This is a genomic window from Terribacillus aidingensis, from assembly GCF_040703035.1.
Lineage (GTDB): Bacteria > Bacillota > Bacilli > Bacillales > Amphibacillaceae > Terribacillus.
In genome coordinates, this window is record NZ_CP159996.1 from 400743 (window position 1) to 458066 (window position 57324).

The following is a 57324-nucleotide window of genomic DNA, read 5'->3' on the forward strand; positions in this document are numbered from 1 at the left end:
CAGACTCTTCGAAGATCTCTCTATGCAATGCGGTTAACAAGTTTTCACCGGGGGCGACTGTACCTCCTGGAATCTGTAACCCTGCCTCGGGGAAATCCATGTGTTCATGGACGAGCATGTGATAGGTATTATTACGGTTGGATAGGATGTAAGCTAGAACTTTATCAACCAAATTATTCCGCCTCCATTCATGATTATATACAAAAAAAGCGGTCACCTGTGCAGTTGGGTGATCGCTTTTTTGTGTAAGCTCTGGGGGGAGCGTAGTCGACCGCAAAATGACATTTTGGGGATATCATGTTTTTGTTAAGGGTGCGGCCGTCATCTATCTGATCAATAAGCAACGCTTATTGTTATTGTTGCTGCTGTTGTTGTGTAGATTGATCTGACTGTGTTGTTTGTTCCTTCGCTAATGTAAGTTTCGTTGTTTCTTTGTTTCCGTCACGGTAATACGTAACAGTTACTTCGTCGCCGATATTTTTATCGGAATACAGGTAAGAGCGTAAGTCGACCATGCTCGTAATGTCCTGGTCGTCGATTTTCGTAACAACATCGTATTGCTGCAGACCAGCATCTGCTGCCGGAGAGCTTTCCACTACCTGAGCAAGCACAACACCTTGAGTCACGTCTTCAGGAAGGTTCAACGTTTGCTGCGCATTTACTTGCGGTACTTGATCGAGGCTGACTGCGCCGATACCGATGTAAGGACGTTCAACTTTGCCTGTAGATTCAAGTTGATTGATGATTGGTTTAGCTACATCAATCGGAATAGCAAAACCAATACCCTCGACTTCTTCTTGGGCAATCTTCATAGAGTTGATACCGATGATTTCACCGTTTGCATTTATCAAGGCACCACCGCTGTTACCAGGGTTAATAGCAGCATCTGTTTGTAATACTTCTGTTACCCAGTCCTCTGTACCATCATTATTGGAATCTACCGCTACAGAACGATCCAGTCCGCTGATGATACCTTGCGTCACAGAACCTGCAAATTCAGCACCTAATGGGTTACCGATCGCAATCGCTTGCTGTCCGACTGTCAGATCATCCGAAGTACCGAATGTGGCTACCTGATCTACATTTGTTCCGTCAATTTCCAATACAGCTAAGTCGCTGATTTCATCAGATCCCAGCAAGGTTGCTTTTTCCTTCTGTCCGTTGGAAAGGGTTACTTCCAAGCTGGATGCTCCGTCGACAACGTGATGGTTGGTCACAACGTATGCTTTGCCACCTTCTTTTTTATAGATGACGCCTGATCCAGATCCAGCTTCCTCGGATTCGGAGAATAAATCAGCCTGCTGCAGATTCTCTACTCCTACTACCGCCGCAGAAGCGTCCTGTATAGCATTGGTCAGATTTTCCGTACTTGTTTGTGTAGCCAATGCCTGGTTACTTGATTTTGTTGTTGATGTATTGTTCGTTCCCATAGTTGCCGGGCTTGCTGCATTGGAACCAAAGGATATGACATTTGTGAATACAAGCACTGCAACGATTGCAAGAACTAAAACCCCGCCTGCAATTCCGCTGACGAAGCTTGTCCATACCTTGCCTTTTTGTTTCGGCTGCTGCGGCTGATTGATTGGTTCATCTACTTGAATCGCTTGGCTGTATTTCGGAGATTCTTCTTCAGTCTCGGAACCTTTATTCGTTTCATCCGGGTAGGAGTTTTCCTGTTCATATGAAGAAGAGTGCTGATCATCTGGATACTCATTGTATGGTTTGTCATTGTCTCTGTTCATGTAAGGCACCTCTTTCGTGTTGTGTGTTCGTCGTTCTATACTACTCATTCTACTGTCTGGATTTGGCATCTTTTCGGAGCAATTATGTAAAATATGTGGAATGGACAAATAGCAGGAAAGTCTTTTCTTTTTGCGATTTTGTGGGAAAATAACCGTAGAGAGGAAAGGAGTACGATCAAATGTCACATCATATAATCGTTGTCGAAGACGATAAAAATATAAGAAATATAGTAGAAGCTTATCTGAAAAAGGAGGGCTATCAAATCAGCGTGGCGGAAACTGCAGAGCTTGCGCTTGAGATTGCGGATAAAGAAACGCCGGACATGTGGATCATGGATATCATGCTTCCGGGAATGGATGGATACGCACTTTGCAACAAAATCCGTCAAACGAGCGAAGTGCCGATCATCATCATTTCTGCGAAGGATGAAGAAATCGACAGAATCCTCGGCTTGGAGCTTGGCGGAGATGATTACCTGACCAAACCTTTCAGCCCTAGGGAATTGGTTGCGCGTGTGAAACGTTTATTTAAGAGATGGAACCCCAAAACAAACCAGGAACCACAGCCGGCTAAACAAATGGATCTCCAAGCGGGGGACTTGCAGCTGCAATTAGGAGAACGGCGTGTTTACTGGCATGAAGCAGAAGTAGAAGTGACAGCGAAAGAATTCGAAATGTTAGTCATCCTTGTGCAGAATCCGAACCGAGCCTTTTCACGTGATGAATTGCTTACACAAGTGTGGGGAGAAGATTATTTCGGCAGTGATCGTGCTGTAGATGATTTAGTAAAACGACTCCGCAAGAAAATGGACGGCATTCCGATTGAAACGGTTTGGGGCTTTGGATACCGGTTCAGAATGAGCGAAGCATGAGACTGAAAACACAACTGAACATTGCCTTTACGACTTTGCTTATTATTGTGATGGGATTCACAGCTATTACGTTGTATTCACAGCTAAAGGGTTTGCTTGTTACCAATGAGACTCGGCAATTAGAGGAAAGTGGTCAAATTCTACTCACAGCAATCAGTGGTGTAGATTCAATTCCTGCTACCTCACTGGACAATATGCTTAATAATCTAGATCTCAAAATGTTCCTCTATGATGAAGAAGCAGAGGAAGTTACCTATACCAACCTTGTGCGGTTAGACGCGGAAAGATTTGCTGAAAAATATGATACTGCTCCAACTAAAAAAAATACCATCTGGCAGGAGAATCGAAACAGTTATGTAGTCAAATCCATAGCAACTGGTGAAAATCAGAATATGGTCATCCTACGTCCGATTCGCGAATTAGAAGAAGTGCAAGAAAGCTTTTTCCAGCGTATTTTCCTTGTATTTCTAATCGGTGTCATGATAGCTATTCTGATCAGCACTTACCTGACACAGCGACTTGTAAAACCTTTGACAGAATTGAAGTACCAGCTGAAAAAAATTCAGCGGCGCGAATTCGATAATATTGAATCTGTAAAAGCAAGTGGTGAAATCAAAGAAGTAGAGCAAAGCGCGATTGAGATGGCTAAAGAATTGAATCGTTATATTACCTCTCAGCGTCAATTCTTCCAAAATGCCAGCCATGAACTGAAAACACCGCTTATGACGATTCAAGGCTATGCGGAAGGTATTAAAGATGGCGTCTTCACAGGCAAGGATCAGGAGCATGGCCTTGAGGTCGTTGTTTCCGAGATCAAGCGTTTAAAACAGCTGATTAATGAGATGATCCTTCTAGCTAAGCTCGACAGCGAGGAAGGTATTTATAAAGAAGAGCAAATAGAGATAAAAGAACTGGTCAATTTGACGATAGACCGTGCCTTGCCGATTGCAAGCGACAAGAATATTCAACTTACCTACAATAAACTGCCTGCAATTGTGATTAATGGGGATAAAGAGAAACTTCTTCGGGCAATGATGAATATAACGTCCAATGCAATCCGCCATGCTGGCAGTCAAGTGCATATCTCTGTTCAGCCAAGCACTATCCGGCAAGTCGAAATCACCATTAATGATGATGGACCGGGCATTTCGGAGGACTTGCTGCCAAATATGTTCCAGCGTTTTGTTAAAGGTGAAGGCGGAGAAACCGGACTTGGCCTTGCGATCTCCCGTGCGATCGTTGAACGGCATAATGGGATCATTCGGGCAGGGGAGTCAGACTTAGGCGGAGCAAGCTTTACGATAATATTATAATGTTAATGTTTGCCTATCCTATTGTGCCGCGCATGAACTGTGGTATAATTAACAGGTTGTAGTCGGATAGGATTACATGAAGAAGAGGAGACATGTATACATGCAATTAAGAGAAGATATTCGCAATATCGCGATTATTGCCCACGTTGACCACGGGAAAACGACTTTGGTTGACCAGTTGCTGAAATATTCTGGTACTTTCCGTGATAATGAGCACGTGGATGAGCGCGCAATGGATTCCAACGACTTGGAAAAAGAGCGCGGAATCACAATCTTAGCGAAAAACACTGCGATTAATTATAACGATACACGTATTAATATATTGGATACACCAGGACACGCCGATTTCGGTGGTGAGGTAGAGCGCGTACTGAAAATGGTAGATGGCGTTTTACTTGTCGTGGATGCTTACGAAGGCGCAATGCCCCAGACTCGTTTCGTATTGAAAAAAGCTTTGGAGCAAAAGCTTACTCCGGTTGTAGTCGTAAACAAAATCGACAAACCGAGTGCACGTCCTGAGCATGTTATCGATGAAGTACTTGATCTATTCATCGAGCTTGGTGCGGATGATGACCAGCTTGAATTCCCAGTTGTCTATGCGTCAGCATTGAACGGTACTTCCGGTGAAGAGCCAGATGGACAAGTGGAATCAATGGATGCCATCTTCAAAACGATCATGGATAACATCCCTGCTCCAATCGATAACTCTGATGAAGGCTTGCAATTCCAGGTTACTATCTTGGATTACAACGACTTCCTTGGCCGTATTGGTGTTGGTCGTATCTTCCGTGGTTCCGTTAAAGTCGGCGATCAGGTCGCCCTGATGAAGAAAGACGGTTCCGTGAAGAACTTCCGTATTACAAAACTATTCGGTTTCATCGGTTTGAAACGAATTGAAATCACAGAAGCAAAAGCTGGTGACATCGTTGCCGTTGCTGGTCTTGAGGACATTAACGTTGGAGAGACTGTCTGCTCAGTAAATGCTCAAGAAGCATTGCCGGTTCCACGTATTGATGAACCAACATTGCAAATGACATTCCTAGTAAACAACAGTCCGTTTGCGGGTAAAGAAGGTAAATACATCACTTCCCGTAAAATCGAAGAACGTTTGCTTAACCAGCTTGAGACAGATGTAAGTCTACGTGTAGATCCAACTGATTCTCCTGATGCTTGGACAGTTTCCGGACGCGGAGAGCTTCACCTTTCCATCTTGATTGAGAACATGCGCCGTGAAGGCTATGAGCTTCAATTGTCCAAACCACAGGTAATCCTTAAGGAAATCGACGGCAAAATGTGTGAACCGGTTGAACGCGTACAAGCAGACGTACCGGAAGAATACACAGGAGCAGTTATGGAATCCTTAGGTTCCCGTAAAGGGGAAATGGTCGACATGATCAACCAAGGCAACGGTCAAGTTCGTCTTGAGTTCCGTGTACCTTCCCGTGGATTGATCGGTTACTCTACAGAGTTCATGTCCCAAACACGCGGATTCGGTATCCTGAACCACACATTTGATGGGTATGAGCCTGTCATTGCTGGACAGGTTGGCGGAAGAGCAAAAGGTGTACTTGTAGCTCTTGAACAAGGTAAAGCATCTACTTACGGTATCATGAAGCTTGAAGATCGCGGTATCATCTTCGTAGCTCCTGGTACAGATGTATATGCAGGTATGATCGTTGGGGAGCACAGCCGTGATAACGACCTTACAGTTAACATCACTGTGGAAAAACACCTGACTAACGTACGTTCAGCAAACAAAGACCAAACTTCCACAATTCGTAAAACACGCGACTTGTCTCTTGAAGAGGCGATCGAGTACTTGAACGATGATGAGTATTGCGAAGTAACACCGGAATCCATCCGTCTTCGTAAGAAAATCCTTAACAAGAACGAACGTGAAAAAGCAACGAAAAAGAAAAAAGCATAATAAAAAGCCCAGCATAAATTGCTGGGCTTTTTTGCTTATAAGTTGTGAAAAAGTCACTTATACCTTAAAATGGGAAATAGCTCTATTTGGGGCAGAAAGGAAGGATGATATGACCAGACTATGGAGCAGGCTCCGTTTTCTGTTCAATTTCCGCAAATCGATTCCATTTCTGAAAGCTTTCTTCACAGCTAAAGATGTGGCAGCAGCTAAGAAAGTGACAGCCGTTGCATTGATTGTCCTGTACTTTGTCTTCCCATTTGACTTGATACCTGATTTTCTAATCGGAATTGGTATCGTGGATGACCTAGCAGTTGCAACATTCATCCTGCAGCTCATCATTAAAATGGCACCAGCACATTTGAAAGATAAGTTTAATGCTGACCGAAACGACAATAAGGTTATAAATATATAATAAAGCGCCCAGTAGGGCGCCTTTTTTTATTCCAGGGGGCCGGCTCATGTCATAGAAATAGGATGTCTGCTTTACAATCTCTTCGGATCTTTATAACCAAACATCCAAGTAAGCGTGAATGCTACTGCCATAGCAACCAAGTTTATCAGGATATAAAAAGGAAGCTGACTATTCAAATAGAGCAGGGTGCCTGGTATGACAGTGATACTCATTCCTGTTCCAGCTAAATCGAGTAGGGATGCAAGGAAACCTCCAACACCTCCGCCAATCAATCCCATGATAAAAGGCTTTATGAATCTTAAATTGATACCAAAAATAGCGGGTTCCGATATACCAAGAAATGCTGAGAAAGAAGATGGCAATGCTAACGCTTTCAATTTAGCATCCTTTGTCTTTAGACCAACTGCAAGACAAGCAGCGCCTTGCGCAGCCATACCGCATGTAATGATTGCATTGAAAGGATTCATTCCGCGATTCTCCAATAGCTGTATCTCCAGGAAGTTGAAAATGTGATGCACACCTGTGACTACAACGAGCTGATTGAGAGAACCGATCAATAATCCCGCAATCCCGAATGGTAAATCCAATACAGCCAATGTCCCAGTCAAGACAAGATCCTCGAGAGAATGAAAGATTGGACCAATTGCAAACAGTCCTAGTGTAATCATGATAGTCAATGTAAGGAAGGGGGTAAGAATCAAATCAAGTGCTTCCGTTATGCGACGGCGTAATGCTCTTTCTAATTTTGCACCAATCAGTCCGATGAAGAATGCAGGCAGTACAGATCCTTGATAGCCTACAACAGGTATAAAACCAAATAGAGTGATAGCTTCTGCAGATCCATTTGCTACTTCATAGGCATTGGGTAAGGCAGGATTAACAAGCATCAGACCTAATACAATACCTAAAACAGGGCTTCCGCCAAATACTTTAAAAGATGACCAAGCGACTAATGCGGGCAGAAAGGCAAATGCAGTATCAGTCAGAACTTGTGTAAATAAAAGGAAATTTGCGGGTATATCTGCTGGAGCCAAGCCGAATAGGTGGAGAATTTGATCCTGTGTCAGCAGACCGCGCAGCCCCATAAATAATCCAGTTGCTACGAGGACTGGGATAATCGGTACGAAGACATCCCCGAAAGTCCGGATTGCCCGTTGGAAAGCAGAACCTTCCTTTTTACCAGCTTGCTTTACTTCCTGTACAGATGCACCGTCAATACCAAGTGCCTGAAGCTCATCATAGATTTTGTTTACGGTGCCGGTTCCAAATATGATTTGATATTGCCCAGAGTTAAAAAATGCACCTTTAACCTTATCTATACTTTCAACGTTCTCCTTGTCAATCCTCTCTTTATCATGTACAACGATTCGAAGGCGAGTTGCACAATGAGCTATAGAGGAAATGTTCTCTTTTCCTCCAATGGCGTTGATGACTTCCTCAGCAATTTTCCTGTTATCAGTCATTATATATCACCCTTTCAAGAGTAAAATTTATCTATATAGCCACTGCACTGCGTTAAATGTTGCATTTCCTCCTTCGGTAAAGAAGGCAACACCGTTACTATCCTTTGCTGGGAATATCCTGGCGGTCATGACGGCTTCTCCGTCATTGATGAAAATTTCAACCGAGGATTGATCGACAAACAATCTGAGTGTTATTTTTGTTGCATCTAGTGCATAACGTCGAATGCTTCCATTGCCATTTTTCATCGCCGCACCTGACCGTGTTCGGTCCAAGACAAGATACTTAGAAACTGCGTCATAATAAAGCAGCGTTTCTTCCGTAACTCCAGTTCGAAATGAAATTCCGGCTTTTGCAGCACCTTCCATACACAGTTCGCAAATCAATTCATAAGAAGATCCATGTATTTCTTCGAGCTGGATTTTAGTATTGTGTACTGTATGGGAAGCAGTGTTTTTATCTTTTCGAAGCAGTTCCACTTCTTTGACAGGTCGCTGCAGCAGTATGCCATCTTTGATGGTAAGTTCTCTCGGCAGCGTAAGGCAATGTGCCCAGCCATGCATATCTGTTGGATAATCAGTATCGGGAAGTCCCATCCAGCCAATGAGGATGCGCTTCCCATCTGGTGAAAGGGTGGTTTGCGAAGCGTAAAAATCGAATCCTCTATCCATTTCCATGAAACTGCCATGCTGAAAGTTAGGTACTTCTGGATCAATGGGTTCTCCTATCAAGAAACCCGCCTGATGGATATTTTCAAAACGATTCTCTTCTGCTGGTAATCCTTGTGGACAAAAGAGAAGGACACCTTTTTCTCCTAACTCAAAATAATCAGGGCATTCCCACATATATCCGAAATCAGCAAGGGATGTTTTCAGCTCCCCGATGAATGACCAAGTATGCAAATCAGCTGATTTATAAATCAGCACACATCCCGTCTTATTCAGCCGCTGTGCTCCTAAAACAGCATAGTAGCGGTCATCTGCTTTCCACACTTTAGGATCGCGGAAATGGGCGGTGTAGCCTTGAGGGGGAGCATCGATGATTGGGGCGTCTTGTTTTGTGATATGCCCCTCTTGATCCATCACTGCAAGACATTGATAGGGATGCCTCACCCAGTCTTTATCCCTTGTATTTCCGGTGTAAAAGAGGTAGAGCTTTTCATCCTCAGCCAAGGCACTGCCCGAGTATGCGCCATGTGAATCATACTGCCCTCCGGGTTCTATTCCAATCCCCATATCCTTCCAATGAACCAAATCTGTCGATGTTACATGATACCAGTACTTCATTCCATGGACGGGACCAAATGGGTGCCACTGGTAAAAGAGATGGTATCGGTCATTGTAATACCCAAATCCATTTGGATCGTTCAATAATCCGGTAGGAGGCTGAATATGATAATGCTGTCTCCAAGGAGAGGCATTAACCTTCTCCGCCAGTTTCTCCAATTCATCAGGGGCAGCCTCCGATAATAGGCGGTATTTATCTGCATTTGTCATGTTATCACCACTTTCATAACGATTTTCGGAACCGGTTCCAAACAAGGTGAAAAAAAACCAAAGATTTAGGTCCGTAAGTAATGGAACCGGTTTCTTTGGTAATAGCATATACTGTGTCTTATATTATGTCAACGCTTTCACGTCTTATTAATTGCACAGGGTAGGTGGTGAGGTTCTCGCAGTATTCATCCTCGATAAGCTCTACAATTTTTTCACCTGCTTTTTTGCCAGCGTCTAGGTAATCGTATTTAACCGTAGTCAAAGCTGGTGTGACAATCTCTGCTGTATCATAACCTCCAAATCCGGCAATTGAAATATCGGCAGGAATTCGAAGGTTAAGTTGATGTGCTGCTTTGATTATACCCAAGGCGATGTTATCGGTTGCTCCGACAATCAAGGTAGCTTCCGTTTTGGAAAGGAAGCTTTGTGCCAGCACCATCGCATCTTGCATCCGGAAGCTTGTTTCCAGATAATCAGCATGGCAGTCATAATGTTCCAGTGCCTCGCGGAAACCGCGTTTCCGTTCGATTCCCACTGCAATATCACTTTCTGTAACGCCGAGGTAAATTATTTGACGATGCCCTTGCTTTACAACAAATTCACCCATCATCTTTCCTGCTTCATAATCGTCATGTATCAAGCTCGGGAGTAAAGGATGCTGCTGACCTACCAGCAGAATTGGTATACTTGCTTCTTTTATAGCTTGTAAGTGTTCAGTGGTAATTTGTGTAGACATGAGGATGATGCCTGCGACCTTCTGTCTGGCAAAGTTGTGAATCGCTTCAATTTCCCGGCTGACCTCTTGATTGGCACTTGCAATCAGTAATTGATAGCCCTGCCTGCGTAAGGATTCATCAATCCCCATCATTGTATGAGAGGCTGCAAAGGAATCCAGACGAGGTACGATGATACCGACCATAGCAGTTTTCTTAGCCTTCAGACTTTGGGCAAATGTATTTGGTACATAATTTTGTTCGTTTATAATACGTTCCAGCCTTTTCTTTGTAGCTGTACTGACAGAGCCGCCATTCAAATAGCGAGATACCGTACTTTTTGAAACTCCAGCCAGATCTGCAATATCCGCTATAGTCTTCATCTCTTTGTTCCTTTCAAAAAGCATTGATTTTCCTCAGTATACTATGAGAATGACGGAGTTGTCATAGAGACTAGATTTCGCGTCTCAATGCTCGCAGTACATCTACATTCGTAGCCTGTTTTGCCGGTCTGGATCCCGATAGGATCGTAACAACCAGACAAATGGTAATGCTAATGGCAGCTAATAGAAACGGAATAGATGAAAGCTGCAATGTGGCTGGTATTTCCTCTTCGAATATCTGCTCCAATATCACTGGAACTCCGGCATTCACAAGGAAGCTGATTAAATAAGCAACAGCTGTACCAATCAGTGCACCTGCTAGCCCGATGAACGTACTTTCCATAAGAAAAATTTGTTTTATTGTTTTAGGGTTTGCACCAATTGCTTTCATGATGCCGATATCCGGTGCGCGCTCGGTCACTGCCATCGTCATGGTATTGTAAATCCCGATGGAGGCAATTAGTACTGCAATCGTACCTACGATTATGAGTCCGGCTTTCGCAACATTGAACAGAATGTTGATGTTTTTCAGCTCCTCCAAATTCGAATAAGCTAAATAGCCTTTCTCATCCAAGGAGTTCAGGATAGGTTCTACTGCTTCTGCATTGGAAGCATAAACTTCTACTTGGTCGTACAGCGGATCTCCCTGCTCTGTATAGCTGTCTGTTACATCTAATGCTTCATCAAGCGTTCTTTTCAGTTCAGGAGTTGTCTTCACTGAATTCGTGTAGATGTATTCGTTTGCCGGTGCTGCTTCAATCCCGACAATTTGGACTTTTTCCGTTGCTGTGCGAGGCTCGCTCCCGTCTTCCGGAAGAGTGGATGCCTCGAGCTCGATTTCTTTGTTGAGGACCTCTTCCTCGTATAGATATTCAGGCTTTATCGTACCATCCTCTGCAAACTTGTCCTTTTCTTCGACGCCATCTTTCCCCAAGAATGCAGCAAAATCACTGCTGACGACGATCTCATCCTCTTTCTCCGGCAACCTCCCGCTGCCAAGTTCGATTCCTGCCTGTTTTTCGTTTTCAAAATCAACAGCAATAGCGGAAGGCATCTCGTTCGTGTAACCATCTAAATGAAAGTTAGTTTCACCAAGACTTTGAATTTGCCGTACAGCATCTACATTCTCAATTTGCTTCAATTCAGTGATATTTTCAGCCGTAAAACCTAGCTGTTCTTCATTATCAGTACCGTATATATCAATTTTTGTAACAGCCCTGCTTTCCAGCTCGTCTTTGATTAAGGAGTCATGCAGACCAAACCCGACAGACGCTAGTACAATCAGGAAACAGCTCCCCATAGCGGCTGCAAGTATGGTCATGAACACACGAACTTTATTCTTCTTCATATTCTGCTGGACAAAACGCCATTTATCTTTGAATGTCATACCGGCATCACACCTTTCACTTTTTGCATCTGACCGTCCCTGATCTCCAGCTGTCTGTCCGCAATTGCTGCAACTTCATGGTCATGTGTGATGATAAGGAAGGTAATGCCTGCTTGTTTATTCAGCTTTTGAATGAGAGAAAGAAGTTCTGCTTCGGTATCGCTATCCAAGCTTCCAGTCGGTTCATCAGCCAGTATCAGCGGCGGATCAAGTATTAGTGCTCTGGCTATCGCAACGCGCTGCTGCTGCCCGCCTGATAGTTCGGATGGATAATGATCCGGAAATGCTTCCAGCTCGACTTGCTGTAGCATGTCCGCTACTTTTTGTTTGCGTTTTTGTTTCGATGTTCCGTTCAAAATGAGCGGCAATTCGATATTTTGAGCTGCGGTCATACTCGGTATCAGTTGGAAGTTTTGAAAAATATAACCGATATGCTGTAAACGGAAGTCTGCTAATTGTCCTTCGTTCCAGCCGGTGATCGGCGTCCCATTAATTTCTACTTGCCCACTTGTTGGCTGGATAAAGCCGCCAATAATATGCAGTAAGGTCGACTTGCCAGAACCGCTTTTACCGACGAGGCTTACAATTTCTCCTTTTTCCACGCGCAAATCAATCCCGTGTAATACGGGTACTATCGTTTCTTTCGCTTTCTTTCCCATCGTATAGTGATGAGATACTTGTTTGATTGTTATCATTGTTTCTCCCCCTGTTTTAGCCTGCTATTAATAACGACGGCAGCAAGAAGGAAAAGTATACAAAAAAATCCTGCTGTCTTATCGGACAGCAGGATCCCGGTGCTTATTTATTTCTTCTTTTGGCGGAAACCGCCGGCGATATCCGCGCGTTTGAACTCTTTGCGGAATGTTACTTCACGGGCATCAGATAAACTGACGCCATTCATGCGTACAGGCTGATAGTTGCCGTGTTGCTTAGCCATGCGATCATCTCCTTTTTACAGGTTATCAAAAGTGTGCCCATGGCCTTTATAATCTAAACAGGGGTTGCATCTTCTAAAAGAACCGCTATAATAAAGGACAATATATTGAGCCGATAAGAAAGAGAGTACTGCAGCTGGAAACTATAGCGAGTCCCGGACGGTGGAAGCGGGACGCGGAAAGCAGCAGGAACCGGACTTTCTTGGCTGCATCCCTGAACGAACGTTAAGTAGGGGCTGCCGGGAAACATCATTCCCGTTATCCAATTGAGCAGGTCCGAACAGGACAATTAGAGTGGCACCGCGGATTAAAACCGTCTCTTCCAAGTGGAAGAGACGGTTTTTTTTATATTTGAAGGAGGAAATAATGTGTACAAATCAATTGCAGCAGAATTAGTAGCAAAAGCGTTGAACAAGCCAGCAGAGGAAATGACCCATCAAATCGAAAGACCGAAACAGCTGCAGCATGGAGACTATGCTTTTCCTTGCTTTTCGTTGGCGAAGGAAAAGAGGCAGTCACCGCAGAATATTGCAGTAGAACTAGCAACAGGTTTAACACATGAAGTGTTTTCATCTATCACAGCAGTTGGTGGGTATGTTAATTTCACACTCCATAAAAAGCTTGCCGGCAGCAGCGTGCTGAAGGATATTCTTCAGCAGCGCGCAGCATACGGAAGTACAACTATCGGACAAGGGCAGACAGTTACTATCGATCTGTCTTCTCCTAATATTGCAAAGCCTTTTTCAATGGGGCATCTGCGCTCGACCGTAATTGGGAACAGCATTAGTCTTTTGCTGGAAAAGCAAGGCTATGATGTTGTAAGGATCAACCATGTAGGTGATTGGGGTACACAATTCGGCAAGCTGATTTGCGCTTATGAAAAATGGGGTGAGGAAGTGAAGGTGCGTGCCAACACGATTCCGGAGCTTCTGAAGCTGTATGTCCGTTTCCATGAAGAAGCAGCGCACAATGAACAGCTGGAGCAAGAAGGGAGGGACTGGTTCCGAAAGCTCGAGCAAGGAGATGCGTATGCAAATAAGCTCTGGAGCTGGTTCCGTGACGTATCAATGGAAGAGTTCGATCGTGTTTATAAACTGATGGGCGTACGCTTTGATTCGGACGCAGGAGAAGCTTTCTACAATGACAAGATGGAACGTGTTGTAGAGGAGTTGGAGCAAAAAGAACTGCTTAGTCTGTCGGAAGGTGCCCAGGTAGTACGCCTGGATGAATTTGAACTTCCGCCTAGTCTGATCAAGAAAAAAGATGGCGCTACACTATATGCAACGCGTGATCTTGCTGCAGCTATCTATCGCAAGGAAACATACAAATTCTCCAAAAGTCTGTATGTTGTCGGACATGAACAGAGTTTACATTTTCAGCAGCTGAAACTAGTGCTAGAGAAAATGGGCTATGAATGGGCTGAAGGAATCACTCACATCCCATTCGGCATGGTACTGCAGGATGGCAAGAAAATGTCGACCAGGAAAGGAAAGCTAGTACTGCTGGATAAAGTGCTGGAACAGGCAATCCATTTGGCAGATGCTAATATAACTGAAAAAAATCCAGGGTTGGCTAATAAGGAAGAAGTCGCAAGACAAGTCGGCGTTGGTGCTGTCTTATTCCATGACTTGAAGCATGAACGTATCCACGATATAGAGTTCTCGTTGGAAGATATGCTTCGTGTGGAAGGAGAGACAGGGCCATATGTGCAATATACGCATGCTCGAGCTAGTACGTTGCTGGCTAAGGGAGGAGAATTCCAGGACGGTTCGGAAGTCGATGAAGAGACAGCAGTAGCTGCTTGGCCGATTCTTTCCCTGCTGCTGCAGTTCCCGGAAGCAATCGCCAATGCCGGAACCAACTACGATCCTTCCAGAATCGCCAAATATGTGATTGATCTTGCCCAAGCGTTCAACAGCTATTATGGAAAAGTGCGTATCCTTGAAAAAGATGAAAAACTCGGTGCACGATTGGCAATTGTCGAAGCTGTTGCATCCGTTTTGGAGGAGGGTCTTCGACTCTTGGGGATTCACGCACCGACACAAATGTGATTAGCTCCAGATCGAATTGCCGGTAACAGGATCCAGCTGCGGAATTGGGACTTTCGGAATTTGCTGCAGCGCTTGGCTGTATTCGCCTGACTTGTCCGTTTTCGTGTCAAAGGACATACCATCCGGATAAGCACCAAGTACTTGAAAATCATTAGATTGCTGCATCCGTTTGTGGGCTGTACCGGCAGGCAGCACAATGACATCACCATGAGAGATTTCCAGCTGTTCTCCATCCGGTCCGCCTAGCTGAACAGTTGCATGGCCGCTCAAAACACCCAGTACTTCATGGACAGTACTGTGATAGTGGTGATACGGGAAAATGCCATTGACCCAGCTGTTTCTCCAGTTATTGGATTTGAAAACCTCCTGCATCGTATCAGTATGTTCGAAAGCATTCTTATAATAAAGAACAGGAAGCTTATTATTTGGATAGATGCCATCGTCATGAAAATGGAATTTTGCATGATGTGCCTCCTTTTTCTTTGTTATTTACCCGACTGTTCATCAATTGAAATTCCTTTTTATACAAAATGTACTATTTATCATGCGAGTCTACGTTTATAATACGGATAAATAACTCACAGACAGGCGGTTACGCATGAAAATAAAAGCATTCTTTGTCGCGTTGTCGGGTCTTATCATTCTTACGTTGTGCAGTGGAGGAGTTCCGAAACAGCAAACAGAAGCGGTTCAGGCAGTGCAGCAAAAAATAGTGGAGCTGGAACCAAAAGAGGTGCCTGATAGTAAGTCAATTTCCGTTACTGCTATCGGGGATGTGCTCCTGCATAGCTCCATTTATTATGATGCAAGTACAAAGACAGGCTATGATTTTGATCCGATGTTTCAAGATGTTAAACCCTATTTAGATAGAACGACGCTCACTGTTGCCAACCAGGAATCGATTATGGGCGGGGAAGCGCTAGGCGTATCCACTTACCCGAACTTCAACAGTCCTGATGAAATTGGCGATACCTTGAAGGATGTTGGAGTCGATGTAGTCACGATGGCTAACAACCATACATTGGACAAAGGGGAAACCGGGGTGAAGCATGCTACTGCTCAGTACGAGAAAATCGGTATGGCATATACTGGAGCGTATGCGAACAAGGAAGATAGTGAAAAGCTAACGATAGAAGATACAGCAGAAGGTATCTCGGTTGCCTTTCTTAGCTATACGTATGGAACAAACGGTATTCCTGTACCGCAAGGTAAGGACTATCTGGTCAATCTGATTGACAAGCAGAAAATAAAATATGATATCAACCATGCAAAACAGCAAGCAGATGCTGTTATTGTAAGTTTGCATTTCGGTGTAGAATATGAAGATGATCCTAACGAGGAGCAAAAGGATCTTGCGCAATTCGTTGCTGACCAGGGAGCAACAGCTGTTTTAGGTTGTCACCCGCATGTGCTGCAGCCAGTTGAATGGCTGAGAGGAAAAGAGGGGAATAAAACGCTCGTCATTTATTCTCTCGGGAATTTCATTGCTGCCCAGGAGGAAACGGATCGGCGTATAGGTGCGGCTTTTCAATTCGATATTGTAAAAGACGGAAAGACCGTGACTGCGAAGGAGCCAAGAATGCTGCTGACGTATTTATCTTTTTCGGATTGGCAGCATTACCGAGTTCAGCCGATGTATCAATTGCCGGAAATGAAAAGTGCTTATGAAGCGAAGAAGAAGCATATGGCGAAGCTTGCACCAGATCTTTCCTTCATTGAGAAAGATACATCGAGCTAAACTGCTTGATTTCCGCCTTGTGTGTACCGTATCTTAAGAAGGAAAAGCAGAAGGGGGAAACAAACAATGGAACAAATCAATACAAGAGAAAAGTTCAATGAAGTTATCGTGAGTGAAGAGCCGGTCATCGTTAAGTTCTTCGCAGACTGGTGTCCGGACTGCACACGTATGAATATGTTTATCGATCAGGTGCTTGCGGAATATGGCAATCATAAATGGTATGAGCTTAATAATGATGAAGTACCCGATGTTGCAGCTGAGCAGGACGTAATGGGAATTCCAAGTATTCTCCTATTCCAAAACGGTGAGAAGCTGGCGCACTTGCATAGTGCAAATGCGAAATCTCCTGAAGAGGTTATCGCATTCCTCCAACAGCAGCTTGGGTAACTATTTGTAAACCGAAAAGCTTTCCTGATCAGCAGGAAAGCTTTTTTTATAGCAGTATCTTTTCTTTGACTAAAAATGTTTCCTTTGGTAAACTTGCGCTAATAACAACAAGAAAGAAGCGATCTTTATGGATAAAGAACGAGACAAGGGCTGGCTTAGCAGAGCTAGGGATGCAAGTCTGGAAGAGTCGAACCATAGTGTGGCTATTCCGGAGAATGGGAGCTTCTTCAAAAAGCTATTCGCCTTTATGGGTCCAGGTGTACTTGTGGCAGTTGGTTTCATTGATCCGGGTAACTGGGAGACGTCCATTTCAGCTGGTTCTTCCTTTGGCTATATGCTGCTTGCTGTCGTCCTGCTTTCCAACTTAATTGCCATGCTGATGCAGGGGCTGGCCGCCAAGCTCGGAATCGCAACTGGCCGTGATTTAGCGCAGGCGACAAGGGATGCCTTCCATCCGAAAGTGGTCGTGGTACTGTGGATGCTGACAGAGCTGGCCATTATAGCAACAGATTTGGCCGAGGTTTTGGGTTCTGCCATAGCACTTAATTTGCTATTTCACATACCGATCATGGTGGGCATAATCATTACAGCGTTGGACGTCCTTTTGCTGCTTCTATTGCAGAAAAAAGGATTTCGCTGGATGGAAGCGATCATTACCGTACTGATGATCACCATCGCGGGCTGTTTTCTTTTCGAGTTGATTTTTTCGCATCCTGCTCTTTCGGAAGCATTGAAAGGCTATATCCCTTCGCCGGAAATTGTGACCGACCCATCGGTCTTATTCCTAGCGCTTGGTATTCTCGGTGCAACTGTTATGCCGCATAACCTGTATCTGCATTCCTCTATCGTGCAAACAAGGAATTATCGGGATACAGAAAAGGGTAAGAAGGAAGCAGTGAAATTCGCATATATAGACTCGACCTTCTCACTCGGGGTTGCTTTCTTCGTCAATTCAGCAATTCTAATCCTTGGTGCAGCTGCTTTCCATACTATTGGGCAGCATGTGGAAGGAATTGAGGATGCATACAAGCTGTTAAGTCCTGCTATTGGTGCGGGTGCTGCCAGCTTCCTTTTCGGGTTTGCACTGCTTCTATCTGGTCAGTCTTCGACTATTACAGGTACATTGACTGGACAGATCGTCATGGAAGGATTCATTCAGTTCCGCATAAAACCCTGGGTCAGACGGCTTGTTACAAGAATCATCGCCATCATTCCTGCGCTGATAGTCGTGGGGATCTACGGTCCTTCCAGCACAGGTGATTTGCTTGTTTGGAGTCAAGTAATTCTTAGCCTGCAGCTATCCTTTGCAGTCATCCCGCTTGTATTGTTTACAAGCAGCAAGAAAAAGATGGGTACTTTCGTGAACAAGCCTTATATTAAAGTGTTGGCGTGGGCAGCCACAGGATTAATAGTCTCGTTGAATGCATTCCTGCTCGGATATATGATCGTGACAGGGCATGCCTTATAAAGCCGGTTTCCAGCCGGCATTTTTTATTTGCCAAAGTTTAACCGATCCAATGCGCAGGGAACATTAATAGGGAAGGAGAGGAGAACGATGCAAACATTCGAACACGCTGTATATCTAGTGAATGGAAATATGGACGATGACCTCATGGAACGGAAACTGGGACAAACATTGCCAAAGCTTGCGGCATCGGTCAAACAGCTAGAGGTCATGCAAACGAACGATCTGGAGGAATTGGTGAACTACAGCAGGGAGGTTGCAGGAGACATTGATCTATTGATCATACACGGTGGTGACGGTACCATCCATCAAGTGATCAATGTTATTGCACCTTTACCTAAGCGTCCGACAGTTGCGATCATTCCGGGAGGTACTTGCAATGATTTCAGCCGCATGTTAGGGTTGCCGCAGAATTTAGGGAAGGCAGCTGCAGCAATCGCTGACGGGAAGACCGCTTCGATAGACATTGGCCAGTATGAGGAATCGTACTTCTTGAATTTCTGGGGAGTGGGGCTGATTGCGGATGCATCGAATAACATCGATGAAGATCAGAAAGCCCGCTTAGGCGTACTATCGTATTTTATCAGTACCTTAAGAACGGTTAACCAGGCTGAACCATTTTCATATCAAATGGAAATCGATGGTGAAAATGTAGAAGGAGAAGCAGTTATGATTCTGGTAATGAACGGCCGTTTCATCGGTACAAGAGAGTTCGCAGGGCCAAATATAAGGCCAGATGATGGTAAGCTGCATGTAATATTTGTGAAAAATTCCAATTTGACTAGCTTTAAAGAGCTTCTCCAGATTAAACAAGATAAAACAGTTCTATCTGATCTGACTGAGGTAGGAATTCAGGAAGCTGAAAAAATTCGCTTCTTGTCTCCTGCGGGTAAACCAATTGATATGGATGGAGAAGTTTATCAGGAAACATCTGGTGAGGTAAAAATCCTGCCAGGACACCTTGAAATGATAATTGGAGAATAGTTTGACAATTCGTTCCATAACCTCTATACTGGAAATACTTACAAGGAAAAGGAGGGGAATCAGATGTTGCACACACTTTCGCGTGAAGCCGATCAAAATCTATTGCATCGCCGCGCGATTATTCATGGTTTTGTTGGTAACGGGATACGTATGCCCTTTTTTACCAACTAAATAATGGATAATGTGCAGGATCTATTTCTCTACAGCAGAAAGAAAAGGCGTTTCAGAGAGAACCACACCCTGCGTGTGGTTTTTTTGTACCCTTTTTTAGAATTTGTCAGAGTCAGACAGTCTTGCTGTCTGGCTCTTTTTTTTATAGAAAAGGAGCGAATAACATGTTAATTACATTAAAGGACGTCAAGAAAATCATGGGCGGTAATATATTGTTCGAAAAGCTGAACCTGGAGCTGAAGCCGGGAGAAAAGCTTGGTTTGGTCGGTCGAAACGGCAGTGGTAAATCAACGATCTTTAAATTGATCACCGGGACGGAGATATGTGATGGTGGGCAAGTGTTTATACGCAAGCAAGCAAAAATAGGTTATTTAGAGCAAATTCCAGTTGGGCATGCCGGTACTGTGAAGCAGTACTTGATGGGTGCATTCGATGAACTTGCTGCGTTGCAGGAAAGAATGCGGAAATTAGAGGAGCAAATGCTGGATCCGGGAAAAATGGAGAAAGCACTGGCTGCTTATGGAGAGGTGCAAACTGCATTTGCAGAAGCAGGCGGCTATGAAATGGATGCAAACATTGCCCGGACAGCAAATGGGTTGCACATTGGACAGCTGCTGGAAGAACCTTTTGCCAAACTGAGTGGAGGAGAGAAAACAAAGGTGGGCTTGGCGTATGTACTCCTGCAGCAGCCAGATCTCCTGCTGTTGGATGAACCGACAAACCATCTTGATCTGTCAGCTATTGAATGGCTGGAAAACTTTCTGGCGAATTACGCAGGAGCTGTATGCGTCATCTCGCATGATCAGTATTTCCTGGATGCAACTGTATCCCGGATTGCTGATTTAGAGGATGGGGAGGTGACGGTTTATACCGGCAACTTCACCTCTTTTCTGAAACAAAAGGAAGCGAAGCTCCTGCAAGAATTCGAAGCATATAAGGAACAGCAGAAAAAGATCAAGAAAATGAAGGAAACAATCAAAAGGCTGAAGCTGTGGGCGAATCAGGCAAATCCGCCGAATGAAGGATTGCATAAGCGTGCGCGTAATATGGAACGCGCATTGGAGCGGATGGAGAAGCTGTCCAGGCCTAATATTGATCCGGCAAAGATGAGGCTTAAACTTGCTGCAGACGAGCGCAGCGGCGAAGATGTCATCCGCATGGAAGCAATCAGAAAGTCCTTCGGTGAACGAGAAGTGCTACGGGATATCATGCTGCATTTGCGCTATAAAGAAAGGGTAGCTATTGTAGGGGATAACGGCAGCGGCAAGTCGACATTAATCAAAATTGTCCTTGGCAGTTTACGTGCTGACAGCGGAATCGTTAAGATCGGGAGTGCAGTGCAGGTGGGTTACCTGCCGCAGCATCCATTGGAGGATGCGGATCCCGCCATGCGGATGATTGATTATTTCCGAACGGTGATTTCTGTGGCGGAAGCAGAAGCAAGACATATGCTGGCAGCATTCATGTTCTACGGGTACGCGGTGTTCCAGCCGATTGGGCGCTTGAGCGGAGGAGAAAGAATGCGGCTGAAACTTGCCATTTTTATGCATCAAGGTATCAATTTGCTTATCTTGGATGAACCGACGAACCATCTGGACTTGGAATCAAGGGAAGTTCTGGAGGAAGCTCTGGGGCGTTTTGATGGAACGGTGCTTGGTATCAGCCATGATCGACATCTGCTGAATACCTGTTTTGATCAGACAGCTTACCTGGAAAATGGGGTGCTTCATCGTTATCCGGGTAATTATGAAGAGACAAAAGACCAATGGAAGATAGTTAAACAATAAAAAGCTGCGAGCAATGCTCGCAGCTTTTCTTTATGCTGTCGGAATTCCGCCAGTGATGCTGTATACCTGTGCACTTACATAGCTTGATTCTTCAGACGCAAGGAATACATACACGCTGGCAAGCTCAACCGGCTGTCCTGCACGTCCGGCAGGTGTTGGCGGTGTGTTGGAGCCGAATTCAGGGATGTTTTCCTGCAGCTGTCCGCCGGAAATTTGCAATGGTGTCCAAATTGGCCCCGGTGCAACAGAGTTCACGCGGATTCCTTTATCGGCAATCTGTTTTGCCAGACCTTTTGTGAAACCGATGATTGTGCTTTTCGTAGCTGCATAATCCAGCAACATTGGAGAAGGATTGAAGCCTTCCACAGATGTCGTCGTAATGATCGAAGACCCCGCTGGCAAATGCGGAAGGGCGGCTTTTGTCAGCCAATAAAGCGGATATACATTTGTTTCAAATGTCGCTTTCAGCTGCTCGGTTGTCAAATCTGCAATGTCCTCTACAGCTTGCTGCTTACCAGCGACAAGTGCAAGGATATCAAGACCGCCTAATTGTTCGACTGCTTCCTCTACAAGCTTATAGTTGAATCTCTCGTTTCGAAGGTCTCCGGGTATAAGTACGGCCTTTCTCCCTTCTGCCTCAATTAGTTCTTTTACTTCTTCGGCATCTGGCTGCTCTTCTGGTAGGTAGTTGATAGCTACATCGGCACCTTCTCTTGCGTAAGCAATTGCAGCGGCACGGCCGATACCGGAGTCACCACCAGTAACCAGTGCTTTTCGTCCTGTCAGTTTTCCGGATCCTTTATAGCTATCTTCTCCGCAATCAGGCTTTGGATCCATATCCTTCTGCAGACCGGGCGGATCCTGATATTGTTTCGGATACGTATCATGGTAATATTGTGTTTTTGGATCTTTTGGCAATTAAGACAGCTCCTTTTCGTTTCGTATATATGCTATTGATACCACGTTTCATTTAAATCAAACTGCATATTCGAAATGTAATGGGTTGCATGAAAAAAAAGCGGAACTTTGCTGAAAATGGGTTTTAAGTACTAGGTGCAGGGGTAATATTTGGTAGAATGCATTGGTAGGAGACAAAAGGAGAATGCAGATGAGACATCGCAATGTAGAAGTATACATCAGTGATCATTGTAAGCAATGCGAGCAAGTGATGGAGCAGCTTGATAAGTGGAATATTTCTTACAGTGTCAAAAATATCACAAACGCGCCCGCTGTATTGAAGGAAATGCAAGCACATTCCGTTTACAGCACTCCGCTTGTCCTGATCAATGGTGAAAAGGTTCTCGGATTCCAAAAAAACAAGCTTCAGCAAATGCTTGGCCTTATCAATAGAATGCAGTCCACACGGGCACAGTTCAGCTATTGAGCAAAAATCAACGTATCTGCGGTGGTTTTTGCTTTCTTTTTAATGTTAAGAATAACGCCCTTCCTTCGCCTAACATACGATAAAGGAGAAATAGGAAAGGTGTGTGGAGATGTATTATTACAATACGACAGAGCCACGCTCCCATGTACAGCAGCAGATGAGCGATGGCCGGCAGCGTTATTATTACGAACCTGTTTATCAAACCGAGCCTAAAGAGCAATTTAATGATACGATGAATACTCATACATGGATGCAAGCAAATGTAAATGTTGGTGATACTAACAGACAGACCGAGCCTTATGCCTACAATCCATATCCTCCTGAGTATTTCAGTCAGTGGGGAGGCTGGCAGCAAGCACAGCAAACGCAGCCGCCGCAGCAGGTAACGCCGTATGAGTATTTCAAAAAACCACCTCTTGCGCCGTATTGGCATGCATATGCCCAGCCGACAAATATCCAGCAGCCAAAGCAGCAAGCGCAGCTGACAAAAGGGCTGGCAACTTACTTTCAAGATAAGAATGGCCAAATGGATATTAATAAGATGATGTCGACCGTCGGACAGATGGCGTCGACAGTTCAGCAGGTTTCTCCAATCGTCAAATCACTCGGTTCTTTTTTGAAGATACTGAGATAAACAATAAGGAAAGCGAAGATGATCGAATGACAGGAATATTATGTATCCACGGCTTCACAGGTGGTACGTACGAGGTGGAGCCCTTAACTGAGCATTTAATGAATCATACGGAATGGAAAGTGGAAATGGTTGCTCTGCCTGGTCATGGAAAGCCGCTTGATCTATCACTCCGGAATGTTGGACATAAGGAATGGATCGAGGCTGCAGAAGAAGCATACGAGCGGCTTGCACAAAGTTGCTCCCATATTTACGTTATTGGGTTCTCGATGGGAGGGATGATTGCTTCCCACTTGGCTGCGAAATATGGTGCAGACAAGTTGGTGCTGTTATCCGCTTCGGGTAAATATTTGAACTGGAAGCTGCTTACTGCGGAAGCTTGGCAGAACATGAAAAACCATGGGAACGACGATGTACTGGATGATTTAAATACGCTTCGAAAGAAAAAAAAAGGGAAAATTCCGTTTCGTGCATTCTGGGAATTCAAGAAATGTGTAGATTATACAAAAAAAGCATTACCTGCAGTTTCCTGTCCCGTATTCATTGTGCAGGGAATTCAAGACAGCATGGTGCCGCATCGTACTGTAAACTATTTGCACAAACATCTTGGCTCCCAGAAGCAGAAAATGGTTCTCTTTGACGAATCGAGGCATCTTCTATGCCTTGGTCCGGATATCGACCAAATCTGTACGCAAGTGGAGGAATTTCTGCTTGAGGCTTAATATTTGCCGGTGAGTGTTTAAGATCCATCCTAAAGGAGAAAATAGAAACAAAGCTGTGAAAGCCGGTAGGACTGCTGCTTGAAAATAATATAACGATTTCCAAAGATCTGTTAGACATTTGGAAGGGCTTTAATGAAAAATATTACACGTATATATACGTGTAATCATAGATATAGGTAGAATTCGGATAAATAGTGTGTTACTATAATTAAATCCAATGAATGCTTGCTTAAGGCCTCTTCCCAAGCGTGGAGGAAGGCTTTTTTATTGTGTATAACTGCCGTGCTTCATCAGTGAGACTTTTTTTATATAAAGGAGTAATTAGAAATTGACAACATTTAGTTCATTAGGTATTTCGGAACCAATTTTAAAAGCATTAGATAAAATGGGATTTGAAGAGGCTACACCGATCCAAGCCGAGACAATTCCATTCGCCCTGGAAGGAAAAGACGTACTAGGTCAAGCGCAGACTGGTACTGGTAAAACTGCTGCCTTCGGTATCCCGATGATCAGCAAAATCGATCGCTCTAAACGCCAAATCCAAGGTTTGGTTATTGCACCGACACGTGAACTTGCTATCCAGGTAGGAGAAGAGCTTCACCGTCTTGGTCAATTCAAAGGAATCCGTACACTTCCAGTATACGGTGGTCAGCATATGGACCGTCAGATCCGTTCACTAAAAGAAGGCCCGCATATCGTCGTTGCGACACCTGGCCGACTGCTTGACCATATCCGCCGCAAAACGATCAATATCAGCAATGTTCACACTGCTGTATTGGATGAAGCAGACGAAATGCTAAACATGGGCTTCATCGACGATATTCGCGAAATTCTTTCCTCTATCCCTGAGGAGCGTCAAACATTGCTATTCAGTGCAACGATGCCGAAAGAAATCCGTGATATCGGTACGAGATTGATGAAAGACCCTACAGAAGTTAAAGTAAAGTCAAAAGAAATGACTGTTACGAACATCGATCAGACTTACATCGAAGTTCAGGAAAGACAGAAATTCGATACACTTTCCAACTTGCTTGATATCGATGAGCCAACATTGGCAATTATATTCGGCAGAACGAAAAAACGTGTTGATGAAGTGACAGAAGGCTTGCAGGCTCGCGGTTTCCGCGCAGAAGGTATTCATGGTGATCTTACACAAGGCAAGCGTATGTCCGTGTTGAACAAATTTAAAAATGGCCGTGTAGAAATTTTGGTAGCGACTGACGTTGCTGCACGTGGTCTTGATATCTCTAACGTAACGCATGTATATAACTTCGATATCCCACAGGATCCGGAAAGCTATGTACACCGCATCGGTCGTACAGGACGTGCTGGTAAAGCTGGACAAGCTGTCTCCTTTATCACGCCAAGAGAGATTTCTCACCTGCACTTGATTGAAAAAACAACGAAGAGCAAAATCGCACGCAAAGATGCTCCGACTAACGACGAAGCTGCACAAGGACAGCAGCAGATCGCTATCGATAAAATGATGCGTACGATCGAAAACAAAGATCTAAAAGCATACAACGAAAAAGCAAACGAGCTGATCAACCAGTTCGGTGCTGAAACAGTTGTTGCAGCTGCTTTGAAAATGCTGACAAAAGAGCGTCGTAATACACCGGTTCGTATTACTTCCATTGCTCCAATCAGCGTAAAAGGCAACTTCAAGGACAAAAAGAAATACCGTGGCGGCGGTTCCCGTGGCGGTAATGGCGACCGACGTGGCGGCTATGGCCGTAACAGCAATTCGCGTGGCCGTAACTACCAAGGACAAGGCAAACGCAATGGCAGCGGAGGCGGCGGCTACCGCGGCAAACGCAACAACGATAACTAATTAAAAAAAGACACCTGAAAGGGTGTCTTTTTTAATGGCAAGAGTCTTGGAGTATTATTTCCAAGGCTCTTTTTTCATTCAAAAACGAAACAAATTTCCAGTCGAAACGTATGGTAAAACTGAAGAGGGGGAAGAACATGAAGTCACAGCCACGTAACAAAATTGCAGTCAATGCAAAGAAGGTTTGGCGCATCAATGCCAGCCTTTATATGCTGCTTCCAGTCATTGTAGCAGGGGTTCTTACGTACTTCTGGAATACCTGGTCCATTCCGGATCCTATCATTTATATTGCTTGGGCTATTATCGCCGCTAGCTTGATCTTCTTTATCTGGCTGCTTCCAGCGCTGCGATGGAGAAGGTGGCGTTATGAAGTGTTTGAGCAGGAAATATACATACAAAGCGGCATCTTCATTGTTACGCAAACGATTGTGCCGATGATCCGGGTGCAGCATGTCGATACCGAGCAAGGACCGGTGCTGAAGAAATTCAGTTTGGCCACGGTATCTGTCTCAACAGCTGCAACGACACATAATATACCAGCATTGGCTTTGGAGGAAGCTTTGGAGCTGCGTGATCGTATCGGGATACTTGCTCGTGTGGAGGAAGAAGATGTCTGAACCGAAAAGGATGCATCCAATCAGTATCGTCCTCCGGATGCTGAAGCTCATCAAAGACGCCATTGTTCCACTTGCTATTGCATTTATCGCATTACTGAGGGATATGACTAAGTTGTTTTGGTGGAGTCCTTTCGCACTTATTGGGGTTATCTTACTGCTAAGCGGTCTGTTTGGATTTTTATATTGGTACCGATTCACATATCGGATGGAAGATGATGAACTCCGAATTGAATCTGGGGTTTTTATAAGGAAAAAGCGTTATATATCCCGACATCGTATCCATTCCGTGAATACAAGTGCAAATATCCTTCACAGACTTTTTGGTCTGGTTAAGCTGGAGGTACAGACAGCAGGTGGCGGAAAAGAGGCGGAAGGGATGATTCCGGCCCTTTCCCAGTTGGACGCTGCGGCGATACAGCAGTTTGTAAAAAGGAAAGAGAATATCGTTCTACAGGAGAATACGGAGGATGCACCGATGCGAGAGGAGCGGACCAGCTATCGGCTCAGTTTCCGCCGCTTGCTAGTCGCTGCTGCTACCTCGGGCGGCACGGGTGTCATTTTCGGGTTCCTTTTTGCAATTACACAGCAAGCAGATGAGATAGTTAATATAAATATCTATTCTTTTGCTTATGATTGGCTATCGCAGCAGAGCTTGCTTCTATCAATCATCTTTGTCATCGGCAGCTTGGCGTTGACATGGATGGTGGCCATGGTTGGAACGATATTAAAATATTGCTTCTTTGACATAACCAAGCAAGGGAATGAGCTTTCCATACGAAGAGGTCTGCTTGAAAAAAGGGAAATGACCATACCGTTGCATCGAATTCAAGCACTGAAAATAGAAGAAAATATCTTTCGCCAGCCATTCGGATTACTTGCGGTGAGCGCAGAAATTGCAGGTGGAGCAAGTGATGCTGACAAAAATAGTTTTTCCACTGTCCTTTTCCCGCTGCTGAAAAAAACTGAGCTCGCTAATTTTCTTAATGAGCTGTTACCTGAATTTGTAGTGGAGCCGAGCTTTAGGAAGCCGCCGAAGCGTGCATTGCTTCGGTATCTATTTCTCCCATTGCTCATTACTGTTTTAGCAACCGGAGTGCTAGTCTACTTCTTTGGCGGGTACGGGCTGCTGGCTCTTCTGCTCGTCGTACTTACCATTATCTTCGGTATCCTAAGCTATCGGGACGCTGGTGTATCCTGGGAGACAGATATGCTTACGATGCGGTACAGGGAGCTGACACGAGTCACTGTCCATGTGAATCGTAAAAAGGTACAGGCTTTCTATGGATCCCAGCATTACTTTCAATCAAAAAAACAGCTTGGTACATTGAAGATTGCTGTTGCATCAGGAGGGACAATGGGAAGCAGATTCAAGGTGAAGCATCTGGAAGAAAAGGATACAAAGAATGCATCTGACTGGTATTCCTTCCGCAGTTAAAAAGAACCGCACAACATTTGTGCGGTTCAATTCATATAATCGTAGATACCGATAAGCACTAAAGCTGCGATAACAATCCACATGATAACCTTCTTATTGGTTCGTTTCCCATACGGACGTTTTTTCCAGCGGTCAGCATCAAAGCCTGCATCGTCATCACGCTGGCGAGGTCGTTTGTTTCGATAAATGGAGAAAGGCTTTGCTTTTATAAGAAAGAGTGGAGCTAGTACAAATCCTGCCACAGCTCCAGCTAGATGTGCTGTGAGGTTTATATTTGCGGAAAACAATGACATTACGATACCGACAAGGAAGATGATGACGATCAATTGCGCATTTCCGGGATCTATCAAATGCTTGCGGAAATAAACCATAAACAGGTAAATTCCAAACAATCCATAGATTGCACCGGATGCTCCTATATGACTGACAAAGCTGTAAGGATCAAGTACATAAGTCACAGCATTTCCAACAATTCCGGTCAGCAAGTAAAACAGGATGAACTTCAGTTTCCCTAGCATTTGCTCGAGAGCTGGTCCGAATATAACCAGGGAGAAACAGTTGAAAAGCACATGCGAGATGCTTCCGGGTGCGTGCAGGAAGATAGGTGTTACGAGCCTCCAGTATTCTCCGCCAGAGATGAAGAGATTCACACCTGCTCCAAATTGATAGAGGCTGCTTCCGAATTCAGTTGGCAACAGGCCTGTTATAATCCAAAGCAGCAGATTAACTGCTACGATCAAGCTGATGACAGGATAAGCATATAAATATTCTTTAAAGCTTTCATTTCTGCGGAACAATCCAATCCCTCCTTCATACCTTCTTTTAGCTAACAGCATAGCGTAATCCAATGAAAATTGCTTGTCATAACATCTTATAACTTTCCCCCCTGCTTTTATACATATAGGGTACAATACTCGGTAGAGAATTCAGTTGGAAGGTGGGTTGTACGATCATGATTAAGGGTATCGGATTAGATATTACAGAATTGGCACGTATCGAAAAAGCGATTGTGCAAAGCGAGAGGATCCTGACTAGGATTCTGACAAAATCAGAACAAACACATTATCATTCACTATCTTCAGATAAACGGAAAGTGGAATTTGCTGCTGGACGTTTTGCTGCAAAGGAAGCCTACGCAAAAGCAAGAGGCACCGGTTTAGGCAAATTGGGTCTTCATGATATTGAAATAATGCCGAATGGAGCAGGAGCGCCAGTCCTCAAAGCCAGCGACCAGGCAGAGGGGGAGCAGGTTTTCCTGTCGATTACCCATTCGGATGCATATGCTGCTGCGCAAGTGATCATTACGCAGGATAAATAGACTTGTTTGCATATTATGTGGGCCTGTCTCATAAATTGTAGTGCGGGTAGGAGGGAACAGCGTGTATATTGTCACCGCAAAGGAAATGTACGAAGTGGATCGTTATGCAATGGAGGAAATAGGGATCAGCGGCAGCATCTTAATGGAATCTGCTGGCCGTGCCATTGCGGAAAGGATGAAACCGCTGATCGGAACCACGGACAGAATATTAGTCCTATGTGGCTCCGGCAATAATGGCGGCGATGGATATGTAGTAGCCAGGACGCTGCTGAATGAAGGGTATGATGTGGCTGCTGTCCAAGTAGGGCGCAACCTGACAGCCGATGCAGCGATGCATCAGCAGGTTTACGACCGGCTTGGCGGTGAAGTGATGGATGTGGAAGCAGATGCTTTCCAGCCCGCATTGGCTAAAGCGGATATCATTGTGGATGCGATGCTGGGCTTGGGTGTTCGCGGCAAACTGCGAAGCCCCTATACGGAAACCGTACAGGCTGTCAATGACAGTGATGCACGTGTTTATGCCATTGATTTGCCTTCCGGTGTACCGGCGGATGATGCCTCGGAATTTGAAGAAGCGATCGAAGCCGATTATACCTTCATCATCGAAGCGCCGAAACCTAGCGCCTTCATCCAGAAAACAGCACCTTACTACGGAAAATGGGATACAGTATCCATCGGCCTGCCGGCTGCCTATCTAGGCAGACAAGCCGGTGCCAGAACATGGACTGAAAAGGACGTGAAGCGGTCATTTCCGATCCGGCAGCCTTTTTCTCATAAAGGGACAAATGGCAAAGGATTCCTCATCGGGGGAGGAATTGAAATGCCAGGATCAGTTACGATGTCCAGCATGGCTTCTCTTAGGGCAGGAGCAGGTCTTCTGACTGTCGGAACCTTGCGCCAGGTCATTCCATCTGTATTATCCCACTTGGCAGAAGCGACATTCACTTCTTTGAATGAGGAGAATGGCGTGATAGTCGATACGGAAGACTTGGATGTAAGTCCTTATGATGCAATTGTCGTCGGCATGGGAATGGGACGGAGCGAAGCAACAGCTGCCTTGACGAAACGGGTGCTTGAAGAAGCGGAAGTTCCTGTCCTTTTAGATGCTGATGGTCTTTATCATATCAAATCCGACCTGGAGATCCTTCGGAATAGACAAGCTCCGACAGTTTTGACGCCGCATCCTGGAGAAATGGCCATGCTACTGGATATGAAAGTGCCGGAACTGCTGGAACGACCATTCGAGCTGGCTCGGAAATTTGCGATAATGCACCAGGTACATCTCGTGCTGAAAGGGGCATACACCATCATCACCGCCCCAGATGGCAGTCAGGTTGTCAATACGACTGGCAACCCTGGTCTAAGTAAGGGTGGAAGCGGAGATGTACTTTCCGGTATCCTCCTTACAATGCTCATGCAGCACGAGGATCCGATGGAGGCAGTTGCAAACGGAGTTTACATCCACGGAAAAGCAGCCGATGTATTGGTCGAAGATTCGCATTCCCAGCAGGACTTATTGGCAACTGATCTTATGAAGGGGCTGGCCAAGGTTTTTCGTACCATTTCCGATTGACGGGGGCATGTTCTCTTTGTTCGCTTTATAGCTGACAAAGGAGTGTGACCATGAAAAAATTTGCTGGTTTGATTGTCTTTGCTGCCTTTTTATTCTTATTAGCCGGCTGCAGTGAAGCCTCTCAGGAAGATGTAGTAAAGAAGCTGGAAGAGACATCAGCTGAGCTGCAAGGCTACAAGGCCGAAGCCACTATGAAGCTGAACACAGGAGAAGAACAGCAAGCCTATGGTATTGACGTGTGGTATCAGAAAGATGACCATTACCGGGTCTTGTTGAAAAATGATACAGATGAGCAGGGCAGTCAGGTGATTCTGCGCAATAAAGATGGCGTATTCGTTCTCACACCTGCTTTGAAGAAAAGCTTCAAATTCCAGAGTGAGTGGCCTTATAACAGCAGTCAGCCGTATTTGTTCCAATCGCTCGTGCAGGATGTTCTGAAAGACAATACTGCAACCTTCGAATCTACAGAAGAGTATTATGTGTTCCAGACGAAAACGACATATCAGAACAATACAACGCTGCCTTACCAGGAAATCTATTTCAACAAAAAAACATATACACCTGAGCTGGTAAAAGTATTGGATAAAGATAAAAAGCCAATGGTCGAAGTAGCCTTCTCCGCATTCAAACTTGATCCGAAGTTCGGTGAAAAGGACTTTGAACTAGAGAACAATATGACTGGATCTCTATCCGGGGTACCAGCTTCTGCAGTACCGAGTGAACAGCAAGGATTGACTGTGTTATATCCGACAGAGACAGCGGGGGCTGCACTTGCTGAGGAGAAGGAAGTCAATGCTGACGGGAAGGAACGGGTAATCCTGACATATGAAGGCGAGAAGAGTTTTACATTGATTCAGGAACAAGCGGATGTATCCGAGACTGCTGCAGCCGCAGCGATACCGGCTAGCGGCGAACCAATCAGCCTCGGTTTCACCGTAGGAGCCATTACCTCCTCCAGTCTGACATGGACAAACAACGGCGTCGATTATATGCTTGCCAGTGAGGAATTGACTCGGGAAGAAATCCAGGAAGTAGCGGCATCCATCAATGGGCAGGCTATGAAATAATGAACAGAAGCAGACGAACCCAGTCTGCTTTTTTGTTTTCCTGCTATAATAGACGGAGGTAAAAATTCTAGGAGATGAATACAAAATGAAGGTCGACCATTTTTATCGGGATTCTTGGGTGGAAATAAATCTCGATCATGTTGAATATAATATAAAGCAACTGGCAGCACATATCGGAGAAGACAAAGGGATTTATGCGGTTGTCAAAGCGAATGCATATGGACATGGATATGCCCAAGTCGCGAAGGCTGCGCTGAACGCAGGGGCATCAGCACTGGCGGTCGCTTTTCTGGATGAGGCGATTCATTTGCGAAAAGCCGGCATACAGGCAGCGATCCTTGTGCTCGGAGCAACTCGTGCTGAGGATGCGGCAATTGCCGCAGAGCATGATATTTCGCTTACCTTTTACCGTAAGGATTGGCTGGAGGCAGTGCGTGCCCAACAATTCCGCAAGCCTCTTCAGCTGCATATGAAGCTGGATACGGGAATGGGGAGATTAGGCTTCCGGACAGCGGAAGAAATTCACTCTGTATTGCCAATGCTTGATGCGCCGTCTTTAATCCTGGAAGGTGTCTATACACATTTTGCAACAGCTGATGAGTCTGATTTGGCATATTTTGAAGGACAGCGAAGCAAATTTGACGAGTTATTCAAGTCTCTGCGGGAGGAATGGCACCACCCAGTCATCGTCCACACAGACAATAGTGCAGCCAGCATGCGTTTTGCTGCGGATGAGTCGGATTTTGTCCGTTTCGGCATCGGCATGTATGGACTTTATCCGTCAAAGACCGTCAAAGAAGAGCATCCGATAGCACTCCGTCAAGCGTTTTCCCTGCACAGTAAACTAGTGCATGTCAAACAGCTTGAGGCGCATGAAGCGGTGAGTTATGGCGCAACCTATGAAACAGATAAACCGGAATGGATCGGGACACTGCCTATCGGATATGCAGATGGATGGATCCGCAAAATGCAAGGGTTCGAGGTACTTGTAGATGGCAAGAGAATGCCGATTGTAGGCAGGGTCTGCATGGATCAATGCATGGTGAAGCTCGATAAAGCCTATCCAACCGGTACGGAAGTTGTTCTCATCGGTTCGCAGCTGGATGCTTTTATCAGCATGGATGAAGTGGCAGACTGGGTAGACACTATCAATTATGAGATTCCTTGCCTTATTGGCGCTCGAATGCCGCGCGTCTATAAACGCTCTGGTCAGATTGTCGAAATCGCCAATGCACTTTCTCCTGGCGAAAGCTTATAATTTTCGGCAGAAAGTCAGCCTTTCTCCCAAGCTTTTTGTTTGAAAAAGGCTTTTTTTATCAAAAAGTTCCGGAGGGTCCTTTGCAAACACATGGCTCGGATGGTATGATGAAAGTGGATTTTTACAGAAACGACCCGAGCGAATTGGTGGAGGTGTATGGTTGTGTCCGAAGGCTTACAAGAAATCGTTGTAAAGCTGCCTAAGAAACTCCTGAATGAGGTGGATGGTTTGATGCAGAACAATAACAATAGTCTCGATCATTTCTTCTATCAAGCGGCTAAGTCATACGTGCAGGAAAGAAAGAATATTCGTGAGACCATGCAAAAAGGGTACATGGAAATGGCACGTATCAATCTAAATATCGCTTCAGAAGCTTTTCAAGCTGAAGAGGAGGCAGAAGTAACGTTAGAGCGCCTTGTAAGCGGGGTGTAGGCCTTTGATCGTTAAAAGAGGCGAAGTCTATTTCGCCGACCTGTCCCCGGTAGTGGGATCAGAACAGGGGGGCGTGCGCCCGGTATTGGTCCTGCAGAATGATATCGGAAACCGATTCAGTCCGACCGTCATCATAGCAGCGATAACGGCACAAATCCAAAAAGCCAAGCTGCCGACCCACGTGGAGATCGATGCCAAGAAGTATGGATTTGAACGGGATTCCGTCATTCTTCTGGAACAGATCCGAACAATCGACAAGCAGCGGCTGACTGATAAAATCACACAGCTGGACCCTCCAATGATGGAGAATATAAATCGAGCACTTGAAATAAGTCTAGGGCTTACAGAGTTCTAGGTATGGAATAGTCCTTGCGTATATAAACGTGAGGGCTTTTTATTTTGATTTCAGTCCTATTGGAATTTGGTATATACTAAGAAGAAGTCGCCTTATTGGCAAGGCGGGCGTATTGGTGTTAGATTAAGAGTAGATAATAGTGACCTTGAACATATGACTGCAGCAAATCAGCCTTGACAAGGTGAACGTTACAATACGGGGGTTTCATGATGGCAAAAAATCTGAAGGAGATTCTGGTTGGAAATAGTAATGATCTGGTTAATATGTGGCTTGAGGAAGTCGCAGAGAAGCAGAAGGAAGTAGCAAATTCCGCTATTTCACAGGATCTTTTCGAAAACACCAATCGGGAATTCGTCAATATCATTTTCGGCAGTGTCGAAAAGGAGAGTTTGACTTCTGATCTGGACAGTTTTACAGAACGCGTAATTAACTTAGGTTGGCCGCTCAGCTATCTAACAGATGGTCTGCAGCTTTTTAAGCGTGTCGCAATTGAGTTTCTCATTGAACATGAAGAATTGGATGTACCTGTACCAAAAGTTCTGCGTCATGTGGACGAGCTTGTCAATCCAGTGATCAACCAGCTTGTGAATGAGTATTCCGGCAGCTGGGAAAATACAGTTTCACTCCAGCGTGTCGCATTGCAAGAGCTTTCTGCACCGTTGATTCCGGTTATGGACAATATTACGGTCATGCCTCTTATCGGTACCATTGATACCGAGCGTGCTAAATTCATAATGGAGAACTTACTCGATGGAGTAATCAAACACCATGCCGAGGTTGTGCTGATCGATATCACCGGGGTGCCAGTTGTGGACACGATGGTTGCGCATCACATCATCCAGGCGGCAGAAGCAGTGAGACTGATCGGTTCTACTTGTATCCTTGTTGGCATTAGACCCGAGATAGCTCAGACGATAGTGAATCTTGGGATAGATCTTAGTAAGTTCCCGACGAAAAGCTCTCTGCGTAAAGGATTTACAACGGCTCTTGAAATGACGAATCAAATGATCGTACAAACAAACAGCGAAGAACAGACTATAGAAGAGCTGATCGATTCGCTTGATAGGAGTGAACAATCGTGAGAATTCCAATATTGAAGCTGCATAATTACTTGCTGATCAGCATCCAGATTGATCTTGATGATCAGACTGCCATTCAGTTCCAGGAAGACCTGCTCAACAAAATTCATCAAAGCGGAGCAACAGGGGTAGTTATCGACCTGACGTCTGTTGACATTATCGATTCCTTCATCGCCAAGGTACTAGGTGATGTGGTGACGATGTCAGACTTGATGGGCGCAAAAGTCGTGCTGACCGGCATTCAGCCAGCCGTAGCAGTAACACTAATTGATTTGGGCATTCATTTGAATGAGGTAACTACGGCATTAGATCTAGAACAAGGATTGATTAAATTGCGCCAGGAACTGGAGGAGTGAAAATGGACTTCAGAACCTGTGTAAATATACAGAAAGAATGGGACATTGTCGGTGCCAGACAATTCGGCCGCGACTTTTCGAAGAAGCTTGGCTTCGGGATTGTTGACCAGGCCCGTATAGCAACTGCTATATCAGAGCTTGCACGCAATATCTACCTGTATGCAGGAAGCGGTAAGATCTGTTTCGATGAGGTGGAGAACGTCGGTTCGCGCGGAATTTGCATTGTTGCCATTGATACAGGTCCCGGTATAAAAGATATCAGTCAGGTAATGGAAGATGGTTTCTCCACATCTGGAGGTCTTGGCGCAGGTCTTCCTGGTGTAAAACGCTTGATGGATGAATTCGATATTACTTCAAAGACAGGCGAAGGAACGGAAATCCGCGTCGTTAAATGGGTTCGTTAGAGGAGGATGATGCCAGGTGGATGCGCTTAAGCTAGATCTGTCACACTATCGTGAACTGCTCAAACAATACATCAATACACAAGACGAGTCTGCCTTATACGAGGCAGAGCAGATAAGTAAACGCTCCATCCAGCATAATATCTCGCTGGAGGAGATCATCAACACGCATATCAATGCGCTGGAAGATATTTATCCTGATCTTCCGGAGAACATTCAGCACTCGATGAGCTTTCTGTTGGAAGTAATGATTTCTTACGGTCTGGCATTGCAGGAATTCCAGGATCTTCGTGAAACACAGCTGGAGATAAAATCGGAAATTTCCGTAGCGGCCAGAATGCAAAATACATTGCTGTCAACAGTGAAGCCGGATGTAGAAGGTTTCGATATCGGAGTCGTAAGTGTACCTGCGAATCAAATGAATGGAGATTATCACCACTTCATCCATCATGAAGATGGTACTGTAGGTATAACGGTGGCTGATGTGATCGGCAAAGGTATCCCGGCAGCATTATGCATGTCGATGATCAAATACGCAATGGAAAGCTTTCCGTCTGAGCATAAAAACCCGAGTGAAATATTGGAAAGCCTTAATCGGGTAGTGGAACGGAATGTCGATCCAAGTATGTTCATTACAATGTTTTATGCGCTTTTCAATCCGGCAGCCAGCACAATATCCTATTCATCAGCGGGACATGAGCCAGGCTTCTATTATCATGCTGCTGACGATACCTTTGAAGAGATTCGGGCAAAAGGAGTCGTTCTTGGCGTGACAGATATGGCCCAGTACCGCCAGTATGAAAGGGAAATCCATGCAGGTGATATGGTTATCCTGCTTACCGATGGTGTGACAGAATGCCGTCAAGGAGATCGCTTCATTGAGAGTGAGGAAGTGCTTGAGGTTATCAAGAGCTTTTCCCATCTTTCAGCGCAGGAGTTGGTGGAAAACGTGTATAAGCATTTTGAAAGACTCCAGGATTTTCACCTGCGAGATGATTTTACACTGATAATTATCAAAAAAGATGTTTAAAAAAAGGACAAACGGGTATTACATAGGAATGGTAACTAGCCCTTAGGAGGTACATGATGAACTTAACTGTTGACGTACAAGAAAAAGAAGGAAAATCAGTAGTCTTATTAGCTGGTGAAATAGATGCGTATACAGCTCCTAAACTGAAAGAGACACTTTTATCCCTTACTGAAAAAGAGGGCAGTAAAGTGGAGGTTAATCTGGAGCATGTTAATTATATGGACAGTACCGGATTAGGCGTATTCGTTAGCGGATTGAAATCGACAAAAGAGAACAACAGTGAATTGAAGCTCGTACAGCTGCAGGACCGTGTATACCGTTTGTTCGAGATTACAGGTTTGATCGATGTGATCGATGTTGACAAAACAGTACAAGGTGGCTATTAATTATGGAATCTTTCGATTTTATCGAGATTAAAGTACCGGCTAAACCAGAATACGTTGGTGTAATTCGACTGACTAGCTCAGGTGTTGCAAACCGGATGGGCTTTTCCTACGAGGATATCGAGGATTTGAAGGTTGCAATTTCCGAGGCGGTAACAAACACTGTGAACCATGCATATGAGAAAGATGAAGATGGCGAAGTTACAATTGGTTTTGGTGTTTATGAAAATCGGCTCGAAGTCATGGTCGCGGATCATGGCGGCAGTTTCAACTTGGATCAAGTGAAACGGAATATTGGACCATATGAAGCTGCAGAACCCATTGAACAGCTGAGGGAGGGCGGTTTCGGTTTATTCCTGATTGACGCGTTGATGGACAAAGTGGAAATCAATAGTGATTCCGGAGTGATCGTCCTCATGACGAAATACCTTCATGAAAATGGGGTGGGACTAGATGACGACCAAATCTCAACCACACAATAACCGTGAGGATGAGGTTTATAAATGGATAGATCATCTGCAAAAGTATCCCACAGATGAAGAAATCCAAGAAAAAATCGTACTCACATACAAAGATCTTGTCACATCCATAGCGAGGAAATACTCTAAGAACAGTTCCATCCATGAAGATTTGGTTCAAGTTGGAATGCTCGGCTTGCTTGCAGCGATCCGTCGGTATAATCCGGAGTTCGGCAAGTCTTTCGAATCATTTGCTATTCCGACCATCATCGGAGAAATCAAACGTTTTATTCGCGATAAGACATGGAGTGTCCATGTGCCGCGGCGGATCAAAGAACTGGGTCCGAAAATTCGTAAAGCAATCGACGAGCTGACTACTGATAATCAGAAGTCCCCGACTGTGGCGGAAATCGCTGCTTTTCTGGAAGTGTCCGAGGAGGACATTTTAGAGACAATGGAAATGGGCAAAAGCTACAAGGCATTGTCTGTTGACAGAAAGATTGAAGCTGATTCAGATGGCAGTACTGTAGCGATCCTTGATTTGGTAGGTTCGACGGATAATGGCTACGAAGATATTGACCGCAGAATGCTGCTGGAAAAGGTGCTGCCGATTCTTAGTGAGCGGGAGCAGGAAATTCTTCGCTGCACTTATTTTGAGAATATGAGTCAAAAAGACACAGGAGAAAGACTCGGTATTTCTCAGATGCATGTATCGCGTCTGCAGCGCAGAGCTCTGCGCAAATTACGGGAAGCCTTACAAGCTGAAGGTGCTGACAGCTTTGAGTGATACTTATCTCCATATGGATGTGTCGGCGTTTCAGGAGCCTAAAAAGGGCAACTATTATTGCGGAGATAGTTATTTCTATCACGAATCGGAACATGAATTCATCTGTGTCCTGGCGGATGGTCTTGGAAGCGGAGAATTTGCAAAAGAGTCATCACAGGTTGTAGTAGATGTGATTCAAGACCATGTACACAGCGGAATCGATGAATTGATCAGGAGATCAAACGAAGTGCTGGTAGGGAAACGCGGAGTTGTCCTCGGTATCCTAAAGGTGGATTATCGGGCAGGTACGTATTCCTTCACTAGCATTGGGAATATCGGTATCATGACGATTACGAGCGGCAAAAGGGAACGCTGTATACCAAGCCAGGGTTTTCTTGCAGGGTATCCACGGAAATATAAAATTTCCCGAGGGATTCTACAGGATGATATGATATTCGTCATGTTCTCTGATGGGGTGTCTGATAACGAGCTTACACAAGACCTTTTCAAAGAAAAGGACGTACGCAAGATACGGGATATGTTCGCTCTTTCCAAACAAAAGCCGCATAAAGATGATATTACTATGATAGCTATGAAATACACGGAATAGGATCGGTGCCTGACTCAGGTGCTGATCCTTTTTTTATCTGTCTGGCAATTCTGCTACAATGGACATAGAAGCAGTCAGGAGGAACAAAATTGGAAGCAACCATTCAAGCCAGACTCATCCAATGGGTCGAAAAAGAAACATCAATTAAGCAATCATCAATTAAGCAGGTCATCAATTTGCTGGAAGAGGGCAATACAGTACCGTTTATTGCGCGTTATAGGAAAGAGCAGACTGGCGCTCTTGATGAAGTTGAAATAAAAGCGATTCAAGATAAATGGGAGTATGCACAGCAGCTCCATCAGCGGAAGACAGAAGTAATCCGTTTGATTGAAGAACAAGGCAAACTGACAGAAGAACTAAAGCGTGATATTCTTGCAGCCATGCAGCTGCAGCGTATCGAAGATTTGTATCGTCCCTATAAGCAAAAGCGGCGCACAAAAGCTACAATCGCTAAAGAAAAAGGTTTGGAGCCTCTAGCAAAGGGGTTGTATGAACAAACAATCCAGCACCTTGAAAAAGAAGCCAAAGCATATATCAACCCTGAGAAAGAACTGCAGACAGTTGAAGAAGTGCTGCAGGGTGCAAGTGACATAGTAGCCGAATGGATCAGTGAGCAAGCAGCTTTCCGGGACTATATCCGAGAAAAGACAGAGAAGCAAGGTGTGCTGTTAACGAAAGTGAAAAAGGTAGAAGACGATGAAAAAGGCGTATACGAAATGTACTATGGGTACCAGGAGCCAATTCGTCAGATGGCGTCCCATCGGACATTGGCTGTCAACCGCGGTGAGAAAGAAGGCATACTGCGGGTAACTGTTGAGCCTCCTGCAGATGTCATTCTAGGTTATCTTAAACGGAAAGTTATCAAGCAAAGAACTGCTGCTGATGTGGCATCTGTCTTGCAAACAATTATAGAGGACAGCTATAAGCGTCTCATCCAGCCATCAGTTGAACGGGAAATTCGCTCCATGCTGTCAGAGAAAGCGGAAGAGCAAGCAATTAAAATTTTCTCGGAGAACTTGAAAAACCTTCTTCTTCAACCGCCATTGAAGGGTCGGGTTGTATTAGGAGTGGATCCGGCTTTTCGCACAGGCTGTAAGCTGGCAGTAATAGATGAGACAGGAAAATTGCTCGAAAAAAATGTCATCTATCCTACTGCACCGCGTCATGATATCAAAGGAGCTGGTAAAGTCGTTGAGGCATTATTGAATAAGTATGATGTAGAACTGATTGCAATTGGTAACGGAACTGCATCACGGGAAACAGAACAATTCATTGCAGATGTAATAAAACAGACGGAAAGCAACGTCGCTTATATAATCGTAAATGAGGCGGGTGCAAGTGTGTATTCTGCATCAGAATTAGCGAGAAAAGAATTTCCGGAACTGCAAGTAGAAGAACGAAGTGCTATTTCCATCGGTCGCAGAGTTCAGGATCCATTAGCAGAACTAGTCAAAATCGATCCAAAATCGATTGGTGTGGGACAGTACCAGCATGATGTGGGACAAAAAAGATTGAATGATTCCCTAGGTTTTGTTGTGGAGACTGCGGTAAACCAAGTGGGTGTCAATGTGAACACAGCCTCTGAATCCTTGCTGCAGTATGTATCTGGATTTAGTAAGACGGTGGCAGCAAATGTCGTGAAGCAGCGGAATGAAATTGGTAAGTTTTCCTCGCGTAAGCAGCTTAAGTCTATTCCTAGGCTCGGCAGCAAGACATATGAACAGAGTATCGGATTTCTGCGTGTCCTGGACGGCGAGGAGCCGCTTGATAGAACGCCTATCCATCCAGAGAGTTATGCTGCCACAAAGCAGCTTCTGAAGCGGCTTGGTGCGGATGTAGTGGATATAGGGACTGATAAACTGCGTGAGAAGCTTGCAGATCTTGATATAGCCGAGATTGCTGCAGAATTGGGCATCGGTGATCTTACACTCCGGGATATCGTACAAGCCCTTAATCAACCGGGAAGAGATCCGCGTGATGATTTTGATCAACCATTATTGAAGCAGGATGTATTGGCAATGGAAGATCTTAAAGAAGGGATGGAACTGCAAGGAACTGTCCGAAATGTCGTTGATTTTGGTGTGTTCGTCGACATAGGGGTTAAGCAAGATGGACTTGTCCATATATCCAAAATGTCTAATAAGTTTGTGAAGCATCCGATGGATATTGCATCGGTAGGAGATGTAGTCACTGTTTGGGTAGATAGAGTAGATATTGACAAACAGCGAATTGCACTTACAATGGTGAAGTAACAATAACAGCGAAAAAGCCCCTCTCCCCTCGTGGGACAGGGGCTTTAGCCGCCGTTGGACTGCTGTTTCCGTTTATAAAAGAACCAGCATTGATTCAAAACCTTCAATTGGTTTACGTTTTTAGTGAGGAAAGCTTGTGATAGTTGATTTTTCAACCAATTAGGCATTCTTTTACCTCCTGCAGCCTATGGATGTCGGAAAAAATGAATGTCTGCAGTATCATATGCGTAACAGAAACTGGAGGTGCCTGCGTTAATGAGAGAAATAACAATGCATAATCTGCAGCAAATCGTCGAAGAGATTTCCGTCGCATGGTTCAATCGACCATTTGTCGATAAAGCAAGGTATAACAATAGGCTGCAAACGACTGGAGGCAGGTACCTGCCGGGTAAACGGATAATCGAGATTAATCCGAAGTATTTGCAGGAGCTTGGCCAGGAAGAGACAATTGGAATTATCAAACACGAACTATGTCATTACCATCTTCATATAGAAGGGAAGGGGTACGGTCATAGGGATCCAGAATTCCGCGAGCTCCTTCGGCAAACGAAGTCACCACGCTTTTGTAATATGCTTCCGTCTGTTAAGGAAAAGAAGCTTTTATATTATAGATGTACGAAATGCAAGCATGTGTATAAGCGAAGAAAGACAGTGAATACGCGTAAATATGGTTGCGGTAAATGCGGAGGGAAGCTGAAAAAGCTAGAGAATACTGAGTTACTGGAGAAATAAAACAAGAAAGAACAAAAACTTTCAAGAAAAGTGTTGACGTGTTCCGTAATCCATGATAAATTTATTAAGCCGTCGACGAACGGTGCAAGAAAAAATCACGAAAGTGGTTGACACATAGCGAAAGATGTTGTAAGATACATAAGGTCGCTAACAAGTGATTAAAACTATTCCACAGTAGCTCAGTGGTAGAGCTATCGGCTGTTAACCGATCGGTCGCAGGTTCGAATCCTGCCTGTGGAGCCAATGGAGAAGTACTCAAGTGGCTGAAGAGGCGCCCCTGCTAAGGGTGTAGGTCGTGTAAGCGGCGCGAGGGTTCAAATCCCTCCTTCTCCGCCATCTCAAATGGCCCGTTGGTCAAGCGGTTAAGACACCGCCCTTTCACGGCGGTAACACGGGTTCGAATCCCGTACGGGTCATCGTTTTTCATAACGAGTCTTTAAAGGCTCGGTCCGGTAGTTCAGTTGGTTAGAATGCCTGCCTGTCACGCAGGAGGTCGCGGGTTCGAGTCCCGTCCGGACCGCCATTTATTGGGCTATAGCCAAGCGGTAAGGCAACGGGTTTTGGTCCCGTGATCGTTGGTTCGAATCCAGCTAGCCCAGCTTACTTTTTTGTTATGAGCCATTAGCTCAGTTGGTAGAGCATCTGACTTTTAATCAGAGGGTCGAAGGTTCGAGTCCTTCATGGCTCATCTGTTTAAAGTGTGGGTGATCATATAGATCTGCCGATGCTGTGAAACACAGACAGCATTTTTCTTTTGACTTTAAGCGGTCGTGGCGGAATGGCAGACGCGCTAGGTTGAGGGCCTAGTGGGTGAATAACCCGTGGAGGTTCAAGTCCTCTCGGCCGCACCAAAAAAAGTGTTGACAAGTTATGAGATAAATGATACAATATAAAAGTTGTTCTTAATAAGCGCCCGTAGCTCAATTGGATAGAGCGTTTGACTACGGATCAAAAGGTTAGGGGTTCGACTCCTCTCGGGCGCGCCATTATTTCTCCGGGAAGTAGCTCAGCTTGGTAGAGCACTTGGTTTGGGACCAAGGGGTCGCAGGTTCAAATCCTGTCTTCCCGACCAGTAGTTCCATCCAACCGAATGAAACATTTAAATATGCGGGTGTAGTTTAGTGGTAAAACCTCAGCCTTCCAAGCTGATGTCGAGGGTTCGATTCCCTTCACCCGCTCCACTATTTTTTAAAAAACGATATGGGCCTATAGCTCAGCTGGTTAGAGCGCACGCCTGATAAGCGTGAGGTCGGTGGTTCGAGTCCACTTAGGCCCACCATATTGATCTTTGAAAACTGAACAAAACAACCAATTACGAACTAAACGACATGATCGAAAGATCAACGTCAGCTCTAACGAGCAATGCATCAAAACTTTCATGGAGAGTTTGATCTTGGCTCAGGACGAACGCTGGCGGCGTGCCTAATACATGCAAGTCGAGCGCAGGAAACCAGTTGACCCCTTCGGGGTGATTCTGGCGGAATGAGCGGCGGACGGGTGAGTAACACGTGGGCAACCTGCCTGTAAGACTGGGATAACTTCGGGAAACCGGAGCTAATACCGGATAGTATTTCCTTTCTCCTGATTGGAAATGGAAAGACGGTTTCGGCTGTCACTTACAGATGGGCCCGCGGTGCATTAGCTAGTTGGCGGGGTAATGGCCCACCAAGGCGACGATGCATAGCCGACCTGAGAGGGTGATCGGCCACACTGGGACTGAGACACGGCCCAGACTCCTACGGGAGGCAGCAGTAGGGAATCTTCCGCAATGGACGAAAGTCTGACGGAGCAACGCCGCGTGAGCGATGAAGGCCTTCGGGTCGTAAAGCTCTGTTGTTAGGGAAGAACAAGTACGAGAGTAACTGCTCGTACCTTGACGGTACCTAACCAGAAAGCCCCGGCTAACTACGTGCCAGCAGCCGCGGTAATACGTAGGGGGCAAGCGTTGTCCGGAATTATTGGGCGTAAAGGGCTCGTAGGCGGTTTCTTAAGTCTGATGTGAAAGCCCACAGCTCAACTGTGGAGGGTCATTGGAAACTGGGGAACTTGAGTGCAGAAGAGGAGAGTGGAATTCCACGTGTAGCGGTGAAATGCGTAGATATGTGGAGGAACACCAGTGGCGAAGGCGACTCTCTGGTCTGTAACTGACGCTGAGGAGCGAAAGCGTGGGGAGCAAACAGGATTAGATACCCTGGTAGTCCACGCCGTAAACGATGAGTGCTAGGTGTTAGGGGGTTTCCGCCCCTTAGTGCTGAAGTTAACGCATTAAGCACTCCGCCTGGGGAGTACGGCCGCAAGGCTGAAACTCAAAAGAATTGACGGGGGCCCGCACAAGCGGTGGAGCATGTGGTTTAATTCGAAGCAACGCGAAGAACCTTACCAGGTCTTGACATCCGCTGACAACTCTGGAGACAGAGCGTTCCCTTCGGGGACAGCGTGACAGGTGGTGCATGGTTGTCGTCAGCTCGTGTCGTGAGATGTTGGGTTAAGTCCCGCAACGAGCGCAACCCTTGATTCTAGTTGCCAGCATTCAGTTGGGCACTCTAGAGTGACTGCCGGTGACAAACCGGAGGAAGGTGGGGATGACGTCAAATCATCATGCCCCTTATGACCTGGGCTACACACGTGCTACAATGGATGGTACAAAGGGCAGCAAAGCCGCGAGGCTAAGCGAATCCCATAAAACCATTCTCAGTTCGGATTGCAGGCTGCAACTCGCCTGCATGAAGCCGGAATCGCTAGTAATCGCGGATCAGCATGCCGCGGTGAATACGTTCCCGGGCCTTGTACACACCGCCCGTCACACCACGAGAGTTGGTAACACCCGAAGTCGGTGAGGTAACCTTTTGGAGCCAGCCGCCGAAGGTGGGATCAATGATTGGGGTGAAGTCGTAACAAGGTAGCCGTATCGGAAGGTGCGGCTGGATCACCTCCTTTCTAAGGATAATTGGAACTACTACTTCGTAGTAGACATCGTAATTGGTTGTTTGTTCAGTTTTGAGAGATCAATCTCTCTTGTGAACCTTGAAAACTAGATAAGAAACAACATGCCAGAACATCAAACTTTAAAGCCGACAATTTATTGTCGCGATTTATAGATTTATCATGCGTTATTAGTTAAGTGAAGAAGGGCGCACGGTGGATGCCTTGGCACTAGGAGCCGATGAAGGACGGGACTAACACCGATATGCTTCGGGGAGCTGTAAGTAAGCTTTGATCCGAAGATTTCCGAATGGGGGAACCCGCTATCCGTTATTGGATAGTACGTATCACTGAATACATAGGTGATACGAGGCAGACCCGGGGAACTGAAACATCTCATTACCCGGAGGAAGAGAAAGCAAATGCGATTTCCTGAGTAGCGGCGAGCGAAACGGAATTAGCCCAAACCAGAAGGCTTGCCTTCTGGGGTTGTAGGACACTCCTTTGGAGTTACAAAGAAACCATATAGACGAAGCGGCTTGGAATGGCCCGCCATAGAAGGTAAGAGCCCTGTACTTGAAATGTGGTTTCCTCCGGAGTGTATCCTGAGTACGGCGGAACACGTGAAATTCCGTCGGAATCCGGGAGGACCATCTCCCAAGGCTAAATACTCCCTAGTGACCGATAGTGAACCAGTACCGTGAGGGAAAGGTGAAAAGCACCCCGGAAGGGGAGTGAAATAGATCCTGAAACCGTGTGCCTACAAGTAGTCGAAGCCCGTTAATGGGTGACGGCGTACCTTTTGTAGAATGGACCGGCGAGTTACGATCCCCTGCAAGGTTAAGTTGTATAGACGGAGCCGCAGCGAAAGCGAGTCTGAATAGGGCGATATAGTAGGTGGTCGTAGACCCGAAACCGTGTGATCTACCCATGTCCAGGGTGAAGGTCAGGTAACACTGACTGGAGGCCCGAACCCACGCACGTTGAAAAGTGCGGGGATGAGGTGTGGGTAGGGGTGAAATGCCAATCGAACACGGAGATAGCTGGTTCTCTCCGAAATAGCTTTAGGGCTAGCCTCAAAGGATGATGGTTGGAGGTAGAGCACTGATTGGACTAGGGGCCCTCATCGGGTTACCGAATTCAGTCAAACTCCGAATGCCAATCAATCTACTTTGGGAGTCAGACTATGGGTGATAAGGTTCATGGTCGAAAGGGAAACAGCCCAGACCGCCAGCTAAGGTCCCAAAGTGTGTGTTAAGTGGAAAAGGATGTGGCGTTGCTTAGACAACCAGGATGTTGGCTTAGAAGCAGCCATCATTGAAAGAGTGCGTAATAGCTCACTGGTCGAGTGACGCTGCGCCGAAAATATACCGGGGCTAAACACACCACCGAAGCTGCGGATTGACATCTACGATGTCAGTGGTAGGAGAGCGTTCTAAGGGCAGTGAAGGTCGATCGTGAGGACGGCTGGAGCGCTTAGAAGTGAGAATGCCGGTATGAGTAGCGAAAAAAGAGTGAGAATCTCTTTCATCGAAAGCCCAAGGTTTCCTGAGGAAGGCTCGTCCGCTCAGGGTTAGTCGGGGCCTAAGCCGAGGCCGAAAGGCGTAGGCGATGGACAACAGGTTGATATTCCTGTACCACCTAAATCCGCTTGAACGATGGGGGGACGCAGGAGGATAGGGAAAGCGCGCTGCTGGTTATGCGCGTCCAAGCCGTGAGGAAGTTGAGCAGGCAAATCCACTCAACACTATTCCAGGCGGTTATGGGGAGGGAAATTTAGTACCGAAGTTCCTGATTTCACACTGCCAAGAAAAGCCTCTAGTGAGGAAATAGGTGCCCGTACCGCAAACCGACACAGGTAGGCACGGTGAGTAACCGAAGATGATCGGGAGAACTCTCGTTAAGGAACTCGGCAAAATGACCCCGTAACTTCGGGAGAAGGGGTGCTTCTTTTAAGGAGAAGCCGCAGTGAAAAGGCCCAAGCGACTGTTTAGCAAAAACACAGGTCTCTGCAAAGCCGTAAGGCGAAGTATAGGGGCTGACACCTGCCCGGTGCTGGAAGGTTAAGGGGAATGGTTAGGGACTTCGTCCCGAAGCTGTGAACCGAAGCCCCAGTAAACGGCGGCCGTAACTATAACGGTCCTAAGGTAGCGAAATTCCTTGTCGGGTAAGTTCCGACCCGCACGAAAGGTGCAACGACTTGGGCACTGTCTCAACGAGAGACCCGGTGAAATTATACTATGCGTGAAGATGCGCATTACCCGCGACAGGACGGAAAGACCCCGTGGAGCTTTACTGTAGCCTGATATGGAATGTTGGTACAGCTTGTACAGGATAGGTGGGAGCCTTAGAAGCCGGAGCGCCAGCTTCGGTGGAGGCATCCGTGGGATACCACCCTGGCTGTATTGACATTCTAACCCAGAACCGTTATCCGGTTCGGAGACAGTGTCAGGTGGGCAGTTTGACTGGGGCGGTCGCCTCCCAAAGAGTAACGGAGGCGCCCAAAGGTTCCCTCAGAATGGTTGGAAATCATTCGTAGCGTGCAAAGGCAGAAGGGAGCTTGACTGCGAGACCTACAAGTCGAGCAGGGACGAAAGTCGGGCTTAGTGATCCGGCGGTGCCGTATGGAAGGGCCGTCGCTCAACGGATAAAAGCTACCCCGGGGATAACAGGCTTATCTCCCCCAAGAGTCCACATCGACGGGGAGGTTTGGCACCTCGATGTCGGCTCATCGCATCCTGGGGCTGTAGTCGGTCCCAAGGGTTGGGCTGTTCGCCCATTAAAGCGGTACGCGAGCTGGGTTCAGAACGTCGTGAGACAGTTCGGTCCCTATCCGTCGTGGGCGTTAGAAGTTTGAGAGGAGCTGTCCTTAGTACGAGAGGACCGGGATGGACGCACCGCTGGTGCACCAGTTGTTCCGCCAGGAGCATAGCTGGGTAGCTACGTGCGGAAGGGATAAGTGCTGAAAGCATCTAAGCATGAAGCCCCCCTCAAGATGAGACTTCTCATCATTTTAAATGAGTAAGATCCCTCAGAGACGATGAGGTAGATAGGTTCGAGGTGGAAGCGTGGTGACACGTGCAGCTGACGAATACTAATCGATCGAGGACTTAACTAAAACGAAAAGCGAAGGGAACCGCATAGAAACGCAAGAATAAGTGAAAGGCCAGAAAGGGTGGTTTTACCCTTGCAGGGCTATCGCTTAGACTGGAGTTTCTGGTTCCCGGAGCTGGATCTGACGAGTAAGTCAACGCCAAAGTCCAAGCACTCCGGTGCTTGGCCGCATGAAATGTCTGGCAAGACATGTTTCTTATCTAGTTTTGAAGGTTCACTTCAAAGACTTGCTTTTCCTGATTAGACATTGTATAATATATCTTGTCTTTGGAAAAGATAAGTAAGGTCTGGTGGTAATAGCGAAGAGGTCACACCTGTTCCCATGCCGAACACAGTAGTTAAGCTCTTCAGCGCCGATGGTAGTTGGGTTCGCCCTGCGAGAGTAGGACGCTGCCAGGCCGAGTATTTCCTTTATATTATCGCGGGGTGGAGCAGGGGTAGCTCGTCGGGCTCATAACCCGAAGGTCGCAGGTTCAAATCCTGCCCCCGCAACCAATTTTTAAAAATGGTTGTACGAAATTTTATTGCACTAATACATAGTAGCAGTATTGGTCCGGTAGTTCAGTTGGTTAGAATGCCTGCCTGTCACGCAGGAGGTCGCGGGTTCGAGTCCCGTCCGGACCGCCATACATAAAACGTTCAAAAGCTTTAGGATTACTCCTAAAGCTTTTTTTATATGTTTATTTCCCATCCGATCAATGTAATGCTTTCTGCTGCACCTGCAGCCTGGGCATTTGCAAGCATAGTTCGCATAAAATGCGGCATGCTCTCGCTCTTATTAAAAGCGCTCTGAAGTCGGGAGGCACTTTTATATGGAGATACAGGAAAGCACTGTAATCCGATTGTGGAGAGCAGGATATGGTTGCTTCCGCTTGAAAGAGGAACACTTCCCATATTAAAGATGGGTACTACTTGATCAAACGTATTATCAGCACCAATTTTACCTGCACTGTTTTGCTGATTCAGCTGGACAGAATTGTAGTGATTTGGGGATGGTACTAGATGATAAAGCGAATTTTCCCCAATGGATAACCAATACAGATAACCTGCTTTACGTACGGCGATTAAGCAAGAAGCATTACCGTTCACCTTAGCTGCTGTAGAACGGAATCGTACGCTGTTGAACATACTCATCAGAAAGCTGTCTATCTTTTTTATAGCGCTTGAAACATCTTCATCAAGCGTCTCTGTAATCTTCCTTTGTCTGAGTATGAGGGAGTCCGCAATGAAGGCTGCACTTTCTACTGTATGCTGTGCCCTCATGACAACTGCAAGCTCCCAATCGGATCCTGTAAGGATAAGACAAGCATTCTCGTTCTTATAAGCACCATGGGCGATGCTTCCGCCGAAGCGTCCGATCCAGACATGCTGGTATCCGCTCAGATCGACTTGGTCCAGATAGGATTTCATCTCACCATTCCAGCTGTAGTTGTACATTTGCTCTAATGCTTCCATATGCATACTCCTTTATTGGCTGATAGTATAAGTATTCTCCATAAATCGAAGAAAGCCTTTTTGTTTCTGTGCTTTTGCTTTTAGGCTATATTTTGCTATGATGAATAGATGAACAAAGAATGAAAGTGAGTCAGGTGACGGTTATGACCCAAATTATAAAGAAGATGCATACAATAGAAGATACCAATTCGTTTGGCCGAAAGCTTGCCGAACTGCTTCAGCCTGGAGATATGATCACGATGGAAGGAGACCTTGGTGCAGGAAAGACGACACTGACTAAAGCAATTGGTGCAGGTCTAGGAGTGAAACGGACGATAAACAGTCCTACTTTCACTATCATCAAGGAATATGAAGGACGTCTGCCGCTATATCATATGGATGTTTACCGGTTAGAGGACAGCGATGAAGATATCGGTTTCGAGGAATATTTTTCAGGGGAGGGTGTTTCCATTGTGGAATGGGCACAATTCATTGAAGATTACTTGCCTAAAGAACGACTGGAGCTTACGCTCAAGCATGATGGAGAAGCAAGAACAGTCTTGCTGCAGCCGATTGGTGAACGTTATGAAAAGCTTTGTAAGGAGTTAACGGAATGAATATATTAGCTATGGATACTTCCAATCAGCTGCTTGGAGTAGCGATTGTGAAAGATGGAGTGACACTAGGCGAACATGTCATGCATGGACACCGTGATCACTCAGTTCGATTGCTTCCGGCAATCGAGCAATTGATGAAGGAAACAAAAACGACTCCTGCTGATCTAGATCGAATTGTCGTTGGACAGGGACCTGGCTCATACACAGGTGTCCGAATCAGTATGTCAACTGCAAAAACAATGGCATGGGCACTTGGCATCGACGTTATCGGTGTTTCAAGTCTGGAAGGTCTTGCACATCAAGGAGAGCTATTCTCAGGGTATATCTGTCCTTTCTTCGATGCACGCAGAGGTCAAGTATATACGGCCCTGTACACCAGTAATAGTGATTCATTTGAACAAGTAGAAGAAACCGTCAATCCGCTATTCTCAAATTGGCTGGAACAGCTGCGGGAAAAAGGGGAAAGGATATTGTTTCTAAGCCCTGATATCGACATGTATCGCAGTATGATCATGGAAGTACTGGGTGATCAAGCCGTAATCCCGGAAGCAGCTGTACATTATGCTCGTCCCTCTGTACTTGCTCAAATAGGAGCGGCAAGGAAAACAGATGATGTACACCAAATCGTACCGAATTATGTTCGTGTGACAGAGGCGGAATCAAATTGGCTAAAGCAGCAGGAGCAGCAGAAGTGAGCGCACAGGTTTCCGTACGCCCGATGCGATTAGCCGATGTGCCAGCTGTTTATACAATCGAGACAGCATCTTTTGCAACTCCATGGACCATCGATATCTTTGAACGTGAGATAACGGAGAATACGTTTGCTAATTATTTTGTCATTGAAAGTGATGGTGTGATTGCTGGATATTGCGGGATGTGGCTCGTCATCGATGAAGCACAGATCACGAACATTGCTATCCTGCCGAATTTTCGAGGACAGAAACTGGGTGAGAAGCTATTTGCTCATGTGATGGAACAGGCAATACTTGCAGGGGCTTATCGTTTATCTCTTGAGGTACGTGTATCTAATATACCAGCACAGCATTTATATCGGAAATTTGGTTTAGTACCAGGCGGTATCCGAAAAAACTATTATACAGACAATCAGGAAGACGCGATTGTAATGTGGGTGAATTTATGAAAACATCAGAACTTATCTTAGCTATAGAAACAAGCTGTGATGAAACAGCCGCAGCAGTCATCGAAGGAGGCAGGATCATCAGATCCAATGTTGTTGCTTCCCAAATCGAGAGCCATAAGCGTTTTGGCGGTGTTGTTCCGGAAATTGCGTCCAGGCACCATGTGGAACAGATTACGCTCGTCATTGAAGAGGCTATCGAGCAAGCTGGAATCCAGAAAGAAGAATTGGATGCCATTGCTGTGACTCAGGGACCTGGTCTTATCGGTGCATTGCTTGTCGGGGTGAATGCCGCCAAAGCGCTGGCATTCTCCATCGGCAAACCGCTGATTGGCGTCCACCACATAGCAGGACATATCTATGCCAACCGTTTGGAGCAGGAGTTCGAGTTCCCGCTGCTGGCATTGGTCGTTTCTGGCGGTCATACAGAGCTTGTTCTTATGAAAGAACATGGCAGCTTTGAAGTAATCGGGGAGACCCGTGACGATGCAGCTGGTGAGGCTTATGACAAGGTAGCCAGGACATTGCAGCTGCCTTATCCAGGAGGCCCACGCATTGATAAGCTGGCAGCAGAAGGCGAGCAATCGATCGATTTCCCTCGTGCTTGGCTCGAGCCGGAGAGCTATGATTTCAGCTTTTCAGGTTTGAAGTCTGCGGTCATCAACACATTGCATAATGCTAAGCAAAAAGGACAAACGTTGGAGCCAGCAGATGTCGCCGCAAGCTTCCAAGCCAGCGTAGTGGATGTGCTTGTAGGGAAGACAATCCGAGCGGCCGAAGCATTTGGTGCTAAGCAAGTCATTGTTGCAGGTGGTGTTGCTGCTAATAGAGGGCTGCGCACTTCATTGGAAGAAGTGTTTGCGGACAAGCAAGCTGAACTGCTTATCCCGCCGCTTGCTTTATGCACGGATAACGCAGCCATGATTGGGGCAGCTGCATCCATTCTTTATCAGCAAGAGAAATTCGCTGATCTATCAATGAATGCCAAGGCATCCATGCCGTTATAATAAAAAGCATCGTTTTCATGAAGAAAACGATGCTTTTTTTATTCACATTACATATTCTGAATTGTGTATAACTTATTAAAACCCACTATTAGTACCAGGTAAAGAAGTGGATAAATCAGTGGAAAACCTCTGTGGATTCTGTGGATATTGTGTATAACCTTGTGTATATCCCATTAAATCAACAATGAAAACGCATTTAGTCTTGTGTATAACTTTCTTGTTCTTCGCTAAGTGTTTCCCATTCCTCCATCACTTCCAGAAGTGTTGCCTGAAGTTCCTCATTCTTTTCAGTGATTTCCTGGGCCTTCTGATAATCCTGGAAAATGTCCGGATCTGTGAGCAAAGTCTCATTGCTTTCAATCTCAGTCTCCAGTTCGGCTATCTTCTCTTCCAGCTCCGAAATGCGCCGTTCCCGTTTCCGTATTTCCCGCTTTATTGCCTTATCTTGATGATAAGAGGATTTGCTCTCCTGTGTAACAGTTGTTTGTTTCGTTTCTGCAGCAGAAGCCTCCAGAGCAGCAATTTCCTGCTTCTCTTGTTTCTTTTCGATAAAATAATCATAGTTGCCCAAGTAGGATATAATCTGCTTGTCCGCCATTTCCAGTACTTGTGTGGAAACTTTATTCATGAAGTATCGGTCATGTGAGACAAAGAGTATAGTACCCGGATAGTCGGCTAATGCACTTTCCAATACTTCCTTGCTGTCTAAATCAAGGTGGTTGGTCGGTTCATCCATGATCAAGAGATTTGATTTCTGCATCATCAGCTTCGCAAGGGCAAGACGTGCTTTTTCACCACCGCTTAGCGTGTTGACGACTTTGAGGACATCATCGCCAGTGAACAGGAAATTGCCAAGAATTGTGCGGATATCCTTTTCATCCATAAGTGGATACTCATCCCATAGCTCGGCAAGGACACTCTTCGAGGAATGCAATTCTGTCTGCTCCTGGTCGTAATAGCCGATGCTGACGCCTGTCCCAAGTTCCACATGACCGGACTTAGCAGGCAGCTTTCCAATGATAGTCTTGAGCAAAGTCGTCTTACCAGTTCCATTCGGTCCAGTAAGAGCAATGCGGTCTTGACGATTCATATGGAAGGTAACGTGTTCGAAGACAGGGGAGGTACTTTCCGGATACTGATAGGACAAGTCCTTTACCTTTAATACATCATTTCCGCTCCGCCGATCAATATCAAATGTGAGTTTCGCAGAAGATGCATCATGAAGCGGCCGATCGATTCTCTCCATCTTTTCCAGCTGTTTGCGTCTGCTTTGCGCGCGCTTTGTCGTTGTGGCACGTGCGATGTTCTTTTGGACGAATTCTTCCATCTTTTTAATTTCGGACTGCTGCTTCTCGTATTGCTTCAGCTCCCGCTCGAAATTGGCAGCTTTCTGTTCAAGATAATTACTGTAATTTCCTTTATAACGAACAGAGTGATTATGAGCTATCTCAATGACGGTATTGACGGTTTTGTCGAGAAAGTAACGGTCGTGCGATACAACTACGACAGCACCCTGGTAGCTGCTCAAATATCCTTCCAGCCAGTCCAAGGTAGAAATGTCCAAGTGGTTAGTCGGCTCATCCAGTATTAACACGTCTGGTTTCTGGAGGAGAAGCTTACCTAATGCAAGTCGCGTCTTTTGACCGCCGCTTAATGAACCTATCGGTGTGGACAAGTCCTTATCTCCGAATCTCAAACCGTTCAGTACAGAACGGATATCTGCTTCATATTGATAGCCTCCGTTCAAGCGGAAGGCCTGCTGTTTTGTATCATAATTGGTTAGAAGCTGCTGGTAGGCAGTATCGTCTGAAATAAGTTCAGGATCTCCCATCCTTTCTTCCAGACGGCGCAGCTCTTCCTCTTGCTGTATAAGATCTGCGAAAACAGTTTTCATTTCTTCCAGGATGCTTTTTTCAGATTCCAAGCCGGTATGCTGCTCCAAATACCCAAGAGTGGCATCCTTTGCTAAGAATACATTTCCTTCGTCATAGCTTAATTCCCCTGCAAGGATCTTCAGCAAGGTCGATTTTCCTGCACCGTTTCGTCCGACAATGGCTAATCGGTCCTGTGTTTGCACTTCCAGTTTTATATTAGATAAAATGACGTCTGCGCCAAATAGTTTCGTTATATTGTTAGCTTGCAATAAAATCATTCTGTTCACCTCATACTATCAGTGTATCCTATGTGACAAAACAGTAGCAAGCACCGAATTCCAGCGCTTTTCGCATTCATGCTGATGGACATCAGAAATGAATTTGTTAAAATGGAGACAAGGTACGTCTTTGTGAATCTGTACAAGACTTTCCTTCTCAAATCTGTTAGAATAAGTTGTTAACTATAATCGTACTTTGTGAAAGTATCATATGTAACAATTCAAGGACGAAGCCGCAGGCAGCATCTGCAACTCCTTACAGATGCGAGAAAGGAACCTGTCTGCATCCATTATTCCATTCTTTAGGAATAGGTGCTGATCATATACGACAGAAGGTAACAGAACGAAAGCGTTCTAGTCCGATAGGCCTTTTTGATCAGCTGCATGGCTGCACGAAGTTCCCTTCTGGAAGCTGCAGGCTTTAGGAGGATAAATGAGCATGTATATGGACCAAAATAAAATACCAAAAGCTACGGCAAAGCGGTTGCCGCTTTATTATCGATTTCTGAACAGTCTGCATCTGCAGGGGAAGACAAGAGTCTCTTCAAAAGAACTCAGTGAATCGGTTAAAGTAGACTCAGCTACAATCCGCCGGGACTTTTCCTATTTCGGAGCACTTGGTAAAAAAGGCTATGGTTATAATGTAGAGTACTTGCTGAACTTCTTCCGGAAAACACTAGATCAAGATGAGATCACAAGAGTGGCGCTCATCGGGGTCGGTAATCTTGGAACAGCTTTCCTGAATTATAACTTTACGAAGAATAACAATACAAAAATAGAAATGGCTTTCGATACGGATCCAGGAAAAGTTGATCATAATATCGGTGGTGTCCCTGTATACCATATCGACGATCTGGAACAATATATCAGCAATGTTAGTGCAGCGATCCTGACGGTGCCAGCGCATGCTGCACAAGCAATCACCGATCGTCTTGTCGAATGCGGTATTGCTGGAATCCTGAACTTTACGCCAGCGCGTATTGCGGTACCGAGCAATATTCGTGTTCACCATATCGATTTGGCTATTGAATTGCAGTCATTAGTTTATTTTTTGAAGCATTATTAATTCAAGCACCTCTCATACAGAGGTGCTTTTTCTTTAGAAAGTCAAACTGGAATCAATTCATGTTTTTATCGTATTATTCACGGCTAAATCAAGATCAGGCAGAGACACAAGAAATGTAAGCTGAAGGGAAGTGTAAGCATGGAGCATCAAGAAGCCATCACATTAGAGAATGTGACGTATGAAACGGAGAAAAACCATATCATCCATGATATTACAGGTGCGTTCACAAAGGGGAAGATTACAGCAATAATCGGCCCATCAGGCGCAGGGAAAACGACACTTTTTCGATTATGCAATGGATTACTGTCACCCTCAGGCGGAAATATCCTGATTGATGGGAAGGAAATCGTAACGTTTGATCCTGTGAGCTTACGTCGTCATGTCGGTATTGTTCTCCAACAAGCAATCATGCTTGAAGGAAGCGTTCGTGATAATCTGGCATTGCCATTACAGCTCTCTGAAAAGGAGCTGTCTGATGATGAGGCAGAGCGGATGATACAGTTGGTAGGCTTGGAACCTGATATCTTGAATCAGAATAGCAGGGATTTATCAGGCGGGCAGAAGCAGAAGGTCTCTATTGCTAGAACACTGCTGAATGAGCCGGGGATTTTACTGCTGGATGAAATCACCTCTTCCTTGGATCGAGTTTCTAGGCAGGATATTGAGAATCTGATGAAGCGGGTCAATAGAGAGAATGGAACGACGATCATCTGGATCACGCATAACTTGGAACAAGCAAAAACGGTTGCAGATGAAGTCTGGGTCATGATAAATGGCACGATTGCCGAAGCAGGACCGATTGCCATACTTGACCATCCAGAGAATGATGCCGTTAAGCACTTTGTCATGGAGGAGGAAAAATGAATGCACTTGCTTTGTTACTCACTCTGTTATTTGTCCTTATTCCACTTTTCTTATCTAAGACATTACAACTGGGACTCGAAAAAGATACGGTCATTGCAACAGTCCGTTCCATTATCCAGCTGTTTGCAGTTGGCTATGTGCTGCAGTTTATCTTCGATTCCGGTAATATCCTTTATATTTTCCTGATGGTGGCGCTCATGATCGGTGCAGCAGTACAAAATGCAAGAAAAAAAGGAGCATCTATCAGAGGCATTACATGGAAACTGGTGCTTACATTCATTGTAATCGAAGTACTGACACAAGGGATTCTTTTAGGACTTCAGATTACTCCTCCAACTGCACAATATATCATCCCATTAAGCGGAATGGTTATAGGGAATTCTATGGTGCTAGGTATTTTGTTTTTGAATCGCTTCACTTCAGAAGTGGCGTCCAGAAGAGAGGAAACAGAGCTTATCCTTTCATTGGGCGGCACACCGAAGCAAGCAATTCAACGCTCCCTGCTGGCATCCATTAAGGCAAGTACTATTCCCACGATAGAAAGCCAAAAAACGATTGGGCTAGTTCAGCTGCCAGGTATGATGAGCGGTCAAATCATTGCCGGAGCAGATCCGCTCCAGGCAGTTATGTTCCAGCTCCTGATTCTCTTCCTGCTGCTTACAACAGCCATTGTGACAAGTACCCTGCTAGGCTTCTTGTCTTATCCAACGAAGTTTAATGAACGAATGCAGGTTATAGATTAGAAAATCGTTTCTGCAGCGAACATGAAGTTGTCAATACCGCAAGAAAAGCCGCCTATATAAAAAGGACGGCTTTTTTTGTATTACAATGGAAAAGGTTCAAACACACTATCGATTATAGTGCCATCATACACAAAACTGACCGTACTGCCTCCCTGCCAAATGCCGATTTCATAATCGTCTTCTTCCCCATATAGAATCACTGTGGCATCAAAGGCTGAATAGGAAGCTTCAGGACGCATTTCATCGCGTTTGCATGTATTGATGCATTTCAGTATATAATCGACCCGCTCCTTATCTGTAACCGTCACAGATGAATTAGTGGCTTCTGGAACATACACTTCGATTTGTCTTAT

The 57324-nt window shown here is 45.4% G+C and carries 55 protein-coding genes, 13 tRNA genes and 3 rRNA genes (2 of these 71 running past the window's edge); 56 read left to right on the forward strand and 15 right to left on the reverse strand.

Annotated features, from left to right (window positions below):
- Nucleotides 1-172: the 5' end (the start) of an NUDIX domain-containing protein gene (locus ABXS78_RS02215; RefSeq protein WP_366248740.1), read on the reverse strand. 275 nt of this gene lie to the left of the window's left edge; only the first 172 of its 447 coding nucleotides appear in the window; its start codon is at nt 170-172; its stop codon lies off the left edge, out of view.
- 181 nt (nt 173-353) lie between these two features.
- Nucleotides 354-1742 carry a trypsin-like peptidase domain-containing protein gene (locus tag ABXS78_RS02220; protein ID WP_366248741.1) on the reverse strand — a complete coding sequence of 463 codons (1389 nt, stop codon included), beginning with the start codon at nt 1740-1742 and terminating at the stop codon, nt 354-356.
- A 179-nt stretch (nt 1743-1921) separates the two neighbouring features.
- On the opposite strand from ABXS78_RS02220, the gene ABXS78_RS02225 reads away from it, so the two are divergent.
- The 4 genes from ABXS78_RS02225 to ABXS78_RS02240 all read left to right on the forward strand — a co-directional run bounded on the left by ABXS78_RS02225 (nt 1922) and on the right by ABXS78_RS02240 (nt 6266).
- Entirely contained in the window at nt 1922-2614 is a 693-nt protein-coding gene (locus ABXS78_RS02225) for a response regulator transcription factor (protein ID WP_366248742.1), read from the forward strand.
- Nucleotides 2611-3927 carry a HAMP domain-containing sensor histidine kinase gene (locus ABXS78_RS02230; protein WP_366248743.1) on the forward strand — a complete coding sequence of 439 codons (1317 nt, stop codon included), beginning with the start codon at nt 2611-2613 and terminating at the stop codon, nt 3925-3927. Before ABXS78_RS02225 ends, ABXS78_RS02230 begins: the two co-directional genes overlap by 4 nt.
- 100 nt (nt 3928-4027) lie before the next feature.
- Nucleotides 4028-5854 (forward strand): translational GTPase TypA, encoded by a 1827-nt coding sequence (typA, locus tag ABXS78_RS02235; RefSeq protein ID WP_095224043.1) that lies wholly within the window; start codon nt 4028-4030, stop codon nt 5852-5854.
- 109 nt (nt 5855-5963) lie between these two features.
- Nucleotides 5964-6266, forward strand: a complete 303-nt coding sequence (locus ABXS78_RS02240; RefSeq protein ID WP_366248744.1) for a DUF1232 domain-containing protein — start codon at nt 5964-5966, stop codon at nt 6264-6266.
- Between the two features lie 71 nt (nt 6267-6337).
- Here the strand turns inward: ABXS78_RS02240 and ABXS78_RS02245 are convergent, their stop codons facing one another.
- The 6 genes from ABXS78_RS02245 to ABXS78_RS02270 all read right to left on the reverse strand — a co-directional run bounded on the left by ABXS78_RS02245 (nt 6338) and on the right by ABXS78_RS02270 (nt 12607).
- Nucleotides 6338-7729, reverse strand: a complete 1392-nt coding sequence (locus ABXS78_RS02245; protein WP_366248745.1) for a sucrose-specific PTS transporter subunit IIBC — start codon at nt 7727-7729, stop codon at nt 6338-6340.
- A 27-nt stretch (nt 7730-7756) separates the two neighbouring features.
- On the reverse strand, nt 7757-9223 hold the full coding sequence (locus tag ABXS78_RS02250; RefSeq protein WP_366248746.1) for a sucrose-6-phosphate hydrolase: 1467 nt from the start codon (nt 9221-9223) through the stop codon (nt 7757-7759).
- Nucleotides 9224-9341: 118 nt separating this feature from the next.
- Nucleotides 9342-10343 carry a LacI family DNA-binding transcriptional regulator gene (locus tag ABXS78_RS02255; protein ID WP_366248747.1) on the reverse strand — a complete coding sequence of 334 codons (1002 nt, stop codon included), beginning with the start codon at nt 10341-10343 and terminating at the stop codon, nt 9342-9344.
- Between the two features lie 46 nt (nt 10344-10389).
- A complete protein-coding gene (locus ABXS78_RS02260) occupies nt 10390-11706 on the reverse strand; it encodes an FtsX-like permease family protein (RefSeq protein WP_366248748.1) in 1317 nt (438 codons plus the stop codon).
- The gene (locus ABXS78_RS02265) at nt 11703-12401 is read right to left on the reverse strand and encodes an ABC transporter ATP-binding protein (RefSeq protein WP_366248749.1); all 699 of its coding nucleotides are present in this window, start codon (nt 12399-12401) and stop codon (nt 11703-11705) included. Before ABXS78_RS02265 ends, ABXS78_RS02260 begins: the two co-directional genes overlap by 4 nt.
- A 107-nt stretch (nt 12402-12508) precedes the next feature.
- Nucleotides 12509-12607 carry a YfhE family protein gene (locus ABXS78_RS02270; RefSeq protein ID WP_286160789.1) on the reverse strand — a complete coding sequence of 33 codons (99 nt, stop codon included), beginning with the start codon at nt 12605-12607 and terminating at the stop codon, nt 12509-12511.
- 402 nt (nt 12608-13009) lie between these two features.
- On the opposite strand from ABXS78_RS02270, the gene argS reads away from it, so the two are divergent.
- Nucleotides 13010-14692, forward strand: coding sequence for an arginine--tRNA ligase (gene argS, locus ABXS78_RS02275; RefSeq protein WP_366248750.1), 1683 nt, complete (start codon nt 13010-13012; stop codon nt 14690-14692).
- Here argS and ABXS78_RS02280 read toward each other — a convergent pair whose 3' ends face one another.
- Nucleotides 14693-15064, reverse strand: coding sequence for a cupin domain-containing protein (locus ABXS78_RS02280; protein WP_366248751.1), 372 nt, complete (start codon nt 15062-15064; stop codon nt 14693-14695).
- Between the two features lie 226 nt (nt 15065-15290).
- On the opposite strand from ABXS78_RS02280, the gene ABXS78_RS02285 reads away from it, so the two are divergent.
- The 6 genes from ABXS78_RS02285 to abc-f all read left to right on the forward strand — a co-directional run bounded on the left by ABXS78_RS02285 (nt 15291) and on the right by abc-f (nt 21224).
- The gene (locus ABXS78_RS02285; RefSeq protein WP_366248752.1) at nt 15291-16430 is read left to right on the forward strand and encodes a CapA family protein; all 1140 of its coding nucleotides are present in this window, start codon (nt 15291-15293) and stop codon (nt 16428-16430) included.
- A 66-nt stretch (nt 16431-16496) separates the two neighbouring features.
- Entirely contained in the window at nt 16497-16817 is a 321-nt protein-coding gene (locus ABXS78_RS02290; RefSeq protein WP_366248753.1) for a thioredoxin family protein, read from the forward strand.
- A 127-nt stretch (nt 16818-16944) separates the two neighbouring features.
- Nucleotides 16945-18285 (forward strand): Nramp family divalent metal transporter, encoded by a 1341-nt coding sequence (locus ABXS78_RS02295; RefSeq protein WP_366248754.1) that lies wholly within the window; start codon nt 16945-16947, stop codon nt 18283-18285.
- Between the two features lie 87 nt (nt 18286-18372).
- Nucleotides 18373-19266 carry a YegS/Rv2252/BmrU family lipid kinase gene (locus tag ABXS78_RS02300; protein ID WP_366248755.1) on the forward strand — a complete coding sequence of 298 codons (894 nt, stop codon included), beginning with the start codon at nt 18373-18375 and terminating at the stop codon, nt 19264-19266.
- 63 nt (nt 19267-19329) lie between these two features.
- Nucleotides 19330-19437, forward strand: a complete 108-nt coding sequence (locus ABXS78_RS02305; RefSeq protein WP_353615327.1) for an RAxF-45 family protein — start codon at nt 19330-19332, stop codon at nt 19435-19437.
- Nucleotides 19438-19601: 164 nt separating this feature from the next.
- Nucleotides 19602-21224, forward strand: a complete 1623-nt coding sequence (gene abc-f / locus ABXS78_RS02310) for a ribosomal protection-like ABC-F family protein (RefSeq protein ID WP_366248756.1) — start codon at nt 19602-19604, stop codon at nt 21222-21224.
- A gap of 30 nt (nt 21225-21254) precedes the next feature.
- Here abc-f and ABXS78_RS02315 read toward each other — a convergent pair whose 3' ends face one another.
- Entirely contained in the window at nt 21255-22142 is an 888-nt protein-coding gene (locus tag ABXS78_RS02315; protein WP_286160785.1) for an SDR family oxidoreductase, read from the reverse strand.
- Nucleotides 22143-22332: 190 nt separating this feature from the next.
- Here ABXS78_RS02315 and ABXS78_RS02320 point away from each other — a divergent pair, with 190 nt between their 5' ends.
- The 6 genes from ABXS78_RS02320 (at nt 22333) to ABXS78_RS02345 (ending at nt 27844) form a co-directional block, all read left to right on the forward strand.
- On the forward strand, nt 22333-22608 hold the full coding sequence (locus ABXS78_RS02320; RefSeq protein ID WP_366248757.1) for a glutaredoxin family protein: 276 nt from the start codon (nt 22333-22335) through the stop codon (nt 22606-22608).
- A gap of 109 nt (nt 22609-22717) precedes the next feature.
- Nucleotides 22718-23242, forward strand: a complete 525-nt coding sequence (locus ABXS78_RS02325) for a YppG family protein (protein WP_366248758.1) — start codon at nt 22718-22720, stop codon at nt 23240-23242.
- 26 nt (nt 23243-23268) lie between these two features.
- A complete protein-coding gene (locus ABXS78_RS02330; protein ID WP_366248759.1) occupies nt 23269-23961 on the forward strand; it encodes an alpha/beta fold hydrolase in 693 nt (230 codons plus the stop codon).
- Nucleotides 23962-24289: 328 nt separating this feature from the next.
- On the forward strand, nt 24290-25792 hold the full coding sequence (locus ABXS78_RS02335) for a DEAD/DEAH box helicase (protein ID WP_366248760.1): 1503 nt from the start codon (nt 24290-24292) through the stop codon (nt 25790-25792).
- A 137-nt stretch (nt 25793-25929) separates the two neighbouring features.
- Complete coding sequence (locus ABXS78_RS02340) at nt 25930-26409, forward strand: PH domain-containing protein (protein ID WP_366248761.1); 480 nt, start codon at nt 25930-25932, stop codon at nt 26407-26409.
- Nucleotides 26402-27844, forward strand: a complete 1443-nt coding sequence (locus ABXS78_RS02345; protein ID WP_366248762.1) for a PH domain-containing protein — start codon at nt 26402-26404, stop codon at nt 27842-27844. The genes ABXS78_RS02340 and ABXS78_RS02345 overlap by 8 nt, the downstream gene beginning before the upstream one ends.
- Before the next feature lie 26 nt (nt 27845-27870).
- Here ABXS78_RS02345 and ABXS78_RS02350 read toward each other — a convergent pair whose 3' ends face one another.
- Nucleotides 27871-28641, reverse strand: coding sequence for a rhomboid family intramembrane serine protease (locus tag ABXS78_RS02350; RefSeq protein ID WP_366248763.1), 771 nt, complete (start codon nt 28639-28641; stop codon nt 27871-27873).
- 155 nt (nt 28642-28796) lie between these two features.
- On the opposite strand from ABXS78_RS02350, the gene acpS reads away from it, so the two are divergent.
- The 15 genes from acpS (at nt 28797) to ABXS78_RS02425 (ending at nt 41182) form a co-directional block, all read left to right on the forward strand.
- Nucleotides 28797-29162: a holo-ACP synthase gene (gene acpS / locus ABXS78_RS02355; RefSeq protein WP_366248764.1), complete on the forward strand. Its 366-nt coding sequence runs from the start codon at nt 28797-28799 to the stop codon at nt 29160-29162.
- A gap of 61 nt (nt 29163-29223) precedes the next feature.
- The gene (locus tag ABXS78_RS02360; RefSeq protein ID WP_366248765.1) at nt 29224-30735 is read left to right on the forward strand and encodes an NAD(P)H-hydrate dehydratase; all 1512 of its coding nucleotides are present in this window, start codon (nt 29224-29226) and stop codon (nt 30733-30735) included.
- 50 nt (nt 30736-30785) lie between these two features.
- Nucleotides 30786-31802, forward strand: coding sequence for an outer membrane lipoprotein carrier protein LolA (locus tag ABXS78_RS02365; RefSeq protein ID WP_366248766.1), 1017 nt, complete (start codon nt 30786-30788; stop codon nt 31800-31802).
- 85 nt (nt 31803-31887) lie between these two features.
- The gene (gene alr / locus ABXS78_RS02370) at nt 31888-33060 is read left to right on the forward strand and encodes an alanine racemase (protein ID WP_366248767.1); all 1173 of its coding nucleotides are present in this window, start codon (nt 31888-31890) and stop codon (nt 33058-33060) included.
- A 156-nt stretch (nt 33061-33216) separates the two neighbouring features.
- Nucleotides 33217-33492 carry a hypothetical protein gene (locus tag ABXS78_RS02375; protein WP_038558136.1) on the forward strand — a complete coding sequence of 92 codons (276 nt, stop codon included), beginning with the start codon at nt 33217-33219 and terminating at the stop codon, nt 33490-33492.
- Between the two features lie 4 nt (nt 33493-33496).
- Nucleotides 33497-33847, forward strand: coding sequence for a type II toxin-antitoxin system PemK/MazF family toxin (locus ABXS78_RS02380; RefSeq protein ID WP_038558138.1), 351 nt, complete (start codon nt 33497-33499; stop codon nt 33845-33847).
- Between the two features lie 209 nt (nt 33848-34056).
- On the forward strand, nt 34057-34929 hold the full coding sequence (locus ABXS78_RS02385) for an RsbT co-antagonist protein RsbRA (protein ID WP_366249855.1): 873 nt from the start codon (nt 34057-34059) through the stop codon (nt 34927-34929).
- Entirely contained in the window at nt 34926-35282 is a 357-nt protein-coding gene (locus ABXS78_RS02390) for an STAS domain-containing protein (protein ID WP_038558142.1), read from the forward strand. The genes ABXS78_RS02385 and ABXS78_RS02390 overlap by 4 nt, the downstream gene beginning before the upstream one ends.
- Nucleotides 35283-35284: 2 nt before the next feature.
- Complete coding sequence (locus tag ABXS78_RS02395; RefSeq protein ID WP_038558144.1) at nt 35285-35686, forward strand: anti-sigma regulatory factor; 402 nt, start codon at nt 35285-35287, stop codon at nt 35684-35686.
- Nucleotides 35687-35702: 16 nt separating this feature from the next.
- Complete coding sequence (locus ABXS78_RS02400) at nt 35703-36713, forward strand: PP2C family protein-serine/threonine phosphatase (protein ID WP_095224068.1); 1011 nt, start codon at nt 35703-35705, stop codon at nt 36711-36713.
- Between the two features lie 56 nt (nt 36714-36769).
- The gene (locus ABXS78_RS02405) at nt 36770-37099 is read left to right on the forward strand and encodes an STAS domain-containing protein (RefSeq protein ID WP_095224069.1); all 330 of its coding nucleotides are present in this window, start codon (nt 36770-36772) and stop codon (nt 37097-37099) included.
- A 2-nt stretch (nt 37100-37101) separates the two neighbouring features.
- Nucleotides 37102-37578, forward strand: coding sequence for an anti-sigma B factor RsbW (rsbW, locus tag ABXS78_RS02410; RefSeq protein WP_038558151.1), 477 nt, complete (start codon nt 37102-37104; stop codon nt 37576-37578).
- Nucleotides 37550-38341: an RNA polymerase sigma factor SigB gene (sigB, locus tag ABXS78_RS02415; protein WP_095224070.1), complete on the forward strand. Its 792-nt coding sequence runs from the start codon at nt 37550-37552 to the stop codon at nt 38339-38341. The genes rsbW and sigB overlap by 29 nt, the downstream gene beginning before the upstream one ends.
- Nucleotides 38334-38930, forward strand: a complete 597-nt coding sequence (locus tag ABXS78_RS02420; protein WP_286160787.1) for a SpoIIE family protein phosphatase — start codon at nt 38334-38336, stop codon at nt 38928-38930. Before sigB ends, ABXS78_RS02420 begins: the two co-directional genes overlap by 8 nt.
- An 89-nt stretch (nt 38931-39019) precedes the next feature.
- Nucleotides 39020-41182, forward strand: a complete 2163-nt coding sequence (locus tag ABXS78_RS02425; RefSeq protein WP_366248768.1) for a Tex family protein — start codon at nt 39020-39022, stop codon at nt 41180-41182.
- 44 nt (nt 41183-41226) lie between these two features.
- Here the strand turns inward: ABXS78_RS02425 and cmpA are convergent, their stop codons facing one another.
- Nucleotides 41227-41349, reverse strand: a complete 123-nt coding sequence (gene cmpA / locus ABXS78_RS02430; protein WP_095224073.1) for a cortex morphogenetic protein CmpA — start codon at nt 41347-41349, stop codon at nt 41227-41229.
- Between the two features lie 88 nt (nt 41350-41437).
- Here cmpA and ABXS78_RS02435 point away from each other — a divergent pair, with 88 nt between their 5' ends.
- The 17 genes from ABXS78_RS02435 (at nt 41438) to ABXS78_RS02515 (ending at nt 48577) form a co-directional block, all read left to right on the forward strand.
- Nucleotides 41438-41914 carry a SprT family protein gene (locus ABXS78_RS02435; protein ID WP_366248769.1) on the forward strand — a complete coding sequence of 159 codons (477 nt, stop codon included), beginning with the start codon at nt 41438-41440 and terminating at the stop codon, nt 41912-41914.
- Nucleotides 41915-42082: 168 nt separating this feature from the next.
- Nucleotides 42083-42157, forward strand: a tRNA-Asn gene (locus tag ABXS78_RS02440).
- A 2-nt stretch (nt 42158-42159) separates the two neighbouring features.
- Nucleotides 42160-42250 (forward strand) — tRNA-Ser (locus tag ABXS78_RS02445).
- A gap of 8 nt (nt 42251-42258) precedes the next feature.
- Nucleotides 42259-42330: transfer RNA gene (locus tag ABXS78_RS02450), tRNA-Glu, on the forward strand.
- A 30-nt stretch (nt 42331-42360) separates the two neighbouring features.
- A tRNA-Asp gene (locus ABXS78_RS02455) sits at nt 42361-42437 on the forward strand.
- Between the two features lie 5 nt (nt 42438-42442).
- A tRNA-Gln gene (locus ABXS78_RS02460) sits at nt 42443-42513 on the forward strand.
- A gap of 16 nt (nt 42514-42529) precedes the next feature.
- A tRNA-Lys gene (locus ABXS78_RS02465) sits at nt 42530-42602 on the forward strand.
- Between the two features lie 76 nt (nt 42603-42678).
- A tRNA-Leu gene (locus tag ABXS78_RS02470) sits at nt 42679-42765 on the forward strand.
- 58 nt (nt 42766-42823) lie between these two features.
- Nucleotides 42824-42900, forward strand: a tRNA-Arg gene (locus ABXS78_RS02475).
- Nucleotides 42901-42909: 9 nt separating this feature from the next.
- A tRNA-Pro gene (locus ABXS78_RS02480) sits at nt 42910-42986 on the forward strand.
- A gap of 35 nt (nt 42987-43021) precedes the next feature.
- Nucleotides 43022-43095 (forward strand) — tRNA-Gly (locus ABXS78_RS02485).
- Nucleotides 43096-43116: 21 nt separating this feature from the next.
- Nucleotides 43117-43193, forward strand: a tRNA-Ile gene (locus ABXS78_RS02490).
- A gap of 96 nt (nt 43194-43289) precedes the next feature.
- A 16S ribosomal RNA gene (locus ABXS78_RS02495) occupies nt 43290-44851 on the forward strand.
- A gap of 178 nt (nt 44852-45029) precedes the next feature.
- A 23S ribosomal RNA gene (locus ABXS78_RS02500) occupies nt 45030-47954 on the forward strand.
- A 282-nt stretch (nt 47955-48236) separates the two neighbouring features.
- Nucleotides 48237-48349, forward strand: a 5S ribosomal RNA gene (gene rrf / locus ABXS78_RS02505).
- Together the 16S, 23S and 5S rRNA genes with 13 tRNA genes alongside form the textbook arrangement of a ribosomal RNA operon.
- A gap of 21 nt (nt 48350-48370) precedes the next feature.
- Nucleotides 48371-48445 (forward strand) — tRNA-Met (locus ABXS78_RS02510).
- A 55-nt stretch (nt 48446-48500) separates the two neighbouring features.
- Nucleotides 48501-48577 (forward strand) — tRNA-Asp (locus tag ABXS78_RS02515).
- A gap of 45 nt (nt 48578-48622) precedes the next feature.
- On the opposite strand, the gene ABXS78_RS02520 is transcribed toward ABXS78_RS02515, so the two are convergent.
- A complete protein-coding gene (locus ABXS78_RS02520) occupies nt 48623-49405 on the reverse strand; it encodes a hypothetical protein (RefSeq protein ID WP_366248770.1) in 783 nt (260 codons plus the stop codon).
- A gap of 143 nt (nt 49406-49548) precedes the next feature.
- On the opposite strand from ABXS78_RS02520, the gene tsaE reads away from it, so the two are divergent.
- From tsaE to tsaD, 4 genes are read left to right on the forward strand one after another with little or no spacing between them, the layout of a single operon-like run.
- Complete coding sequence (gene tsaE, locus ABXS78_RS02525; RefSeq protein WP_366248771.1) at nt 49549-50001, forward strand: tRNA (adenosine(37)-N6)-threonylcarbamoyltransferase complex ATPase subunit type 1 TsaE; 453 nt, start codon at nt 49549-49551, stop codon at nt 49999-50001.
- Entirely contained in the window at nt 49998-50696 is a 699-nt protein-coding gene (gene tsaB / locus ABXS78_RS02530; protein ID WP_366248772.1) for a tRNA (adenosine(37)-N6)-threonylcarbamoyltransferase complex dimerization subunit type 1 TsaB, read from the forward strand. The genes tsaE and tsaB overlap by 4 nt, the downstream gene beginning before the upstream one ends.
- Nucleotides 50693-51142 carry a ribosomal protein S18-alanine N-acetyltransferase gene (rimI, locus tag ABXS78_RS02535; protein ID WP_366249856.1) on the forward strand — a complete coding sequence of 150 codons (450 nt, stop codon included), beginning with the start codon at nt 50693-50695 and terminating at the stop codon, nt 51140-51142. Before tsaB ends, rimI begins: the two co-directional genes overlap by 4 nt.
- Nucleotides 51139-52146 (forward strand): tRNA (adenosine(37)-N6)-threonylcarbamoyltransferase complex transferase subunit TsaD, encoded by a 1008-nt coding sequence (tsaD, locus tag ABXS78_RS02540; RefSeq protein WP_366248773.1) that lies wholly within the window; start codon nt 51139-51141, stop codon nt 52144-52146. The genes rimI and tsaD overlap by 4 nt, the downstream gene beginning before the upstream one ends.
- Nucleotides 52147-52342: 196 nt before the next feature.
- On the opposite strand, the gene ABXS78_RS02545 is transcribed toward tsaD, so the two are convergent.
- The gene (locus ABXS78_RS02545; RefSeq protein ID WP_366248774.1) at nt 52343-54298 is read right to left on the reverse strand and encodes an ABC-F family ATP-binding cassette domain-containing protein; all 1956 of its coding nucleotides are present in this window, start codon (nt 54296-54298) and stop codon (nt 52343-52345) included.
- Between the two features lie 439 nt (nt 54299-54737).
- Between ABXS78_RS02545 and ABXS78_RS02550 the strand changes: the two genes are divergently transcribed.
- The 3 genes from ABXS78_RS02550 (at nt 54738) to fetB (ending at nt 56971) form a co-directional block, all read left to right on the forward strand.
- Nucleotides 54738-55364: a redox-sensing transcriptional repressor Rex gene (locus ABXS78_RS02550; protein WP_095223261.1), complete on the forward strand. Its 627-nt coding sequence runs from the start codon at nt 54738-54740 to the stop codon at nt 55362-55364.
- 138 nt (nt 55365-55502) lie between these two features.
- Nucleotides 55503-56228: a phosphate ABC transporter ATP-binding protein gene (locus ABXS78_RS02555; protein ID WP_366248775.1), complete on the forward strand. Its 726-nt coding sequence runs from the start codon at nt 55503-55505 to the stop codon at nt 56226-56228.
- Nucleotides 56225-56971, forward strand: a complete 747-nt coding sequence (gene fetB / locus ABXS78_RS02560) for an iron export ABC transporter permease subunit FetB (protein WP_366248776.1) — start codon at nt 56225-56227, stop codon at nt 56969-56971. Before ABXS78_RS02555 ends, fetB begins: the two co-directional genes overlap by 4 nt.
- An 80-nt stretch (nt 56972-57051) precedes the next feature.
- Here the strand turns inward: fetB and ABXS78_RS02565 are convergent, their stop codons facing one another.
- On the reverse strand, nt 57052-57324 hold the 3' portion of the coding sequence (locus ABXS78_RS02565) for a hypothetical protein (protein WP_366248777.1). It continues 114 nt past the right edge of the window; only the last 273 of its 387 coding nucleotides appear in the window; its start codon lies beyond the right edge, outside the window; the stop codon is at nt 57052-57054.

Bases quoted from the DNA above. Each gene is read 5' to 3' on its own strand.
- ABXS78_RS02330 (WP_366248759.1), top strand. From the start codon at position 23,269: ATGACAGGAATATTATGTATCCACGGCTTCACAGGTGGTACGTACGAG.
- ABXS78_RS02520 (WP_366248770.1), bottom strand. From the start codon at position 49,405: ATGGAAGCATTAGAGCAAATGTACAACTACAGCTGGAATGGTGAGATG.
- cmpA (WP_095224073.1), bottom strand. From the start codon at position 41,349: ATGCCTAATTGGTTGAAAAATCAACTATCACAAGCTTTCCTCACTAAA.
- ABXS78_RS02300 (WP_366248755.1), top strand. From the start codon at position 18,373: ATGCAAACATTCGAACACGCTGTATATCTAGTGAATGGAAATATGGAC.
- ABXS78_RS02225 (WP_366248742.1), top strand. From the start codon at position 1,922: ATGTCACATCATATAATCGTTGTCGAAGACGATAAAAATATAAGAAAT.
- sigB (WP_095224070.1), top strand. From the start codon at position 37,550: ATGACGACCAAATCTCAACCACACAATAACCGTGAGGATGAGGTTTAT.
- ABXS78_RS02305 (WP_353615327.1), top strand. From the start codon at position 19,330: ATGTTGCACACACTTTCGCGTGAAGCCGATCAAAATCTATTGCATCGC.
- alr (WP_366248767.1), top strand. From the start codon at position 31,888: ATGAAGGTCGACCATTTTTATCGGGATTCTTGGGTGGAAATAAATCTC.
- ABXS78_RS02555 (WP_366248775.1), top strand. From the start codon at position 55,503: ATGGAGCATCAAGAAGCCATCACATTAGAGAATGTGACGTATGAAACG.
- ABXS78_RS02385 (WP_366249855.1), top strand. From the start codon at position 34,057: ATGGCAAAAAATCTGAAGGAGATTCTGGTTGGAAATAGTAATGATCTG.
- ABXS78_RS02345 (WP_366248762.1), top strand. From the start codon at position 26,402: ATGTCTGAACCGAAAAGGATGCATCCAATCAGTATCGTCCTCCGGATG.
- ABXS78_RS02405 (WP_095224069.1), top strand. From the start codon at position 36,770: ATGAACTTAACTGTTGACGTACAAGAAAAAGAAGGAAAATCAGTAGTC.
- ABXS78_RS02280 (WP_366248751.1), bottom strand. From the start codon at position 15,064: ATGCAGGAGGTTTTCAAATCCAATAACTGGAGAAACAGCTGGGTCAAT.
- ABXS78_RS02220 (WP_366248741.1), bottom strand. From the start codon at position 1,742: ATGAACAGAGACAATGACAAACCATACAATGAGTATCCAGATGATCAG.
- ABXS78_RS02295 (WP_366248754.1), top strand. From the start codon at position 16,945: ATGGATAAAGAACGAGACAAGGGCTGGCTTAGCAGAGCTAGGGATGCA.
- ABXS78_RS02395 (WP_038558144.1), top strand. From the start codon at position 35,285: ATGGACTTCAGAACCTGTGTAAATATACAGAAAGAATGGGACATTGTC.
- abc-f (WP_366248756.1), top strand. From the start codon at position 19,602: ATGTTAATTACATTAAAGGACGTCAAGAAAATCATGGGCGGTAATATA.
- ABXS78_RS02340 (WP_366248761.1), top strand. From the start codon at position 25,930: ATGAAGTCACAGCCACGTAACAAAATTGCAGTCAATGCAAAGAAGGTT.
- rsbW (WP_038558151.1), top strand. From the start codon at position 37,102: ATGGAATCTTTCGATTTTATCGAGATTAAAGTACCGGCTAAACCAGAA.
- ABXS78_RS02250 (WP_366248746.1), bottom strand. From the start codon at position 9,223: ATGACAAATGCAGATAAATACCGCCTATTATCGGAGGCTGCCCCTGAT.
- acpS (WP_366248764.1), top strand. From the start codon at position 28,797: ATGATTAAGGGTATCGGATTAGATATTACAGAATTGGCACGTATCGAA.
- ABXS78_RS02255 (WP_366248747.1), bottom strand. From the start codon at position 10,343: ATGCTTTTTGAAAGGAACAAAGAGATGAAGACTATAGCGGATATTGCA.
- ABXS78_RS02285 (WP_366248752.1), top strand. From the start codon at position 15,291: ATGAAAATAAAAGCATTCTTTGTCGCGTTGTCGGGTCTTATCATTCTT.
- tsaD (WP_366248773.1), top strand. From the start codon at position 51,139: ATGAAAACATCAGAACTTATCTTAGCTATAGAAACAAGCTGTGATGAA.
- ABXS78_RS02245 (WP_366248745.1), bottom strand. From the start codon at position 7,729: ATGACTGATAACAGGAAAATTGCTGAGGAAGTCATCAACGCCATTGGA.
- ABXS78_RS02375 (WP_038558136.1), top strand. From the start codon at position 33,217: ATGGTTGTGTCCGAAGGCTTACAAGAAATCGTTGTAAAGCTGCCTAAG.
- ABXS78_RS02270 (WP_286160789.1), bottom strand. From the start codon at position 12,607: ATGAATGGCGTCAGTTTATCTGATGCCCGTGAAGTAACATTCCGCAAA.
- ABXS78_RS02290 (WP_366248753.1), top strand. From the start codon at position 16,497: ATGGAACAAATCAATACAAGAGAAAAGTTCAATGAAGTTATCGTGAGT.
- fetB (WP_366248776.1), top strand. From the start codon at position 56,225: ATGAATGCACTTGCTTTGTTACTCACTCTGTTATTTGTCCTTATTCCA.
- ABXS78_RS02545 (WP_366248774.1), bottom strand. From the start codon at position 54,298: ATGATTTTATTGCAAGCTAACAATATAACGAAACTATTTGGCGCAGAC.
- ABXS78_RS02365 (WP_366248766.1), top strand. From the start codon at position 30,786: ATGAAAAAATTTGCTGGTTTGATTGTCTTTGCTGCCTTTTTATTCTTA.
- ABXS78_RS02230 (WP_366248743.1), top strand. From the start codon at position 2,611: ATGAGACTGAAAACACAACTGAACATTGCCTTTACGACTTTGCTTATT.
- ABXS78_RS02260 (WP_366248748.1), bottom strand. From the start codon at position 11,706: ATGACATTCAAAGATAAATGGCGTTTTGTCCAGCAGAATATGAAGAAG.
- ABXS78_RS02325 (WP_366248758.1), top strand. From the start codon at position 22,718: ATGTATTATTACAATACGACAGAGCCACGCTCCCATGTACAGCAGCAG.
- ABXS78_RS02265 (WP_366248749.1), bottom strand. From the start codon at position 12,401: ATGATAACAATCAAACAAGTATCTCATCACTATACGATGGGAAAGAAA.
- ABXS78_RS02550 (WP_095223261.1), top strand. From the start codon at position 54,738: ATGTATATGGACCAAAATAAAATACCAAAAGCTACGGCAAAGCGGTTG.
- ABXS78_RS02240 (WP_366248744.1), top strand. From the start codon at position 5,964: ATGACCAGACTATGGAGCAGGCTCCGTTTTCTGTTCAATTTCCGCAAA.
- tsaB (WP_366248772.1), top strand. From the start codon at position 49,998: ATGAATATATTAGCTATGGATACTTCCAATCAGCTGCTTGGAGTAGCG.
- typA (WP_095224043.1), top strand. From the start codon at position 4,028: ATGCAATTAAGAGAAGATATTCGCAATATCGCGATTATTGCCCACGTT.
- ABXS78_RS02435 (WP_366248769.1), top strand. From the start codon at position 41,438: ATGAGAGAAATAACAATGCATAATCTGCAGCAAATCGTCGAAGAGATT.
- ABXS78_RS02320 (WP_366248757.1), top strand. From the start codon at position 22,333: ATGAGACATCGCAATGTAGAAGTATACATCAGTGATCATTGTAAGCAA.
- tsaE (WP_366248771.1), top strand. From the start codon at position 49,549: ATGACCCAAATTATAAAGAAGATGCATACAATAGAAGATACCAATTCG.